Raw genomic sequence first — 54,392 nt, 5'->3', positions numbered from 1 at the left:
TGTAGACACGAGCAGCCTTGTCCGGTGCATCCAGATGTTTCCAGCGCGCGGGATCCTGGGTAGCGATCCCGGTCGGACACTTGTCGGTATGGCAGCTCAGCGACTGGATGCAGCCCAGCGCGAACATGAAGCCTCGGCCGGCATTGCACCAGTCGGCCCCCAACGCGATGGTCCGTGCGATGTCGAAAGCACTGGTGATCTTGCCGGCCGCGCCGATGCGGATGCGCTCACGCAGGTCGAGGCCGACCAGGGTGTTGTGCACCAGCAGCAGTGCCTCATGCATCGGCACGCCGACATGATCGACGAACTCGGCCGGTGCCGCGCCGGTGCCGCCTTCGGCGCCATCCACCACGATGAAGTCCGGCAACAGGCCGGTTTCCTGCATCGCCTTGGCGATGCCGAACCATTCCCACGGGTGGCCGATGGCCAACTTGAAACCGACCGGCTTGCCACCGGACAGTTCGCGCAGGCGGGCCACGAACTGCAACAGTTCAACCGGCGTGGAGAACGCCGAATGGCGCGACGGCGACACGCAGTCAACGCCCATCGGCACGCCACGGGTCACCGAGATCTCGGCGGTCACTTTCGGTGCCGGCAGCACACCGCCGTGGCCCGGCTTGGCCCCCTGCGACAGCTTGATCTCGATCATCTTGACCTGATCGTGGGTAGCGTTGGCAACGAAGCGCTCCTCGCTGAAACCACCTTTCTCGTCACGGCAACCGAAGTACCCCGAGCCGATCTCCCACACCAGGTCGCCGCCCATTTCGCGGTGGTAGGGCGAAATCGATCCTTCGCCGGTGTCGTGGTAGAAGCCACCGCGGCGCGCGCCTTCGTTCAGTGCGCGGATCGCATTGGCTGACAGCGAGCCAAAGCTCATCGCCGAGATGTTGAACACGCTGGCCGAATAAGGCTTGGCGCAGTTCGGGCCGATCAGGACGCGGAAGTCATGCTTGGCAATCGTCGTCGGTGCCAGCGAATGGTTGATCCACTCGTAGTCCACCGCATAAGTGCTGCGCAGGGTGCCGAACGGCACCGTGTCCATCTCGTTCTTTGCGCGCTGGTAGATCAGCGCGCGCTGCTGGCGCGAGAACGGCACGTCTTCCAGGTCGCTCTGCACGAAGTACTGGCGGATCTCCGGACCGATCGACTCCAGCCCGTAACGGAAGTGCGCCATCACCGGATAATTGCGGCGCAACGTGCTGCGTTTCTGCAGCAGGTCCCAGGTCCCCAGCGCCACCATCGCGGCAGTCAGGCCGACGCCCCAGTACCAGGCTGGCCAGATCGTGGCCAGCCACAGGCATATCGGGAACATCAGGATGGCGAGCAGGTAGACGATATACCGGTGCATGGCGTTCCTCGGTTGCAACTGCCCCCGAGTCTACCGCGCCGTTCGCAGCCGGGGCTTACAAACGATCGTCAACCACGTTGCGCGGCCAGGCCGATTTCACGTCGTAGACCAGGCCACCGGGCGCCAGCAGCGCGCGGATTGCGGATTCATCCATCGCCTTGAAACGGGCGTGGGCCACCGCCAGCACCACCGCGTCATAGCGCCCTGCCCCGGGCTCGGCCAGCCAGTCCAGGCCCTCGCCGGTCAATGCCGCCGGGCCGACCCACGGGTCGCTTACCTCGACCCTCGCACCGGCATCGCGCAAGCGCTGTGCCAGTTCCAACGCGCGACTGTTGCGCAGGTCCGGGCAATCCTCCTTGAAGGTCACGCCCAGGACCAGGATGCGTGCATCCGCCGGCGCACGGCCACGCTCGGCCAGCATCGCCAGCACCCGAGCCGCTACGTGCTCGCCGACGCGGTTATTGACCTGTCGCGCGGTGTGGATCAGGTCCGGGTGGTAACCCACGCTCTCGGACTTGTGCAGCAGGTAGTACGGATCGACGCCGATGCAGTGACCACCGACCAGGCCCGGGCGGAACGGCAGGAAGTTCCACTTGCTGCCGGCGGCATCCAGCACGTCCTGGGTGTCGATGCCGAGCAGGTCGAAGATCAGGGCCAGCTCGTTGACCAGCGCGATGTTGACGTCACGCTGGATGTTCTCGACCACCTTGGCCGCTTCAGCCACGCGCATCGAAGGGGCCGGGAACGTACCGGCGGCAATGATGCGCTGGTACAGGCCATCAATCACCGCAGCGACCTCCGGGGTCGATCCGGAGGTGATCTTGCGGATGTCGGCAAGGCGCCGCTGGCGGTCACCGGGGCTGACCCGTTCGGGGCTGTAGCCGCAGTAGAAGTCTTCGTTGAAGCGCAGGCCGGACCCTTGTTCCAGCAGCGGCACGCACACTTCCTCGGTGGTTCCAGGGTAGACCGTGGACTCGTAGATCACCAGATCTCCGGCGCGGAGATGGCTGGCAATCAGGCGCGTGGCCGAACGCAACGGCTCCAGATCGGGCTGTTCGTAGGCATCGATCGGGGTCGGCACGGTGACGATGTAGACATTGCAGGCATCAAGCAGTGCCGGATCGCTGCCGTACTGCAACAGGTGCGCACTGGCCAGCTCGTCGGCTTCCATTTCCAGTGTGTGGTCCTGGCCGCTGCGCAGCTCGGCGATGCGACCGGCGTCAATATCGAAGCCCAACGTCGGCCAGTGCCGGCCAAACGCCACCGCCAACGGCAGGCCGACATAGCCCAGGCCGACCACCGCAAACCGAGGGTCGCTGGCCGCCGCAACCGGCACACTCATCGGCACATCCCATGCAATCGATGCAATCGCACATACGCTGCCATGGCTTCGGCCAACACACTCATCTGCTGCACCACTCCGGAAAACCTGCGCCAGAAAGGCTACAGCCTACCGGCCCCGGCGCCCTGCCGCCAAGGCGGGCTCAGGACCCCAACGCCACCGCCGCCGGTTCCAGCTCACCGTCGGCACCGGTCCAGGCCTGCAGCAGGCGTTCAAATCCACCGCTGCCAAGCAGGAAGCCGGGCCAAGCGGCGTCGACGATCTGCGCCAGTGGTTCTGGCTCGATGCGCCGCGTACCCATCGACCAGCGCGGAAATGCCCGCTGCACCACCGGAGCGCGGCACAGTACGTGCAGCTGCCCATGGCTGCGCGCGTTGAGGATGCGCTGGAACACCGAATCGATGCCGTCCTGCGGGCCTTCGAGGTACTGCAGGAAACGGCTGCCATCGAACATCAGGACGCCGGTGACTCCAGCTACACGATTGAATGCCGTGGCATCGGCCAGCAGGCGGTCAAGATCGGTTGTCTGCAGATCGGCGCGGGCCTCGCTGGCATAGGCAATCGCGTGCAGCGACATCAGATGGCTCCCCCCCTGGGAACGATGGCAGGGACTATGACATGAATACGATCGGCAGTTAAGCACGCGACCGCCGTGATGCAAACAGGCCGAGGCACCGCAGGTGGGCTACAATCGGCGCCGCGCTGCTGGCCCGGATGGCGAAACTGGTAGACGCATCGGACTTAAAATCCGCCGGGGGCAACCCCATGCCGGTTCGATTCCGGCTCCGGGCACCATACGCACGCCGCGCAACCCACACTCAGATCGCCCGCGAGTAACGCGGTTGCTCGTGAGTGGCACGCAGGTACGGATCGAAGCACATCGCCAGCAACCGCAGCAGCGGTCGCCCCGGTTCGCTGGAACGCACCACACCATCGCGGTATTCGGCCAGGCCGTCTTCCTGCAGCCGCTGTACCGAATGCAGGTCCTCGGCAAAGTACTGTTCGAAATCCACGCCGTGGCGCTGACCCAGCTGCACGCCATCGACCTCGCCCTGGCACATCAACTGCTGGATCAGTTCCGCACGCAGCTGGTCGTCAGCGCTCAGCGCCACGCCGCGCCACACCGGCAGCTGCCCCTGGTCCACGGCATCCTCCCATGACGGCAGGTCGCGCGGATTCTGGCTGTAGGTGGCACCGATGTGGCTGATCGCACTCACGCCCAGGCCGAGCAGATCGGTATCGGCGTGGGTGGTATAGCCCATGAAATTGCGATGCAGCTGCCCGGCGCGTTGTGCGCGCGACAGATCTTCTTCCGGCAATGCGAAGTGATCCATGCCGATGTACTGGTAGCCGGCCGCAGAGAGCGTCTCCACCGCCAGACCCAGCAGCGCCAGTTTGTCCTCCGGCGAAGGCAAGCGGCTTTCGTCGATCTGCTTCTGCGCACGGAACAGATGCGGCAGATGCGCGTATCCGTACACCGCCAGGCGGTCCGGACGCAGCGCCAGCACCCTATCGAGGGTGCGGCCGAACCCCTCCAGGCTCTGCCCGGGCAGGCCGTAGATCAGGTCGACGTTGACCGAACGCATGCCGCTGTCGCGGCAGGCGCTCAGGATGTCCAGTGTCTGCTGCACGCCCTGGATGCGGTTGATCGATTCCTGCACCTGCGGGTCGAAATCCTGCACGCCCAGGCTGGCCCGGTTGAATCCCAGGCGCGCCAGCATGGCGACGTCGCGGGTGTCGATGAAGCGTGGATCGAGTTCGATCGAGAAATCGCGCTGCGGTGAATCGCTGAAATCGAAGCGCCGGCGCAGCCCTTCCACCAGCGTGGTCATCGCCTCGGCCTCGAGGAAATTCGGCGTGCCACCGCCCAGATGCAGCTGGATGACCTCACGGCCGTCCTCGAACTGCGGCGCCAGCAGGTCGGCCTCGGCCAGCACGCGCGACACATAGCTGTGGCCACGTCCGCGGTCGCGGGTGATCACCCGGTTGCAGCCACAGTAGAAGCAGGGGCTGGAACAGAACGGCACATGCACGTACAGCGACAGCGCGCGGGCCAGCTGGTTGCTGTCGGCGATCGCCTGGCGCAGCGCCGGCGCGCCGAAGCCATCGTGGAAATGGGGCGCGGTCGGATACGAGGTGTAGCGCGGCCCGGGCCGGTCGTGCCGGCGCAGCAGATCGGGGTCGAAGGTCCAGGCCAGGCCACCGGCAGCGGGAGAGAACGTGTCCATGCCCCCAGCATCGCGCCAGGCGGCCCATGCCGCCTTGACCCAGATCAATGCTTGCCGGCGATCCCCAGTACCGGCAGGCCGACCTGCGGCCAGCGCAGCATCTGGTAGCGCTTCCAGAAGGTGTCACCGATCCGCGCAGCCACGTCGTTGGCCAGTTCCTGCATCGGCGGGTTACCGCACTCGGCAGTGGTGGCCCGGAACAGCACCAGCCAGCGGTCGAACAGGTCCTTGTCCAGCTCGATGGCCATGTGCTTGGACATCGGCGAGCCCTTGAAGCGGCGGGTGCCGCGCAGCATCGCCGACCAGAAGTCGACCAGCTGCGCCAGGTGCCCGGGCCAGTCGTGCACGTGCGCCTCGAACACCGGTCCCAGCCGCTCTTCCGCTCGCACGCGGGCATAGAAATCGTGGACCAGTCGGGTCACTTCCTGCTCGGTGCACAACCCGGGCGAGGCGACGGGGAGGACAGGCGGCTGTGTTGCGTTCATCGGGGCATCCAAAGCTTGCAGGCAGGCTGCCGCACCCAGGCGGCAGCGCCGTTGATCCAGATCAATGTCGGCGCAATCCGCTGCGCCTAGGCTGGCACGCTTGCAGGAAGCATGCCCTGCGGATACGGCGCCGATCCTGGCGAAGTATACGCGCCGCCCACTTTTCGATCGGGGACAGCATGAACAGACCTTTTCCCAACCGCCGCCAGCGGCTGATCCAGCACTGGGGCGCGATCCTCTGGCCCAGCTTCATCGCCGCCGGCGTTGCCAGCGTGGTGTTCTTCGCCTTCGTCGATCCATTGCGCCTGCAGGCCATCAGTTTCCCGGGCACGGCCATCAGCCGCGAACTGGGCTATACGGCAGGATTCTTCATGTTCTGGTCGGTCACTGCACTGTCCAGCGCGGTCACCTGGTACCTGCAGCGGCCCCTGCCGGGCGATGACGACGAGGAGCTGCCGCTGGGATGAGCACGTCCTGCACCCGGGTACCCCGTCCCTGGCATTGGCGCGGCACGCTCAGCGCTGCCCTGCTGGTGGTGTTCTACGCACTGCCGTGGCTGCGCTGGGAAGGACGCCAGGCGCTGCTGCTGGACATCAGCGCGCGGCGATTCGACCTGTTTGGCTGGACCTTGTGGCCCGGCGACGTCGGCGCGCTGATCGGCCTGCTGGCGGTACTGGTAGTAAGCCTCGCGCTGCTGACCCACCTCGCCGGCCGCGTCTGGTGCGGCCACGCCTGCCCGCAGACGCTGTGGCGCCGTGCCTTCGACTGGATCGCCCGCAGCGCGGCGCGGGTACTGCCCGCACCTGCGGCAGGCCCAGCCACCCAGCTGGCCTGGGGCCTGCTGTCAGTGTGGACCGGCATCACCTTCGTCGGCCTGTTCAGCCCGATCAGCGGATTGCTGGCCGCCGCGCCAAGCGCTGGCTGGAGCGGCTGGGAAACGTTCTGGGTGCTGTTCTACGCCGCCGCCACCTGGGGAAACGCCGGGTTCCTGCGTGAGCAGGTGTGCCGTTCGCTGTGCCCGTTCGCACGCATGCAGCCGCTGCTGACCGATCCGCATACGCCGCGCATGCTGTACGACGCCCGCCGCGGTGAGCCGCGCGGGCCACGCCCGTCCGGTCTCGGCGGGGTGCTGGGCCGTGGCCGCGGCCTGCTCGACCCGACCACTGCGCAGGACTACGTATTCCGCGCTGCGCATCCGCTGCTGGCAGGACCGATGCCGACCTTCAGCGCCGACCGCCTGGGTGACTGCACCGATTGCGCAGCCTGCGTCCGTGCCTGCCCGATGCAACTGGACATCCGCCAGGGACCGCAGGCCGATTGCCTGGCCTGTGGCGCCTGCCTGGAGGCCTGCGCACAACAACAGCTCCGGGCCGGTTTCGGTCCTGGGCTGGTGCGCTACTGCAGTCCGCAGGCGATGGCCGGACAACCGAAGCGCCTGTGGCGACCCCGGACGTTGGCCCTGCTGTCCTTGTTGCTCGCGCTGCTTGCCTGCGGCGCCTGGCGCCTGCTCTGAATCAACGCGACGCGTTGGCGTGCGGCGGCACAAGCTGGGCGCGCCGGACGATGCCCAACTGTTCGATGATCAGCGCCATCTCGTTGGTGACTTCGGTACGCTCGGTCCCCTGTGGGACCAGGCGATCCAGCACCTGCTGGTAGGTATCCCAGAACGCCGGACCGCATCCGTGTTTGTGATAACTGGCTTCCAGTTCGCGGCGTACCCGTTCAGCCAAGCCATTCATGCCGTATTCCATACGACCTCCGTTGGACTTGTCCTGCATCGTTGACGGTCTACCGACTCACTTGCGTGCTACTGAAAGACTCCCAGGCTTCACGGCTGGTTGACTCCAATTAGTCACAGATTTCACGACAGGTCAATTACATGCAGCGACTTTCGTGATTGAAATTATTAATCGTTCACGAAACTACATACGGGGCCCTGGGGGTGCCGGATGGGGCGAAGCCGACAGGCGTCAGGAAGCACAGCACGACGTCCGCAGTAGGCGGCACTGATTATCAGCTTGGGATCGATTGAACTTGCCTATTTTGCTAAGTGTACTTAGCGCATCGGGCTAAGCAGGCTGGATGCGACAAAAGGCGGCGCAAATCAGATGGATTCGTCTGCCCGCGCTTCAGTTGTCGGAAAAAGGTTCGGGTAGCGCTGATGGAGGATGTACTGCCGCAATGGAGGAATGGGAAAGTCCCTCGGCCATTGCGACACTGCGGAACGGCTGATGCCAAAGAAGCGCGCCAGTTCCGCGTCGGTGCGGAATCCCAGCCGGGTTCGTACCTGCCGCTTGCTCCAGAATTCGGTCACGGTCGGTCCTTCTGTTAACCAGACTGATTCTTGCGGCAAGGCTTCTTCGCAATCCACGCGTTAAGCTGGCTTGCATAGATGAATACTCTCGGCCAACGACTCGCGGCAGCCATGAAGAAAGCCGGGCACCCACGCCCGGCCGATCTGGCACGCGCCGCCAAATCAACGACAGCAACCATCAGCAACTGGCTCAACGACCACGTGAGCGCCTCGCACGTAAAGGCCGAACAGCTGTTCCGCATCGCCGATGCGGCCAAGCTGGACGCACGCGAGCTGCTGTACGGGGTCAGCGGGCTTGGCGTCGGTGAGCCTGGCAATGCCTACATCCCCAGCCAGGCCCACCTGGATGTCTGGCAGGACGCCTACGAGCTGGTCAGCCATCTGGTGGCCGAGAACGGTCTGGAGATCGACCACCGGCGCCACGCGGCCTTGGATCTGCTCGCGTTTGAACTGCTGATGGACGGCTTCAGCCGCAGCAAGGTTGCCCGGGTTCTGACGACCTCGATGACGTAAATGCACCGCCGCTGGTAGCATGGGCCTCGATGGGGATGGGGCTCCCCCGATAACCGCCTGAGAAGGCTGATGGCTCCTGCCATGACGAACCCGGTGTTCGTCGACGGCGGGTCGTGCCTGCCCTCGGCGTTCGCCATTGACCCTGCGAACCCGTATTCGAGGCACCCCATGCACGCACTGAACGGCTATTTCCTGGTCTTCATCGGAGGCGGCATCGGTGCGTGCCTGCGCCACGCCTGCAATCTGCTCGGCGCGCGGGTAGTGGCCGGCAGTCCCTGGCCCTGGTCGACCTTCCTGATCAACATCAGCGGCGCGCTCCTGATGGGCGTCGTGGTCGAGGTCTTCGCGATGCGCAATGGCGCCTCGCCACAGCTGCGATTGTTGCTGGCCACCGGCATCCTCGGCGGCTACACCACGTTTTCCACCTATGCACTGGAGATCGGCCTGCTGCTGCAGCGCGGCCAACATGGGCTGGCGGCCCTGTATGCCGGCGGCTCGGTGGCACTGGGCCTGGCCGGCCTGTTCGGCGGCATGAAGCTGGCCCGGCTGCTGCTGGGCTGAGCGCTCAGGCCGCGCTGGCCCGGGTCTGCCCGCGCCATTCCCGCGGCGACAGCCCGGTATGCGCCTTGAACGCGCGCGACAGCGCGGCTTCGCTGCCATAACCCACGTCGTCGGCAATCCGTTTCAGCGGGCGCCCCTGACGCAGTGCCTGCTGCGCCAGGCCCACCCGCCAACCCTGCAGGTACTGCCCGGGCGTGGTACCCATCGCCTCGCGGAAACTGGCAGCAAACACGCTGCGTGACATGCCGGCAACCTCGGCCAGGTCTTCCAGGGTCCAGGACTGTGCGGGCGCCTCATGCATTGCTACCAGTGCCAGCCGCAGCCGTGGATGACCCAGCCCGGCAAACAGGCCACCACGCATCCCGCCCCCTTCCATCAGTTGACGCAGCACCTGGATCATCACTACCTCGAACAACCGGTTGACCATCACCGCACGTCCGCAGCGCTGCTCGAAGGCCTCCTCGAACAGCAGTTCCAGCGCTGCGTTGCCGCCATGGAGATCCGCCAGCGGCATGCAGATGAAATCGGGCAACGCGGCGCTGATCGGGTTGAGCCGACCGCCCTCGAAATGCAGGTTGGCGCAGGCCATGTCGGCGCCGTGCTGCGGATCAGTGCTGAAGCGATGCGGCATCGGTCGCGGGTACAGCAGCAGGCTGGGGACTTCGACCTGCACGGTCTGCCGGCCGTGGCTGACCTGCAACGGGCCGCGCCGCACCAGGTGCAGCTGCCCGGCCTCATTCTCCCCCTCCAGCATGTTGATACCGCACAGCGCACCGGCATGGAACACCGAGGCAGTGACCGCAAAGCGTTCAAGCAGAATGGCGAGACGGTCGACCATGACGGGACCCTGGGTAAAGTAGAAAGAGATCAAGGCGACACATCGTATCGGAATCCTCCCGTAGCGGACGTGATCGACTCGGGGAGCGCCCCCCGCCCTTCCTGCGGCAGTGCAGCGCGCGCAGGCTGCTGGCGGGGTCTAAGCTGACGCCATTCCCGGATGGAATGCCCGTGATGTGTCACTTGCTACGATGTGCCCTCACCCTCGCCCTGCTATTCCCCGCGACACAGGTGATGGCCGCACCCGCTGCATCACCGCGCACGTTCAGTGGCCAGTTGCAGAGGGCCCCGTGGCGCCTGGACGTGCCGGCTGACTGGAACGGTGACCTGGTGATGCTGGCGCACGGCTACGAGCCGGTAGGCATGCCACGTGCTACGCCAATGCCTGCCAATGACGGCACCGCGCCACTGCTGGCTGCAGGCTACGCCGTCGCGCAGAGCGCCTATGCCAGCCAGGGCTGGGCGGTGGCCGATGCGATCACCGACATGGAACGCCTGCGCCGGCATGCAGTGGCCGAACTCAAGCATGTGCGCCATATCTGGATGCTGGGATTTTCGATGGGCGGCGCCGTGACCCTCGCCAGCCTCGAGCGGTTCCCGCAACACTACGCCGGTGGTGTGTCGCTATGCGGCGCCAATCTCAGTGGCGAACAGATCGCGAGTGATCTGCTGACCACGCTGGTCGCTTTCGATTACTTCTTTGCCAAGGCCGAAGGCCTGCCGGGTGCGGGACTGCTCTCACCCGAAGCGGCTGCGCTGCCACAGGGCGAACTGTACCAAGGCATCTCCAATGCGCTGCAACGCAGCCCCTCGCATGCCGCGTTGCTGGCACAGCGGCTGCAGGTGTCCGCTGATGCACTGGCCGGCACGATCAGCCTGCATGCACTGGTCCTGCACGAACTGGCCACGCGCAGCGGCGGCATGCCGGTGGGCAACAGAGGCGTGACTTACAGCGGCTTCGGTGACGACATGGCGTTCAATGCCGGCGTGCGACGTGTCGATGCCGTGCCTGCCGCGCAGGCCGCTGTCCGCAGGGAGCTGGCATTGAGCGGTGCGTTGAGGCGACCGCTGGTGATCCAGTTCAACAACAACGACCCGACGATCGTGCCGCGCATGCAGACAGTGTATCCGCAGACGGCCGCACGGGCCGGCGCCCGTCCGCTGCCACAGGTGCTGCCGCCCGTTGGCGAAGGCCATTGTGGCTTCTCCGGAGCGCAGATCATCGAGGCGTTGAAGGCCGCGCAGCGTTGAACAATCGCGGCCCGCGCGCAGCTCAGCCGCCCAGCGTGCCCATCGTGAAGGTGTAGCCCGAGCTCATCAGGAATTCGCGCATGCGCATTTCCGCGCGCCGTGGTGAGGCCAGGTTGGCCGGCGCGTACAGGGCATACACCAGGCCCGACCCTTCAATATGCTCGCGGCGCACCCCGCAGCGGGCGGTTTCCGAGGCGATGACCCATCCGTCCTTCAGCCGATCAGGGCCAATGGATTGCCCGTTCTTCAAGCGGAAGGTCAACCAGCGCACATCTGCCGTGACTTTGCTCATTTCCGTTTCGCTCCGTGGCTGGAACGACGCGTGATGTCTGTGCTCGCCATTGCGGCTCCCTGAGACGTGGAACTCGACCATAGCGCCTTTCCATGTCGTGGCCGGCTGAGACTGGCGATCGGGACGTGGCGAACGGCTGCAGGTGAAGCAGCGCGGCGTCGGAAATGGCGGCGGCAGGGAGCATCCTGCCGGCGCAGTTCACAGGCAGGGAACCCGACTCACGCAGCGCGGTCGCTGCCCTGGTTCAAGGCGTGCAGCGCATCGGCCAGCGCCTGGATTTCGGCACGCAGGGCCAGCCGCTGCAACCACCGCCCGGGGATTCCGCGCGCGCCATGGAATGCGCCCGCCAGCTGCCCAGCGATGGCGGCCGTGGTGTCGGCATCCTCGCCAAGGTTGGCCGCCTCGAGTACGACGGCTTCAAAGGTATCGTGGCGATCAAAGCACCAGAGTGCAGCTTCCAGGCTGTCAACAACATAGCCATTGCCACGGATCTGCTCACGCGTCGCATCACGATAGCCGCCCGCTGCGATCTGCTGCAGCCGCGCGCTCTTGACGGGGACATTGCTGAGATCCAGCACCCCGTCGCGGGTGCTCCCTGCCAACGCCCGCTCCAGCGCGACCGCCAGCAAGCGGCACGCCTCCAGGCACTCCTGCGCAGCGTGCGTCGTCCGCGAACTCAGCTCGGCCATGGCCTGCAGATCGGGAGTCCCGGCGTAGCGCAATGCTACCGGCGCCAAACGCATGATCGAGCCATTGCCAGCACTGCGTGCGTCGTCACTCCCCGCCAGCGGATGGCCGTCCTGCAGGAACCGGTCGATCGCAGCTCGCGTTGCCATACCGATATCGAAGCATTCGCCGGTCGCACTCCAGTAACCGTGCCGGTACCAGTTGGCGTAGCGGTTCATCTGATCGCGGGGGTCGAAGGTGTCGCAGCGCGCCAGGCTCTCGGCCAGGCACATCGCCATGGAAGTATCGTCAGTCCATTGCCCCGGCTGCAGGTGGAACGGCCCACCACCCACCATGTCGGTAATCGGGGTGAAGCTGCCACGGGGCTTGAATTCCAGCGTGGTACCGACGGCATCGCCGCACGCCAGGCCGAGCAAAGCCCCGCGGAAATGATCAATCTGGTTCATCACGCGAGTGTAGCGCCACCGCATCCGCCATGACTGACCGCCAGGTCGGGTGGCGATCGCGCGAGCGGGGAATCGATCGCAGCCAAACAAAAAAGCCCTGACCGGAGTCAGGGCTTTTCAATTGGAGGCCTCAAGCGGAATCGAACCGCTGTAAACGGATTTGCAATCCGGTGCATAGCCACTCTGCCATGAGGCCAACGTACTTCACGCCAGGAACGTAGCCCTGACAAGACAAAACCCCAAGATGGGGCCTGTCGGAACATGGAGCGGGAAACGAGACTCGAACTCGCGACCTCAACCTTGGCAAGGTTGCGCTCTACCAACTGAGCTATTCCCGCGTAAGCCGACATGCTACCGGAAATCCGGAAAACACACCAGCGATTTCACCTTTCTGACTGCGCGTAAAGCCTTGTGGCCCAACGTGCCCCGCCTTGCCGTGGCGGGAGAAAAACAAGGCCCCTACCGGGGCCCTGTAGAATCTGGAGCGGGAAACGAGACTCGAACTCGCGACCTCAACCTTGGCAAGGTTGCGCTCTACCAACTGAGCTATTCCCGCAGATTCCGTTCGACCTGCGTCGAAGGAGCGCCATTGTGTCCAAATTCCTTCACGCCGTCAACAGTCTTCACATCATGCGGTCACGGGCGTCCGCGCTGGGGTACGCTGCCCCGCCCAAGCACGGACACCGCCGATGCCGAGACGCTACGTCCGCCTGTTCTGGTTGCTGGTCGCGCTGACCTGGCTGGCGCTGATCGCCGCGCTGGTCAATGCCGGTTTCACCCCGGACTACTGGCTGCTGCACCGACTGGAAGGCGCTGAGCTGCCCTACCCGACCAGCACCGTCATCCTGTTCGCGCTGCTGGGAACGGTTGAGCTGGTGGTGGCCGCGTTGATCGTGCGGCCTTGGAAACTGAAACGCCTGTGGCTGCGTCTGCTGATCGCCTTTGCCTTGCTGCTGGTGTGGTCGGTGCCGTGGATGCTGTCGGCGATGCACCAGCCGCCGGTACAAGGCATGCACCTGCTGTGGTTGCTGCTGCTGGACGTGGGATTGCTGCTGGCGCTGTGCGGGGTGTCGGCGGTGAGTGCGTGGCGGGCGTTCAGGCGTCCGCCACCACGCTAGGCCTACTTCCGGAACTCTACCCGCACATGCTGGCCGAAGCGTGCCTTGGCCTCGCCATCGAACTCCAGCACACACTCCACCACCTTGGCCACGCCACGCCCTGCATCTTCAGGCAGGCGTGCCTGCGCGAACACCGGGCTGATGCGTACCACGCGTGCGGTCGGCAGCGTGCCAGTGTTCTCGGCACCATCACTGTCCGGTACCACCGCCGCTTTCATGCCTACCTGCACCGCATCGGCGTAGGCGGCGCTCAGTTCGGCGCGCACCTGCAGCGGGCGCGCCGGCAGCAACGAGATCGCCGGCTTGCCCGCCTGCACGAAGGCACCGACGCCCGGCACCTGGCCGACCACGGTGCCGGCTTCCGGCGCGCTCAACGACATCTGCTGCAGTTTCAGCTTCGCGTGCTCCAGCTTGTGCTGCGCCATGTCGACCTGTGCACCGGCCACGTCGACATCGGCACGCACAGCAGCCAGCTGCTGTTTGGCCGCATCGGCCTGCTGGTTCGAGGACACGCCTTCGCTGGCGCCCGTGGACAGGCGAGTGGCGTTGCGCTCCAGTTCGCGCAGCTGCGCCTGGCTGCCCTTCAGGCGGTCATTGGCCAAGGCCAGATCGGCGCTGGCCATCGCCACCTCCTGCTGCAGCAGGGCACCATCCAGCGACAACAACAGCTGCCCCTTCTTCACCGTGGCGCCTTCCTTCACCGGTGCGGCGATGATCGAGCCATCCACCGGCGGTGCCAGCGCGACCAGGCCACCTTCGACGTCAATGATGCCCCGCGCCACGGCGACCTTGCCGGCGGCGGCAGTACCCTCCTTGCCTGAGGGGGCCGATGCAGCGGTGGGCGCTTCCCTGGAACAGGCGCCGAGCAGCAGTGCCGCGGACAGGGCCAGGCTGAGGGGAAGCAGATGCGACGTCTTGGTCATGGGGCGGACTCTACGGTTTCGTTCTGGCGGCGGTCATCACGGACCATGCCGTCTTCCATGGCGATCACCCGATCGGCATGCCGGATCAGGCGCGGATCGTGGCTCACGCACAGCACGGTGGCGCCATGCGCACGTGCGTAGCGATGCAGGATGTCGATCACGCGCTGGCCGTTCTCGGCATCCAGCGCGCTGGTGGGTTCGTCTGCGAAGATCAGGGTCGGCGACTTGGCAAACGCGCGGGCAACCGCCACGCGCTGTTTCTCGCCACCGGACAGCTGCGCCGGGCGCATGTGGCTTCGATGGCCGAGGCCGACTTCTTCCAGCGCCTTGCGGGCCAGCGGCTCGCTTTCGCGATTGCGCATGCCGCGGTAGCCCAGTGGCAGCTGCACCTGCTCCAACGCAGTCAGTGCCGGGAACAGGTTGAAGCCCTGGAACACGAAGCCGACATGGTGCAGGCGGAAACGCTCCACTTCACTGCGGGTCATGTGGCCCACGTCCTGGCCCAGCGCGTGCACGCGACCGCCATCGGGTGCGGACAGGCCGGACAGCAGCGACAGCAGCGTGCTCTTGCCGCAGCCGGACGGGCCGGATACCAGGGTCAGCTCGCCGGGATAGATGTCCAGCGACAGGCCACGCAGCACCGGCACCTGCACATCACCGGACATGAAGCCTTTTTCCAATGCTTCGGCCTGCAGGGTCGTGGCGATGACGCGTGTGGAAGTCATCGGCCGGTCCTCAACGCAGCAGCAACGATGGATCGGAGCGGACGACACTGCGCACCGCCATGATGCTGGAGAGCATGGCCATCACCGCGACCAGCGCCACGCAGCCGAGGATCACCATCGGCGTCAGCTGCACCGGCACGCGCTGGGTCTGCGCGATCAACAGCACCAACGTGCTGAACGCCGCCGCCAGCAGCATGCCCACGCCACCGATCAGCAATGCCTGCTCGAACACCACCCGTGCCAGCGCATAGCGGCCTGCACCGAGTGCATTGAGCGTGGCGTACTCGCGTACCGAGCCGGCCACCACCGAGGCGAACGACTGGTTGGTGATCACCGCACCGACGAAGCAGACGATGACGGCCATGAACAACACGGCGATCCCTGCGCCGGTATCGAACAGCCAATACTGCTGCGAACGGCTGGCGAACGCCGGCGCGGTCCAGAACTCGACCGGTGTGGCCTGGCCCATCGACGCGGCCAGGCGGTCACGCACGCGGTCGGCCAGGTCCGGCGAGCGCAAGCCCGCCACGAAATAGGTGCTTCCCTCGTGTGGGTCGGTGCCGGCGATGGCGCGCGCGGTGTCCAGCGAGGCCAGCACGTTGACACCACCAAGGCCCCGCAGGCCCGGTTGTGCAGCGACCACGCGCACCGCCTTGCCATTGATCCAGGCACGGTTGTTCTGCAGGTCCACGCCCAGCGTATCCAGATCAGCGCTGTCGACGATCACCGCACCCGGCTCGCGCAGCTGCGCGCGCAGGTTCGCCGGGAGGATGCGCGCGAACATCATCGCGTCGTCCCGGGTGGAGATGCCGGACAGGTACACCGACACATTGCCAGTGCCCTGCGCGCCGGACCGCCATTCGCCGTCGACCCACTCGTAGGGTTCGACGCGGGTGACATCCGGGTCCATGCGCAGGTGGCTTTCGACGTCGGCGCTGATCGCATGGCCGTAGTTGACGCTCTGGGTGCCGGGAAAACCGGCCCAGAGATCGGCCGAGGATGCCTTCACGTAGATCGCAGCGGTACCGAAGATGCCCAGCACCAGTGCGGCCTGCACGATCAACAGTACACCGGCGAAACACATCGCCAGCACCACCGGCAGGAACCGGCGCCACTCATAGGCCAGGGTCTTGCGGGCGAGTGCGATCATTGCGATCCACCCTCGCCCTCGGCAGGCAGCGGGGCGCCACCGAGGGCGCGGTACAGCGACGCAAAGGCCAGCACGCGCGCGCCCTGAGCACCGATCAGGTCGGCCTGCGAGGCCAATACGGCACGCTGCGTATCCAGCCCATCGAACTCGCTGGACAGGCCCAGCTGCACCTGCCGCGCCTGGCGCTTGACCTGCTGCCCGGCGGCATCGTTGGCCGCGCGCAGCGACTGGATGCTGCTGTCCTGCCGCGCCAGGCTGCCCAGTGCAGCTTCCACTTCGCTCACGCCTTCCAGCACCGCCTTGCGGTAGCCCAGCAAGGCGGCGTCCAGTTGCTTCTCATCGGCATGGAAGCGCGCTCGGCGCTGCCCCCAGTCCCACAGCGGAATATCAATGTACGGGCCGATCGACGGACTGGAGTCGGAATTGGAACGGGCGTTCTGGGTGAGGTTGTACGCGTACAGGATGGAGCCGCCAAGGCTGACCCGTGGATACATCGCTGCGCGCGCCGAACCCTTGCTGGCCGCGGCCTGCATCACCTCCGATTCGGCCAGCAGGATCTGCGGGCGGTGGCGCAGCAGATCCGCAGGGACCTGCTGCAGTGAGAATGCACCGAGCTTCGGCGGCGCGCGGTATGCACGCCAGGCGGGATCCGGCCCGTCACGCCCCAGCAGCAGCGCCAGCGCGCGGGCCGCGTTGTCCGCGTTTTCGCGGGCCTGCGCCGTCGCTGCTCGGGTCGCGGCCTGGCGCGCACGCAGGCGTTCCAGCTCGCCCGGCTCATCCAGGCGCAAGCGCAGGCGAACCAGTGCCAGTTGTTCGCCGCGATCATCCACGGCCTGCTGCCGGGCCAGCAGATCCTGCTGGGCCTGGGCCACGGTCAGGTCCAGATAACTGCGCACTACGTCGGCAATCACCGCCACCTGTGCGGCATTGCGCAGCGCCTCGGCATTGCCGGCCGAGGCCTGCGCGCTCAACTGCGCGCTCTCGGCGGCACCGAACAGGCCCAGGTCCCAGATCGCTTCGATACCGGCATGGAAATAAGTGTCGACCGCAGCAGCATCCTGCACCTGCTTGGCGCTGGCGGTGATTTCCGGCAGAAAGCGCGCGTTGGAGGCGCCGGCGACGATGCGCACCGCCTGCAGGCGCAACGTGGCCTGCTGCAGATCAAGGTTGCCGGCGATGGCCTGGTCGACCAGGCCGTCCAGCGCCGGGTCGGCCAGCATCTTCCACCACTGCCTGGCATCCACCGCTACGCCCTGGCCCTGCGGCACCTGGGTCCAGGTGCTGGGCGTGCGATCAGGCAGGTCCGGAGGCGGCACCGACATGCAACCTGCAAGCGCCAGGCTGGTCAGCAGCGCGCCCGGGCGCAGCACTGCCTGCAGGGAGAGTCCGCGCCCGGTCCTGGGCACTGCCACTGAAGTGATACGCCTGACCACCAGCCCGCCAACGTGTAGAAGGAGAATGAAGGCTACCGTGCGATTGTGGAGCGAACATGGAGAATTGGTCCGAAAACGGTCACCACACGCGTGCGGTTCAGGCAACGCTGCCCCAGTCTTTCACTGCGCTTTCAACGCGTTCCCGGTACAGAACACTGGATGCTTTTCACGGCGCATTGCACATTGCGACGTCTCCCCGGCTCGACGTACCACACGCGTGAACTTCCCCGCCGCTGGCAGCCAATCGCTTCGATCACGGCGGTGGCTGTCGGTGCATCGTGATCGCGCTGACCGCTCCACCGGCCTCGAACGCTTGCTGGCGACCCATGGGCGCATCCGGCCCGACAAACGAAAAACGCCCCCTTCCGGGAGCGTTCTTCTTGAATCTGGAGCGGGAAACGAGACTCGAACTCGCGACCTCAACCTTGGCAAGGTTGCGCTCTACCAACTGAGCTATTCCCGCAGATTTCGTTCGACCTGCGTCGAAGGAGCGCTATTGTGTCGATATCGCCGCACGGCGTCAACAGGAATTTTCGCCTGCATTGTGGGGAGGCGTTCAGGCCCCAGGACCGATACCTCAGGTTCGCAGGCCACGGCGGTGGAAGTAGACCTGCTCGGCGATGCGCCGCGTGGCCGCCGTGTGCAGCAGTGCGTTGAGCGGCCAGTCGGCCTGCAGATGATCCATCGCCCAGCGCAGCACGCGCTTGCCATGGAACGCCGGGGCGACCTGACGCGCCACCCGTTCCGCTTCTGGCCCTTGCCCACGCAGATGGCGGGCGATCGCCTCACCGACCGCCCAGCCGTGCCGCCACGAAGAGTGGATGCCCCCGGCGGACAGCGGCGAGACGATGCCCGCAGCGTCGCCGGTCAGGATCAGCCGCTGGCCGGTGATCGGCCCATCCGGCCGGCCGCAGGGCACCAGCCCTGCACGAGTGGCCGAGGGGCGCACGGAAGGCGGAATGCCGACGACATCGCGCACGTGGTCGAGGAAGCCATCAATGTCCGGCGGCCGTACCTGTTGCGGGTCATGACGCAGCGCCAATCCCACCTGCAGGCCGGTTGGATTCTGCGCGACCCAGCCGATGTAGCCCGGTGCGTAGCGCTTGTTGACGAAGCAATGCAGCGCGTCACCCTGCGGCAATTGCAGGTCGGCGAACTCACGCTCGACGCCGTAGAGGTTGTCACGCACCTGGCCGAGCCCGGTGCGATGTGCCACGCGTGAGCGTGCGCCATCAGCACCAACCAGATAGGCGCATCGCCCTGCCCCTTCCACCTGCCAGCCGTCACCACAGCGACGAGCGTCGGTGAAGGACTGCTGCAGGCGCAGGTCGACACCGTTCGCGCGCAGTTCGCTGGCCAGCCAGCGCATCAGGTTCGGCGTATCGGTGGTGAGGAAGTAATAGCCCGGCGCGACCAGCAACACGCTGCGCAGGTTCGGCGCATACAGGCGCACGTTGGCAACGCGCTGCACGAGGTGCTCGGGCATGCGCCCCAGCCAGGTCTGCTCCATCGCCTCTTTCACCACGATGCCAGTGGTGTGCAGGCGCTCGCCGGGGTCGGCCTTGCGTTCCAGCACGCAGACGCGCAGACCGTACTGGGCGGCAGCCAGTGCGCAGGCGGCACCGGCGAAACTGGCGCCGACGATGACGACGTCGTGGTCGTAGGCGGGGGAAGTGTGAGGCATTTCGGCATCGCCGTGGAGAATCGGAGATGCAGCTTCGAACTGCCGCGTGACGAGCCGAAGGAGTGGCGGTGAAGTGGGAATGAAGCGCGGAATACGCAGACGAAAAACGCCCCCTTGCGGGAGCGTCTTTCTTGAATCTGGAGCGGGAAACGAGACTCGAATCCACCGTCCCAACCTTGGCAAGGTAGCGGTTGAAGCAGCTGACTGCGTAATGTATGAGTGGCACCGCCACCCAAACCAGCGGCCAGCTCCGGCAGGAATACCAAGCCACTGCTTCCATTTCGGAAACATTGCATGGACCGCGCCACATCAAAGCCTGATGGTGCATGCCCCTTCCTCGCGCATTCAACGATGGCGATTCCAGTCGATCAAATCGTGTTTCTGCTGGCCACCGACTGCTTCAGGGAGGTGCTCCTTTCAACATTTCCGAGAAGCGATGCTGAAGCTGCGCGGCTTGCAGCACAGCGGACAGTGAGCCAGCTGGTCGATGGAGGAGATAACTACTACCTGTGCGCCAGCTTCAGCGAAGCAAGGATAGGAAGCACTCATGATGCATTCTTCGACGATCTTCGCTCGCTTGGCGCCTCCGTCCGATTACAGAACCACGTTGCACTTGTGATTCAAGCACTACCAACTCCCGGAGCAGCAACGATCCGTGCGTGCGATACGATCACGTCCATCGCCAGCTACCTCTTCTGGCTGGAAAGCAAGGCCCTATGCAATCCGATTACAGTGGAGCTCGTTGATGCGATCGCCGTGATAGAACCGCTTGGCCTGCAACGCGAGCCGCCCTGCGTGGATTGGCATGCAGCCTGGACCCATTCGGAGTCCGAGCAGGATCGTTACATTGCTTCGTTGATGGATGGAATTGACGATGCGCCCGTGTACGTATTTAACGACGTGCAGGCATTCACTGTTCGATTCGATTTTCTCTCACTGTGGAGAGCGCGACTTGGCGAAGCCTGCTTTGGACAGATCAGCAAGTTCATCGCGACCGAGGCGCACTTGAGGCTGGACGATCGCGATGCTGACGCCGCTGGTCACATCGATCAGATCCTTGCGGCGATCTAGAACATTGAGACGACAGATTCAAACCAGAACGAAAAACGCCCCCTTGCGGGAGCGTTCTTCTTGAATCTGGAGCGGGAAACGAGACTCGAACTCGCGACCTCAACCTTGGCAAGGTTGCGCTCTACCAACTGAGCTATTCCCGCTTGGGAGGCGAAATTTTACCTATTCCAAGGATGGCGTCAAGCGCTTTTTCTCAGGGTCTGCGAGGCACCTTGCATTGCGTATCCACGCATGGCGTGGATCTACCACGGCATCCCCGCAAACTGATGGATCCGCACCATCCGTGGACGCAGCATTTCCAGTACATCCACGCCATGCGTGGATAGCGCATCGATGGGGTCAGAGCCCTTTCCTTCGGAAAGGGATCCGACCCCGGGGCTCAGACCCCGGGGCTCAGTTGCCCAGCTTCTTCTGCCGCGCACGCTCGCGCGCCGCGCGCTCGTCATCGCGCAGGCTCGGCCAGGCGGCGTGCAGGTACTGCAGGCCCGACCACAGGGTCAGCACGGCGGCAATGGCCAGGGTCCAGTCGCCGATGCGGAACACCGGCCAGCCCATCCAGATGTCTTCCACCGGCACGTTCGGGGCCACCGAATACAGCAGGCACAGCAGCGCGACCATCTGCGCGGTGGTCTTGACCTTGCCGATCATCGCCACGCGTACCTTCGCGCGCTGGCCCAGTTCGGCCATCCATTCGCGCAGCGCCGATACTGCAATCTCACGGCCGACGATGACCGCCGCCCAGAACGCCATCCACGGCGTCGGATGGCCCTGCACGATCAGGAACAGCGCCACTGCCACCATCAGCTTGTCCGCGACCGGGTCGAGGAAGGCGCCGAATGCCGACTCCAACTGGTAACGGCGTGCGATCCAACCGTCAAGCCAGTCGGTGATCGCGGCCAAGCCGAAGATCGCCGCCGAAGCGAAGTTGGTCCAGGTATAGGGCAGGTAGAACACCAGCACCAGCACCGGGATCATCACGATCCGCAACAACGTCAGCCAGGTGGGCAGGGTCAACTTCATGCTTGCGTGCTTCTCTCTCTACTCGGCCGCATCGGGCGTGGCCAACCCGTGCAGGTTAGCGTAGATACGTGCCGCGAGGGCGTCATTGATGCCTTCCACCTTGGCGATTTCCGCTTCGCCAGCGGCTTTCAGGCCCACCAGGCCACCGAAATGCTTGAGCAGGCTGGCGCGGCGGCGCGGCCCGATGCCGGGGATATCCTCCAGCTTGCTGGTCATCCGTGCCTTCTGGCGGCGCCCACGGTGGCCGGTGATGGCAAAACGGTGCGCCTCGTCGCGCACCTGCTGGATGAACTGCAACGCTGGATTGGCTGCGCCCGGGCGCAGCTCGCGACCGTCGGGCATCACCAGCGCTTCGTGGCCGGCGCGGCGTTCCACGCCCTTGGCCACGCCCACCAGCAGCACGCCTTCCACGCCCAGGTCGGCGAGCGCGGCCTGGGCCTGGGCCAACTGGCCGGCGCCACCGTCGATCAGCAGCACATCCGGCAATACGCCCTGCTCTTCCACCGCACGGCGGAAGCGGCGGTCGATGGCCTGGCGCATGGCGGCGTAGTCATCGCCCGGCTCGATGCCGCTGATGTTGAAGCGGCGGTACTGCGCACGCACCGGACCGGCGGCGTCGAACACCACGCACGAGGCCACGGTGGCCTCGCCCAGGGTGTGACTGATGTCGAAACATTCGACCCGTTTGACCGGCTCGGCCAGGCCCAGCATCTCGCGCAGTGCGTCGCTGCGCGCGTGCTGCGCGTTGCGGCTGTTGAGTTCGGTGGCCAGGGTCAGCTGCGCGTTGCGGCTGGCCAGTTCCACGTAGCCGGCGCGCTCGCCGCGCACGTTCCACTTCAGCTGCACCTTGCGCTCGGCCGAGGCGGACAGCGCGGCGACCAGCAGGTCGGCGTCGGGAATTTCGCGGTCCAGCAGGATCTCGCGCGGCGGCTCGAATTCGATGTAGTACTGCGAAACGAACGCGGCCAGCACTTCTTCCGGGCTCTCCTCGCCGTTGGTGCGCGGGAAGAACGGGCGGGTGCCGAGGTTGCGGCCATCTCGGAAGGCCAGCAGCAGCACGCAGGCCTGCGACCCCTGCATGGCCACCGCCAGCACGTCCAGGTCCGCGGCGCGACCGTCCACGTACTGGCGGGTCTGCATGCTGCGCAGCGAGGAAATCAGATCGCGCAGGCGCGCGGCCTGCTCGAACTCCAGCGCCTCGCTGGCGGCCTGCATCTGCTCGCCCAGCTCGCGGGTGAGCTCGTCGCTCTTGCCCTCCAGGAACAGCGCGGCGCGGCGCACCGATTCGGCGTACTCGGCAGGCGCTACCAGCTCCACGCACGGCGCGCTGCAACGGCCGATCTGGTACTGCAGGCACGGCCGCGAACGGTTGCGGAACACGCTGTCCTCGCAGCTGCGCAGCTTGAACAGCTTGTGCATCAGGTTCAGCGTTTCGCGTACCGCGGTCACGCCCGGGTACGGACCGAAATAGCGGCCGGGAATGGCGCGCGGGCCGCGATGCAGCGCGATGCGCGGCCAGTCCTCGCGGGTCAGCAGTACATGCGGGTAGGTCTTGTCGTCGCGCAGCGAAACGTTGTAACGCGGCGATAGGGATTTGATCAGCTGGTTTTCCAGCAGTAGCGCCTCGGCTTCCGAGCGTGTGACGGTCACGTCCATGCGCGCGATCTGCGAGATCATCGACATGATCCGCGCGTTCTTCGGACTGCCGTTGAAGTAGCTGCCAACGCGATTGCGCAGTGCACGGGCCTTGCCCACATACAGCAGGGTGTCGTCGGCGGCGTACATGCGGTACACGCCGGGCGCGGTGCTGAGCTGGGCCGCGAAGGCCTTGCCGTCGAAGGCCGGGGCGGGAACGTCGGTCATTCGCTGATCGGCACTTCGCTGAGCACGCCGCTGTCGGGATCGAATCGCAGCACGGCATGGGCGTCGGTCTCGGCAATCCACACCGCCCCGGCCCCCACCGCCAGGCCGGCCGGGCCATGCAGGCGACGCGGCAGCGGTTGGGTCGTCAGTTCGCCTCCGCCCAGGCGCAGCGTGCGCAGGCGGCCGTTGCCGGTATCGGCAATCCACAGCAGCGGCGCATCCGGGCTCAGCGCGATGGCCTGCGGGAACTGCAGGCTGGCTTGGGCGCGGGGACCGTCTTCACTGCCGAAGCGCCAGGGCCCCTGCCCGACCAGGGTCTGCACCAGGTCGCCACGCAGCTGAAGCGCGCGGATCGAGGAACCCAGCGCATCGGCCACGTACAGCACCTGCTGCACCACGGCGAGCGCGGTGGGCTGGGCGAAGGCCGCCAGATGGCCGCTGCCATCACGCTCGTCAATGGAGCCGCTGCCGGCGCGCCATTGCAGGCTGCGCTGGCCCAGGTGGTAGCTCCAGATGCGGTTGTCGCCGGCCATCGCGATGTGCAGCTGGTTGTCGGCAATGGCCAAGCCGACCGGGTGGTCCAGCGAGACCTGCCGCGGCTGCGCAACCGGACCTTCCACCGGCGCACCGGGGCGCCCGTTGCCACACAGGGTGTCGACGATGCCGGTCAACAGGTTGATGCGGCGCACGGCATGGTTGCCGGTATCGGCCACGTACAGCGCATCACGCTCCAGCACCAGCGCCTGCGGGCGATGGAATGCCGCTTCGGCAAGGTTGCCATCCATGAAATCGGCGGTACCGAGGCCGAACTGGCGCAGGATGCGGCCACCGTGGCTGCATTCAAGGATGCGGTGGTGGCCACTGTCGGCGATGTACAGGCGCTCGGTGCTGACTGCCAGCCCCAACGGGAAGCGCAGGGCCTGGCGCGGTTCCGGATGCAGTTCGCTGCCCCCGCGCGACGGCGCCGAAGGGGCTCCCTGGCACAGCGCGTTCAAGGCGCGCTCCAGTTCACCGGGGGCCCCCAGCCCGATCAGCCGTTGCTGCTCCCTGCCCTGTGCATCCAGCAGCACCAGGGTCGGCCAGGCGCTGACGCCGAAGCGGCGCCAGCCATCCCAGTCGGCATCCAGCAGCACAGGCATGGTCAGGCCCTGGCGACGCAGCAGTTTCAGTGCAGCGCTGGCGTCACGTTCGAAATCGAAGCGCGGCACCTGCAGCACCAGCGGCTGCAGCTTGCCCGGATGGCGCGACAGCCATTGGCCGAACTCGGCCAGGCGTTGCGCGCTCCAGGCGGAGGCCGCATTGACGAACAGCAGCGCGACCGGCCGGCCGCGCAGTTCGGTCAGGGTGCAGGGGGTGGCGTTGAGCCAGGTGGCGAACTCGGGCAGGTCCGGGACGGGCTGGACGTTCATGATCCGATTATGCCGGAGTCGGCGTCATGCAACAGTCGTGCCACTGCACGTTTTGCAGCATCGTCGACCAGCGACCAGACCTGTTCGAAATGATCGCTCCCGCCGGTGTACGGATCGGGGATCGCGATCCGCCCCTGCGCGCCGGACCAGGGCAGGTACAGCGCCAGCCGTTCGCGCTGCGCCACCGACGCCAGGCGACCGGCGTCACGCAGGTTGGCCTCGTCGGCACACAGGATCCAGTCGAAACGGTCGAAATCCGCGGCCTGCAGCTGGCGTGCGCGCAGGCTGCCGATGTCCACACCGTGCCCGGCCGCGCAGGCGATCGCACGCCGGTCCGGTGGCTCGCCCACGTGCCAGTCGCCGGTGCCGGCCGAATCCACCTGCACCCGCCCGGCCAGCGGCGAGGCCTCCAGGCGTGCACGCAGCGCACCTTCGGCCATCGGCGAACGGCAGATGTTGCCGAGGCAGACGACCAGCAGCCTCATCGCGCGGCCATCGCCTGCAGCAGCCGCTCGGCGCGCTCCAGGTCCTCGGGCGTGTCGATGCCCGGCGGGAACGGTTCGGGCGAGATCGCCACGCTGATCGGGTAGCCCGCTTCCAGCACGCGCAGCTGTTCCAGCGATTCGACCTGCTCCAGCTGGCCTGGCGGCATCGCCGCGAACCGCTGCAGGAAACCGGCGCGGTAGCCGTAGATGCCGATGTGGCGCAGCCAGTGGTGGCCGTCCGGCAGCGTGTCGCGGCTGCGTGCGAAGCCGTCGCGGTGCCAGGCGATCGGCGCGCGGCTGAAGTACATCGCCTCGTTGCGCACGTTGCGCACTAGCTTCACGACGTTCGGGTCGAACAGCGTAGGCGCGTCCTCGACGGCGGTGGCCAGGGTCGACATCGGTGCAGTGCCGTTGGCCAGTACCTCGGCCACGGCGCGGATGCCGGCCGCCGGCGCGAACGGCTCGTCGCCCTGCAGGTTGACCACCACCGTGTCATCGGCCCAGCCGGCAATGCGTGCGCACTCGGCCAGGCGATCGGTGCCGGACGCATGCGACGCAGCGGTCATCGCCACCTTCACCTCGGCCAGCCCGGACAGCGCATCGGCAATGCGCTGATCGTCGGTCGCTACCCAGACCTCCCGGGCGCCGGCCTGCAGCGCGCGGCGCGCCACGTGCAGTACCAGCGGTTCACCCCCCAGCAGGCGCAACGGCTTGCCGGGCAGCCGCGAGGCGGCATAGCGGGCCGGGATGGCGACGACGAATTCGGTCATGGGGCGGTACTCGGCAGGCTCGTTACAAGGGGAATGCGGCCGGCGGCGCGTGAATGCAAGCGCCGCTGCGCCGCTCAGTTCGGTCGCAGCTTGTCCAGGCGGTCAGTCAGCGCCACCCAGAACGCGGCGGGCAACTCGGCGCGCAGCGGAACCGCGTAGTGCCAGTCGTTGCCGAACGCCCGGCATTTCACCGCATCCTTTTCGGTCATCAGTACCGGCAGCTGGCTGCCGAAGGACAGGTCCTGCGGCTGATAGGCCTGGTGGTCGGCGAACGCATGCGGCACGACGCCGATGCCACGCGCGCGCAGCATGTCGAAGAAGCGCTGCGGATGGGCGATGCCGGCCACCGCATGCACGCGCTGGCCCTTGAAGTACGCCAGCGGGCGCGCGCGGCCACCGGCCAGCGGCTGCGCACTGTCGATGTGCAGGGCCATCGGCCACTGGCCGAAGCCACAGGCCTGTGCCGCAGTCTCCTCATCGGCCTGACCGAGATTGACCACGCGGAAATCGCATTCGCTGGCGCGGCTGACCGGCTCGCGCAGCGGCCCGGCCGGAATCATCCGGCCATTGCCATAGCGACGCTGCGCATCGACCACCTCGATCTCGATGTCGCGTGCCAGCCGGTAATGCTGCAGGCCGTCATCGCAGACGATCACATCGCAGCCAGCCTCGATCAGCGCCTTGCCGGCGGCGACACGGTCACGGTCCACGCGCACCGGCACGCCGGTCTTCCAGGCGATCAGCACCGGTTCGTCACCGCCCTTCGCGGTTGGCGTATCGGCCTGCACCCACAGCGGCTTGTCGGCGTCTTCGCGACCATAGCCGCGGCTGGCCACGCCCGGCTTCCAGCCGGCCGCGCGCAGGCGCTCGACCAAGGCAATCGTCAGCGGCGTCTTGCCGGTACCACCGGCGGTGATGTTGCCGACCACGATGACCGGCACCGGCAGCGAGTGGCGCTTGCGCCAGCCACGCCGATAGGCGCGCCGGCGCAGTGCGGTGACACCGGCGTACAGCGGCGCCAGCAGGCGCATCGCCCACGGAACCGGGCTGCCGTCGTACCAGTACGCCGGGGTCTGGGTACCCTTGCCGGCCATCAGTCCTGCCTTTCGCGGAACTGCATGCTGTGCAGATGCTGGTACAGGCCGCCCAGCTCGAGCAGCTCCTTGTGGGTGCCGCGTTCAACGATGCGGCCATGGTCCATCACCAGCACCTGGTCGGCATGCTCGATGGTCGACAGCCGGTGCGCGATGACCAGCGTGGTGCGTTCGGGCATCAGGCGCTGCAGCGCGTCCTGCACCAGGCGCTCGGATTCGTTGTCCAGCGCCGCAGTGGCTTCGTCGAGGATCAGGATCGGGGCGTCGCGCAGGATCGCGCGGGCGATCGCCAGGCGCTGGCGCTGGCCACCGGACAGCAGCGCGCCGTTCTCGCCTACCGGCGTCTGCAGCTGCTGCGGCATGCGTGCGATGAACTCCCACGCGTTGGCGGCTTCGGCCGCCGCGCGGATCTGCTCGTCGGTCGCTTCCATGCCATAGGCGATGTTGGCGGCGATGGTGTCATCGAACAGCATCACCTTCTGCCCGACGATCGCCACCTGCCGGCGCAGGTCAGCCAGCGGATAGTGATCCAGCGCCACGCCATCGAGGGTGATGACGCCGCCACTGGGCTCGTAGAAGCGTGGCACCAGCCGGATCAGGCTGGTCTTTCCGCTGCCGGAACGGCCGACAATGGCCGTCACCGTACCCGGCCTGGCAACGAAACTGATGTCGTCCAGGGCGATGCCACTGTCTTCGCGGTAGCGCAGCATGACGTGGTCGAACGCCAGTTCGCCACGCACGCGTTGCACGCGGTGCTGGCCTTCGTCGCGCTCCACCGGCATGTCGAGGATGCCGAACAGGCGCTCGGCGGCGGACACGCCGCGCGAAATCGAGGTCTGCACGCTGGTCAGGCGCCGCAGCGAAGGAATGATCGCCATCATCGAGGTCATCAGGCCCATGAACTGGCCGGCATTGAGGCGGCCGGCCAGGGCTTCGCGGGTCGACACCCAGACGATCACCGCCAGCGCCAGTGCGGCCAGGAACTGCACCACGCTGGACGCCGCTGCGCGGGTCACCTCGACCTTCATGTTCAGCGCCAGCATGCGGTTGGCCAGGCGCGAGTAGCGCGAGATCTCATGCTGCTGGGTGCCGTGCACCTTCACTTCCTGCTGCGCCGCCAAGGACTGCTCGGCGGTCTGCGCCATCGTGCCCATGCCGTCCTGGATGCCGCGGCTGATGCGACGATAGCGCTTGCCCACGTAGGACACGATGGCACCGATCAGCGGCACCACCAGCAGCATCGCCAGGGTTACCTTGACGCTCATCTGCAGCATCACCGCCAGCATCGCGATGATGGTGAGGGTATCGGCCACCACGGTCTTCAGCGCGTCGGCGCTGGCCTGGGTGACCTGCTCGGTATCGAAGTTCAGGCGGCTGACCATCACCGGCGTTGCTTCGGTGTCGAAGTGCGACGACGGCAGGTGCAGGTACTTCTGCAGCACCTGCTCACGCAGGTCGCGGACCACGCTGCGGCCGGTCTTGGCCAGCGTATAGTCGCTGACCCAGGTGGCCACGCTGCGCATCAGGAACAGGCCGAGGATGGTCAGCGGCAGGACCACGGCCGCGCGCGGCTGCGGATCGACAAACCCCTCGTTGACCAGCGGCTCCATCAGCTTGGTGAAGTGATAGCCGGCCAGGGCTTCGACCACCATGGCGATGACCGCGCCCACCATGAACACCCAGTAGGTGCGGGTGTAGCCCAGCAGACGTTTGTAGATCGGCCACACCGGCGCGTGATGGGAACTCATGGACGCACCTCTGGCGCAGTTGCAATGGCGATACGACGGAAACCGAGCTGACCGAGCGCGTCCTGCGCAGTCACCACGGCCTGGTAGGGGGTGCGTGCGTCGGCGCGCAGCAGCACCGGCTGGCTGCGATCGCTGCCGGCGACCGATGCGATGGTCTGCTTGACCGACTCGACATCGCTGCGCAGCACTTCCTGGTCATTGATGAAATAGCGGCCTTCGGCGTTGATCAGCACGCTGAGCGAGCGCGGCGGCTCGTTGCTGGGCTGCTGGCTGGCGGTCGGCAGCTGCACCTGCAGCGTCGAGCGCGCATCGAAGGTGGTGGTGACCACGAAGAAGATGATCAGCACCAGGATGACGTCGATCAGCGGCACCAGATCGATATGCGGCTCATCCTGGGATCGGTCATTGCCGATACGCATCGATCAGGCCTTCGCCGTGGCAGCGTGGGCTGGCCGCGCCGGCGCGGCCGGGTTCATCACCCCGGGGCGGCCGTCGAGCGTATCCAGCAGGGCACTGGCTTCCTGTTCCATTTCCACCACATAGCCGTGGATCCGGCCCTTGAAATAGCGATGGAACATGAGCGCCGGGATGGCCACGATCATGCCGGTGGCGGTGCACACCAGCGCCTTGCCGATGCCGCCGGCCAGCTGGTTCACGTCGCCCACGCCATGGTCGAGGATGCCCAGGAACATCTGGATCATGCCGATCACGGTGCCCAGCAGGCCCAGCAGCGGGCCGGCCGAGGCAATGGTGCCCAGCGCGTTGAGGAAACGTTCCATGCGGTGCACCAGGTGGCGGCCGGTGTCCTCGATGCGCTCGCGGATCTGGTCGCGCGGACGATTGCGGGCTTCCAGCGCGGCCGCCAGCAATGCGCCCAGCGGCGAGTTGGCACGCAGGGTCTGCAGGTGCGCCGGGTCAAGCTTGCCGCGTGCGGCCCAGTTGCGCACTTCCTGGCCGAGGCCGGGCGGCATCACTTCAGTCCGCCGCAGGGACCAGAAACGCTCCAGGATGATCGCCAAAGCCAGTACGCCCAACAGCAGCAGCGGCACCATCGGCCAGCCACCGGCCTTGACCAGTTCCCACACGTTTCAACCCTCCGGCCCAACGGCCGCTTGTTCGTTCGGCGATAGGATAGCAGCCGACCGCGCCCGCCCAGCGGCATCCCACCACCGGGATGCGTGGATACGCTGTTCACGCAGCTGCAGCCCTTGTGCACCAAGCCATACGCGGATCGCGCCGGAGTCGGCCGTGGCCAGCACTTCCGCCCCCTGCGCCTGCCAGCGTTGGACCACGTCCTGGCGTGGATGGCCGAAACGGTTGCGGTGGCCGGCCGAAACCACCGCCAACCGTGGCGCCACGGCGGCCACCCACGGCGCGCTGGAGCTGCCACCGCTGCCATGATGCGGCACCAGCACCACATCCGCCTTCAGCGCGGCCGGAGACGACTGCAGCAGCGTCCGCTCGGCCGGTCGGCCGATGTCACCCGGCAGCAGGACCACGCCGTGGTGGCTGGCGATGCGCAGCACGCAGCTGTCTTCGTTCTCAGCCTCACGGCTGCCCGGCGCCGGGTGCAGGACCTGGAAATCTACCCCGTCCCACTGCCAGCGCAGCCCCTGCTGGCAGGGCGTGGCGCCGGCGATGGTGCTGCCCGGTGGCGCCAGCAGCTGCAGTCCGGACAGCTGCCGTCGCAGGCTGGACAGGCTGCCGGTGTGATCAAGATGGTCATGGCTGAGCATCACCTGCCGGGGCGGCGCCTGGCCGAGCGCGCGCAGGGCCGGGACCAGAATGCGCTCGTTGCCCTCGCCGCCGGTCGGAGGCCCTACGTCGTACCAGAGTGCGTGCCGCGCTGTACGCACCAGCACCGCTGTGCCCTGCCCCACATCGTGCACCAGCAGCTCCAGTTCCCCCTCGGCCGGTGCATGCCGCGCCGGCCACAACAGCGGCAGGCACAGCAGCAGGCCCGCCAGGCCACCGCCGGCGCCGCGTGGCAGCAGCCACCAGAACACCCCCGCCAATGCCGCCGGTACGGCCCAGCGCGGCGCCTCGGCCAACCACCACATGGCCTGCGGGTGCAGCGCCAGTGGCTGCAGCGCCTGCCAGCTCAGCTCGAACAGCCAGGCCGCAGCACGCCAGGACCAGCGGCCGGCTCCCTCGTGCAGCGCATGCAGCCCCGTACCCAGCAACGACAACGGCACCACCAGCAACGTCCACCACGGAATGATCGGCAGGTTGACCAGCGGCCCCAACCGCGCGGTGCCGCCGAACAGGGCCACGCACAGCGGCAACAGGCCGAGGCTGGCCACGCCCTGGGCGGCCAGGAAGCCACGCAGGCCCCCACCGGCGCCCTCCGGCCCGGTTCGCGGCAGGCACCACAGCAGCCACAGCACCCCGCCAAAGCTGAGCCAGAAGCCGGCCGACAACACCGACAGCGGCGCCGGCAGCAGCATCACCATCGCGGCCAGGGCCAACCCCTGCCCCGCACCCACCGGGCGACGTCCGGCACGGGCCAGTGCCACCAGCCCGATCATCAGCGCCGCGCGCACCGTTGGCAGCGCGCCGCCGGCGGCCACGGCATAGGCGGCTGCGGCCAGCGCTGCACCCCATGCCGCCGCCTGTGGCCGTGGCCAGCAATGTCCCAGCACCGGGCACAGCCACCACGACAAGCGGCACAGCAGTACCCCGAAGCCCGCCACCACGCCCACGTGAAAACCGGAAATGGCGACCAGATGGGTCAGGCCCAGCGCGCGCAGGTGCTCCCAGTCGGCATCGGACAGCCCGCGGGTATCGCCCAGCGCCAAGGCCTGCACGAACCGCGCGGCAGGATGTGCCACCTGCGTAGCGATGGCGTCACTGCTGCGCTCGCGCCAGGCTGGCAGGCCCTGCGCAGGCGCGCGCTCACGCGCAGCCCCCGGGTCGCGTACCGTGCCATTGCCGGAGATGCCGCGCAGCAAGGCATGGCGTTCGCCGTCGAAGCCGCCGGGATTGATCCGCGAACGTGGCGCACGCACGCGCAGCGGCAACTGCCAATGCGATCCCGCACGAACCGCATGCCGCCCACCCTCGGCCTCGTGCGCTGACGACCCGCGCCACGGATCGTTCCAGGTGACCTGCAGGCGCTTGCCGCGCAGCGCTGGCAGCGCATCGGCCTCATCCACGTGCAACACGAAACGGGTGTAGCCGGGCCCCCGCTGCGGAAGATCGGCGACCCGTCCGCTCACCCGCACATCCTGCGGCGGCGCGCCGGGTGGCAGCTGGCCGTGCAGCGCCCAATGCCCGTGCAATGTTGCCCATGCCAGGCCGAGCACGATTGCAGCCCAGGGGCGGCCGCGCCAGCGCAGCAGCCAGCCCGCGCCGCCGGCAACCGCCATCGGCGCGCTCAGCCACAGCGGCAGCAGCGCCGGCATCTGCACGCAGGCCAGCGCGCCCAGCACCAGGCCGGCAGCGCAGCCGGGGCCGAACAGGGCCGGCGCGGAACGTTCGGAAGCCATTCCATCAGCCTGCCGCCAGGCGCTACAGGCTGCCTATCGGGGTTTCCCCCGCGCGGCTGTCAGCGCCGGACGGTGCCGCGATGGAAGTTGACCCGGAAGCTGGCACCACCGCCGGTGGCCTCGCCGACACTGACCGAGCCGCCGTGATGCTGCACGATTTCCTTCACCAGATGCAGGCCGAGGCCACTGCCGCTGCCCGCCGCGCGCAGGCGATGGAACGGCTCGAAGATCGCTTCACGGTCACTCACCGGAATACCGGCGCCCTGATCGCTGACTTCCAGAAGGCCACGTGCATCCAGGCGCACGCAGATGGTGCCGCGCCCGCCGCCGTGGACGATGGCGTTGTGCACCAGGTTGGCGATCACCCGCCCCAGCGCCAGGCTGTCGCCATGGATCCACACGGGCGACTCCGGCGCATCCACCTCGAAGCCATAGCCGGCGCCGACCACCAGTGGCGCCAGATCGGCGGCCGCTTCACGCACCAGCAGCGCCAGATCCAGCCGCTGCAGTGCGCCGACATTGCGATCGAGCCGCTGCAGGTCAAGCAGGTGCTCGGCGACGTTGCCGAGCCGCGCCACGTCGGTCAGCAGCTGCGATTTCAGCTCACCCTGCGGCAGCTGCGACAAGCGCGCCTGTACCACTGCAATCGGCACCCGCAGCTCGTGCGCGGCATCGGCGAGGAACTTGTCACGTGCTGCATAGCCCTGCTGCACCTTGTCGATCGCGTCGTTGAAAGCTTCCACCAGCGGCGCGACCTCGGTCGACACCAGCTGCGCATCCAGCCGCGCACCCGGCTGGCCGATATCCAGCTCCTTGGCCTGTTGCGCGGAGCGACGCACGCCGCGCATCGCACGGTGGATCACGGTCGGCATCACCAGCAGCGTGATCACGATCAGCGGCAGGAAGAACCACAGGCCGATAAGGCGCAGCACCATCAGTGCGCCGTCCAGCAGCCCGCCCTTCGGTGCCCCGCCCACCATCACCGTGATGCGCCGCCCATCCTCGTTGCGGATCATCACCCGCGCAACGTCCAGATAGGGCGGCACCAGTGAACCCAGTTCGGTGGCGCCCACTGTCGGCAAGCGTGCCAGCAACGGGGCGTGGACCGCAGGAATCGTGCCGCGCTCCAGCCACGTACCCCTGTCATCAACCGCCGCGAACCAGAGGTTGCCCCCCGCCCCGGCATTGAGCCTGTCCCAGCGCGCCTGGTCCAGTACCAGCCGGCCGCCTTCGCTGTGCACGGCTTTGGCTACCGCCTCGGCCGTGAACATGTCCATTCCCCAAGTGTCCTTGTCGCCCCAGGTCAGGATCAACGCGACCACCGCGAACAACACAGTGAAGGCCTGCGCCAGGAACAACCGCCAGGCCAGGCCGAGCGTGATGGAGCGGATCGGTCGGGTCATCTCACGCCTCCGCCAGCAGATAGCCGACGCCGCGGATCACATGGATCTCCACACCGGCCCCGGCCTGCTGCAGCGCCTTGCGCAGCTTGGAAATGTGCGCGTCGAGTGCATTGGACTGGATCTCGTCATCAAACCCGTACACCGCCGCTTCCAGCGCGCTGCGTGTGACCGTGCGCCCCTGGCGCATCGCCAGCGCCTGCAGCACCAGCACCTGGCGCCGGGGCAGTGCCAGCGGCTGGCCTGCCACCTGCGCCTGCAGCGATTCGAAGTCGAATTCCAGCCGCCCCAGGTGCAGGCGCGGCGTCACCATCGCCGAGGGCCGCCGTGAGACTGCACGGATCCGCGCCATCAGTTCCTCGATCGCCACTGGCTTCACCAGGTAGTCATCGGCCCCCACATCCAGGCCCTCGACCTTGTCTGACAACGTGCCCTTGGCGGTCAGCATGATCACCGCCAGGTTAGGCCGCAGTGCACGCGCGGTGGCGACGAACGCCGCGCCATCGCCATCGGGCAGCTGGCGGTCGAGCAACATCAACTGGTGTACCGGTTCGCGCAGCGCGATCGTAGCTTCGGCCAGGCTTCCGACCACGTCGGCGACCACGCCCTGCCGCTCCAGGCCCGATTGCAGGGCTCGGGACAGATCGGGATCATCTTCGACCAGGAGGATGCGCATCAGGGGGTTCGGCTACCGGAAACGCTGCCGATCATAGTGCCTTGCGCCGGGTTTGGGCGCCTTCGCGTGCCGATTGCCGACGCGCAATGTTCTGACAATGTTGCGCCCGCACCATGCACAGCCATCCTCCGCAAAGTGGCTGATCGATGCCGTTGCTGCCCCCTACCCTGCTGCGCCTGTTGCTGTTCTCCGCTGCCATCAGCTTTCCGTTGGCCGCCAACCAGCGGTTCGGCGATGCAGTAAAGGACAGCCCGATGGCGCGGCGTGGGACACAGACGTCGGCCTTCGATTCCCTGATGCGCTCGTTCTGAGCGAGCGCCCGTTACAGACAAGGACACCCCTCATGGCCTGCGTCTCCGCCCCCCTCGAAGCCCATGCGATCCTGTGTGCTCCCGACCTGGACAGCGCAGAACGTGCGTATCTGGGCCTTATGCCCGATCTGGAGCATGTGGATGCGCTGGCCCGCCGCGCACTCGGGCTTTCGCGCGTCGCCGATGCGGCACGCACCTACGCGCTGTCGATGACCCTGGTCGGGCTGCGCCTGCAGGAACTTGAGATGAGCGAAGCGACCGCAAAGGAGCACCGCCAGGCTACGCTGCACAGCCTGCGGCAGGTCTTCAACGCCTGAGCGCAGGGGCGCGATGGCTCAGCGGAAGGTGGCCCAGGCCAGCACCGCAGCCAGCAGAGCTACCCAGACCACGGCCTTGAAGGTGCCTTCCAGCATGTTGCCGCCGAACAGCAGCTCGACGAATGGATTGGTCCGGGGAGCCGGAACATGCTCGCTCATCTGAGACGGATCCTGAGAGTGGTAGGGACGCGCACGCCACGGCGACGCGCGGAACGTCTGCTTAACAACTCGCGCCGCAGTTCGGGTATGTTCCGGACAACGCTGCGTTCAAGGATGATCAATGCTCAAGCGCGCCCTGGTTCCTGTTGCTACCCTGCTGCTGTCGGCGTTGATCATCGCGCTGGGATGGCAGAACCGCCAGTTGCGGCAGATCAACGAGCAGATGGCCGCCCAGCTGCAGGCCATGCAGCATGAGGCGCATGGCCTGGCGCTGGGCACGCGTGCCGATACGTTGGCATTGAAAACCACCCAGCGCACCCGGGTGATGATCGGCGGCGAACGCAGCACTGCCCAGATCCTGTACTTCTTTTCCACCGCCTGCCGCTATTGCCTGGCCTCGATGCCGCAGCTGCAGCAGATTGCTGGCGGACGTGGCACCAGCGAGCTGGTCGGCGTGGGGCTTCCTCCCTACGATGAACTGGCCGACTACGCCGGCAAGCACGATCTGCGCTTCCCGATCGCCATCGACAGCGACGGCGATGCCGCCAGACGCTACCGCGCCACGGTCACACCGATGCTGGTGGTGCTGGCTGCAGATGGCAGCGTGGCCTACAAACACGTCGGCCAGCTCGATGAGCAGGTCGTGCAGGCCGCCATGAAGTCGCTGGCGCCTCGCCTTGCATTGCACTGAGGCGCCACGCGCCCGATCCGCGCGCCCGCCCTCGCCACCAGATTCGCGCCACAACCGGCACTCCGGTGCCTTCGGCAACTGCAACACCAACGCCAACCAAGGAGATACACATGATCGGAAAGAAGGTCCTTTCGTCCGTCGCCGGTATCGTCGTTGTCGCCGCGCTGTCGTTCGGCGCGTCCCAGGCCTTTGCGAAGCCAACCAAGGCTGGCTTCGCGCCGGGCTGCACCTACACGCCGGGCTGCGTTTTCGGCGGCAACGGGACAATCGGTGGTACCCGCATCTGCTGCCAGCCGAACTGACCTGTGCAAGGCCGTCCCGCAAACGGCCTACACCGTGCATTTCCACACCTGAAGGAGCCACGCATGATCGGTAAGAAGAAGCTGTTCTCGTCTGTCGCCGGTATCGTCGTTGTCGCGGCCATGGCCTTCGGCACCAGCCAGGCCTTTGCCGTTGCGCCCAAGACCGGCTATGCGCCCGGTTGCGAGCCGCATCCGAGCTGCCCGTTCGGCAACTCCGGCAAGCCTGGCCAGGTGCTGTGCTGTGATCCGCTGTAATCGAAGCCGAACTGCGGGTCGCCAGCGCTGACCCAGCGCAGCGGTGTTGATCGGCGCCCACCCGCATTGGGCATCGCGCCGGGCCGTCTCTTGGGGCGGCCCGGCACTTCCGGCCCCGGATTCATCCTTCCCCGGGCGCCTTGGCGCGCGCTTTACCGGCTTTCGTCGCATACCGGTTTCACACCGCAGGGGGCAGTGCCACGCTGGACTCCCTTCTCCGGAGCACCGTGCCATGCCGATGCTTGCCCTGCTGCTGTTGTGCGCTGGCCTGTTCGGCCGCGATACCGACGCCGGGGATGCTTCCCTGCGCAGCCAGATCCTGCAGGCCGAGGCTGGGCAGGCAGGAGCATCTCCAATGCCGGATGAGAAAGCAGACCCGGCCACCCTTCAGCTTTACCGGCTGCGCCAGGATCGCGTGCTGCGCGTGGGCAACCAGCCCCTGCGGGCGGACACCCCGCAGCAGCGCACCGGCTCGGCACGCGTTGCGCAGGTCTGGGAACGCGTGGACGGGCATTGGCGGCTGCAGCGCATGATCAGCATCGACGAATGGGTGGCCCAACGCTGACCGCTGGCTGCAGCCCATTGGCGCAAACGAAAAAAGCCGGCCCGGGGCCGGCTTTCATTCTGATCCACCGTTGCACCGGCAGTGCCGGGAGCCAGGTGGTGGGCGGTACAGGGTTCGAACCTGTGACCCCTACCATGTCAAGGTAGTGCTCTACCGCTGAGCTAACCGCCCATCTTGTTCTTGCCGCCCGAAAGCTGGCCTTGCTACGTAAAAACCCGGCGCCAGGGCCGGGCTTTGCATTTCACGACAGCCCTCTTCCGAGGACTTCGTGGTGGGCGGTACAGGGTTCGAACCTGTGACCCCTACCATGTCAAGGTAGTGCTCTACCGCTGAGCTAACCGCCCGTTTTTGCTTCTGAACGTTCGCGATTGCGTCGGTGCAGGCCGCGTATATTACGTATGCCCGCCGTGAAGTGCAATACTCTCGTGAAGAAGATGCTGCACTGCCGCGTTCAGCCCAGACTCGCCTCCTTCAGCTGCCTGATCTGGTCGCGCACGCGGGCCGCGTCCTCGAATTCGAGGTCCTTCGCATGCTGGTACATCTGCTGTTCCAGCGCCTTGAGACGGGACGCCAGCTGGGCCGGGCTGAGCGAGCGATAGTCGCCCCCGTCCTCGGCCACGCCAGGCCTGCCCTTGCCCTTGCCCTTCTTCGCTTCCTTCTCTGCCGCATCCGAACGCGCGCCTTCCAGCACGTCGACGATCGGGCGCGCCACCGAGCGCGGCACGATGCCATGTTCCTCGTTGTACTCGACCTGTTTGGCACGACGGCGGTCGGTCTCATCGATCGCGGCCTGCATCGAACGGGTGATCTTGTCCGCATACAGGATCGCCTTGCCACGCACGTTGCGCGCGGCACGGCCGATGGTCTGGATCAGCGAACCGGTGGAACGCAGGAAGCCCTCCTTGTCGGCATCAAGGATCGCCACCAGCGATACCTCGGGCATGTCCAGGCCTTCGCGCAGCAGGTTGATGCCGACCAGCACGTCGAACTTGCCCAGCCGCAGGTCGCGGATGATCTCCACGCGCTCGACCGTGTCCACGTCCGAGTGCAGGTAGCGCACGCGGATACCATGTTCGGTGAGGTATTCCGTGAGATTCTCGGCCATGCGCTTGGTCAGCGTGGTGACCAGCACGCGGTCGCCCGCCTTGATGCGCGCGTTGGCCTCGCTCATCAGGTCGTCGACCTGGGTACCGACCGGGCGGATCTCCACCACCGGGTCGATCAGGCCGGTCGGGCGCACCACCAGTTCGGTGATCTCGTCACCGGCTTCACGCAGTTCATAGGGCCCGGGCGTGGCCGACACGTAGATGCTGCGCGGGCAGCGCTCCTCCCACTCCTCGAAGCGCAGCGGGCGGTTGTCCAGCGCCGACGGCAGGCGGAAACCGAATTCGACCAGGGTCTCCTTGCGCGAGCGGTCGCCCTTGAACATGGCGCCGATCTGCGGAATGGTCACGTGCGATTCGTCGATCACCAGCAGTGCATCCGGCGGCAGGTAATCGAACAGGGTCGGCGGCGGCTCGCCGGCATTCTTGCCGGTCAGATGCCGGGAGTAGTTCTCGATGCCGTTGCAGTAGCCAACCTCGGCCATCATTTCCAGGTCAAACTGGGTGCGCTGGGCCAGGCGCTGCGCCTCCACCAGCTTGTTCTGCGCGTAGAGCTGCTCCAGCCGCTCCTTCAGCTCTACCTTGATCGTCTCGATCGCCGCCAGCACGCGCTCGCGCGTGGTCGCATAGTGGGTCTTCGGGTAGACCGTGAAGCGCTGCATGTTGCGCAGCGTCTCGCCGGTCAGCGGGTCGAACAGGGTGATCTTCTCGACCTCGCCATCGAACAGTTCAAGGCGCAGTGCTTCGCTGTCCGACTCGGCCGGGAACACGTCGATCACTTCGCCGCGCACGCGGAAGGTACCGCGCTGCAGCTCGTACTCATTGCGCGTGTACTGCAGCTGGGTGAGGTGATTGATCAGGTTGCGCTGGTCGATGCGCTCGCCCTTGGACAGGATCAGGCGCAGTGAAAGGTAGTCTTCCGGCGCACCCAGGCCATAGATCGCGGACACCGTGGCCACCACGATCGCGTCCGGGCGCGACAGCAGGGTCTTGGTCGCGGCCAGCCGCATCTGCTCGATGTGTTCGTTGATCGAACTGTCCTTCTCGATGAAGGTGTCCGACGACGGCACGTAGGCTTCCGGCTGGTAGTAATCGTAGTAGCTGACGAAGTACTCCACCGCGTTGTGCGGGAAGAATGCCTTGAACTCACCGTACAGCTGCGCCGCCAGCGTCTTGTTCGGCGCCATGATCAGCGTCGGCTTCTGCACGTTCTGGATGACGTTGGCGATGGTGTAGGTCTTGCCCGAACCGGTGACGCCCAGCAGGGTCTGCTTGGCGATGCCCGCTTCGAAGTTGCTGGTCAGCTTTGCGATGGCATCAGGCTGGTCGCCTGCCGGCGAATACGGCGAGACGAGTTCAAAACGGTCGCTCATGGTGTTGCCAGTTCCCGGGAAGGGTGAGTATACGGGGCAAGCGGTGACGGCCAGCTGAGGGGTTTCCGGGCAGGCGGGCGCGGCAGTGCCTGATGGCGCCGGCGACGCTGGACGAGGGAGGCTGGACTCATGCGCCACTGCCCAATCCCCAGCCCTACGGCGCCGCGAGGCATGCACCTGGTCGAACTGATGGCGGTGGTGGCCGTGTTGGCCGTGCTGCTGGCCGCCGGATGGCCCACCCTGCATTCGATGCTGTTGCGGCAGCGTGCGGACGCCACCCGTATCAACCTGCAGTCCGGACTCGCTGCTGCGCGCTACCAGGCGATCATGCGCCGAAACTTGATCGGCATCTGCGCAAGCACCGATGGCCACCACTGCGGCGACGACTGGAGCCAGGGGTGGGTCATCTACAGGACAAGCGGCCGGCGCGAACCCCCCTCTTCTGCCGACGCTATTCTGATGCACCAGGCAGGCTTTCCGAACATCAGGATCCGGGGAACCACCAGCAGTGGCCGGCCGCAGCTTTACTTCCAACCGGATGGCCGCAGCCCTGGAGCCAATCTGACGCTGCGCATCTGCGCGGACGGCCGTGAGCACTCCCGGATAATCGTCAGCAACAGCGGGCGCGTCCGATCAACACGGACCAGGACCGATCGACCCTGCTGATAACAAAAAAAGGCCTGCGGATGACCGCAAGCCTTTGATGCGTATAACCTGGCGCCCGAAGTTGGACTCGAACCAACGACCCCCTGATTAACAGTCAAGTGCTCTAACCGGCTGAGCTATTCGGGCGGGGAGGCGCATTGTAATCACCTCGATCAGAGAGTGCAACACTCCTGCCCACGACGCCCGCCGGCGCGCTTTTCCACATCACCAGCATTCGGACAGCGTGCCCTTGGATGTCTTCACATTGGCCTGATTGAGGGACAGGTCACCACACTTGTCTTCGGCCTGAGCATTGGCAGCCGTCGCCGTAAACGTAAACGTCGATTGCGCGGTTTCCATGGACAAGGTGTACGCCGCAGTGCCGCCCTCGCGTGGCGAGTTGATGGAATCAGCTCCGCCCGGGAAGGTGAAGCCCACATAGGTGTTGTTGATGGTGTGGTAGCGCTCGGCCAGCTGCGCATACTCCACCAGATCGGCCTTGGCCTGCGCACGCCGCGACTTTCGCACATGATCGCTGTAGTTCGGGTACGCGATCGCAGCGAGGATCGCCACGACTGCCACCACGATCATCAGTTCAATGAGAGTGAATCCGCGGGCCAGGCGGCCAGGGGCGAACGTCGTGTGCATTGCAGCAACTCCATTGATCGACGAAGCACGGACACTACTCACTGGATCTGCCTCCACGACTGGCGACCACACGGGTAAGGCAAGTACATCGGTTTTGCACCTGCCACCGAAATCTGCATCAGACAGGCCTCGCCCGGCGGCGTCGGTGGAGGAGTCCCTGGTTCACCCGGATCCGGCGGCGCAAGGCGAGGGACAACAGAGGTCGTGACATCCCTGACCGGTGCGTTGCCGCCCGTTTCCAGGGGTACACCGGCCGTACCTGCCCCCGGCGACGTGCCGTCCGGTGCACCGAAGCGCACCTGCGACATTGCCGCTTCGCCACTGCCGGCCTGCAGGCCAAACACCCAGTTCGCGCCATCCACCGAGCAGCCCTTGGCCTCGGACGGGATATAGGTGGGCATGAACACCACTCCGGAAACGATGCGCGGATTGCCGACCGCACGCTCCTTGTTGGACAGCGTTACGGTCCAGCCGCGGCTTAGCGCCGGAACAGTGCCCGGAAGCAGGGTGCGAACGCCATTCTCAAATTGCGCCGCGAACGGGCGCAGATTGGCCGACGTCAGCGTAGCACTGGGCTGCCCGGTTTCAACGTCATTGATGCCATACAGCGCCTGCACCGCAGCGTCGTTCTCATCGCCGTAGTACGAGAAGCTGCCGGTGCCGAAGATCAGCATCACGCCACCGGATGGGCCTGTGGTTACCGTCAAGCCGCCGGTGATGGGTTGGCGATAGGTTCGCTTGTCACTGCGATCGACATGGGTATCGGTGGTGAACAGCGGAACCGTCGGTGCCGCGTCGGCACGCAGGTCGAACTTCCAGACCGCTCCGCGCTTGTCAGCACCATAGACGGTATCAGCAAGACCATCGCGGACCCGTTCGTTCTGTCCAGCCCCACCCCAACGATCCACCACCACAATGTTGCCCAGCCCATTGCTGCCGGCAGGCAGATCCGTACCCGACTCGACCGCCTCGATCATGCGGATGGTCGGCGTATTGCCAGCCGCCATGTCGACCACGAACAACACGGCTTTTCCGCTCTTGCTTTCATAGCCATTGCCAAAGATCGCCCTGAAGCCCACCGAGCCGTCAGAGTTCTTCATCGGCACGATCACCGGCTTGCCCAGCACGTAGCCGATATTGCTCCTTACGTCCTCATCCAGCGAGGCGTTGAGATCACTGATCTCCCACAGCAGCGAACCGGTGCCGCCGAAGCTGGCCGGATCAGACACATCCAGCGCGAACACGCTGCGCCCACCGGCACCCGCCGTGCCGACCAGCGAGGTCGTCCAGCTTCCGCCGCTGTAGGTATCACTGATCGTCACCGGGCCATCGACATAGTAGCGATGCTGGAAGCGCTGGACGTTCTGGTTGGTGGGATCGTTGGGCAGCAACAGATTGCCCATATGACCCAACGATGTGGATGGGATATAGGCAAACAGCTCCTTGCCACCATCGCTGTCCATCTCGCCATCCGCGCCCATGCCGCCATCAAAGGCGTGCAGCATCCCGTCGTTGGCAGCCGCGTAGACCATGTAGCGTCGGTCATTGCGCTTGGTGACCATATAGTCGGCATAACTGGTGCCCATCGCGCCTGGCAGGCGACGGAAGCCGTAGTCATCGAGCGGCGAGCTCAGGGCCGGCGTAGAGGTGATGATGTCCCCAAGCACTGTGGTACGGTCGCGCAGCTTGCCGCCGCTGCGCTTTTCGTTGGTTGTGTCTCCACGCAGGTACGCAACGGCGGTAGCCGAATTCGTGGCGAGCCCTTCGAGTTCCGAGGCACTGCAGATCAGCATGCCCGGATACATCACACTCGACTTGTCGCACAGGTTGGCCAGGCTGACATTACTGCCGGTGAAATCAACCAGTTCACCGTTGCGCCAGAAGCGGATGCGGCGCGATGCGGCCGCTGGCATCTTCGCCGACGCTTCCCATGCCTCCTCCGAGACAATCCTGCGCGTTGATTCGTCCACCTTCAGCGAGTAGGCATGCAGCCTGCCGTACCAGTCGGTGCCGTTGTTGGTCGCCTCGTAGAACGGCTCCACCGACAGCGAGCCCACGCCGATACGAGCCCCCGTCAACGAACGCGAGCCGGACGGCGTGGCCCCCTGGGCAACATTGCTGATGATCCGGCGCATGGCAGCGGTGATTTCGCCCGGGCGCGTGGCGTTGACCATCTCGCCGCGGGTGTCATACACCGCGTTCCACAGCTCGTCGACCGCTTCCGGCTTGAGATCCTGCGTCGTGGTCGGGAAATTGGGCTTGACAACATACGGATCTGGGCTGAGCACCCAGGGGCGCTTGGGATCCGGAAGGTACTTGACGCCGAACTCCTTGCCCAGCGTCCCCAGCGTCACGCCGTAGAAATTCATGTGCAGCTTCTTGTTGCAGTCCAATGACGGGTCCGGACTCGAACTGCTGCACTCTGCAGGAACCGGCACAGAGCTGTTATCAAGGTCCTCGACCAGCGGGCCCTTGTAGTAGGGCGCCACCAGGTCCTTCATCAGAGTCTTGTTTTCGCTTTCATTGATATAGCCGTCAGTGAACAGCATGCCCGCATTCTTCTGACAAGCCAGCAGCACAGGCGCCCCTTCATCCGTGCGCTGGAACTGCTTACCGAGGTAGTCCGCAGCCGAACGGTTCGGCGTGCTGCTACTGGCGCGCATCTCACCGATGATCTCCCCCAGCAGCCGCGCTCTTTCCGATTCGGTGGTCATGTTGAACATGGTCACCGGACGTTGGCCATTGATACGGAACCAGCCCACGCGGAGATTGGTGGTGTCGTACAGTGCATTGGTAGCGGCACCGATCAACGCCTCACGACGCGTCCGGTACAGGCTGAACCAGTTTGCAAAGCTCTGCATGGCAGCGTTGTACTTGCCCTCGTCCTTGTTGAAATTCTCAAGCTTGATTTCATACTTGTAGAGGGTGCCTGGCCGCCCACCAGCCGGATTGGTTATCGCCACCGGAGTGGCGGTGTAACCATACTCCGCAGGCAACGTGGCAGGATCCGCCAGGAAGAACGTGGCCGGATAGAAGGCCACAGCAGCATCGCAGAATGAGCTGCTGATGGTGGCCTCGCGGGTGACCCTGAGGAATTTGTCTTCCTTCTGGGTAACTCCACCGCTCAAGCTGCACCGATTGATCTCGATACGGGCGCCTACCGGCAGCTTCATGCCGGAACGAAAGCGGAAGCGCCAGTTCGCCGGATCCTTCGCCCCCGTAGCCATGCTGGTCAACAAGGAATCCGCAGTCAGATTCAGTGAACCGCCGATTTTGGCAGGTGCACCAGCTGGTCGGGGATCAAGAGGCGCATTGGCCGGCTTGATCTCCATGTAATTGGAGGCAGCCTCGCCCGACAGGCCCGTCTTCCAACCGGGGTAGGTTTCGCGGGGATCGTAATACGACGGGTTGACGTCCGGGGAACGTGCGAATCCAAAATTGTCCAGCGGTGGTATGGCCACCTGGCTATCACGCCCATAACTCGGAAATACATACAGATAGCGCTGCACGGAATCACCGTAGCCGTTGGCAACGCCCTGGTTGTAGAAGCTGCTGCCATCCCAGCGATAGACACCATCACGAGTATTGTTCAGCGTTTCCCACAGCATCGAACCGGAATCATCCAGCGCCATCAGGAATGCCGGTGGCGTCTGAACCTGGATGTTCAGCGGCGCCTGCGCCAGCGTACCCTGGCCCTGGGCCGCCATCAGGGTATAGATGAAGTAGCCCCCACCCAGCGCCAGTGCGGCGCCACCTGCGGCCATGAAGCGGAATTTGCGCGAAGCCATGGCCTGCGTCCTCAGAGTTTGAATACGGTATCGATGACCACTGCGGACGAGCTGGCATCCACATCGTCAGTGGCAAATCCGGTGATCTGGTAGATCGGTGTGATGTCTTCCAGTGGCCGCCCCATCTCCAGTGCCGATTCACCAATGACGCAACTGTCGATCTGCCTTACGTTGACGGCAGGGCGAGTATCGTCGCGGCGCTCCACGGCCCAATCGGCCGGGTCAAATCCGTCATCGCAGACCCGCGACACATCGCTGGCCTGTACCAGGCTCTCGTCGCCGACATCCTGGCGATTGGCGATCTGTTCCACCGTGCGCTCGGCTGCACGCACCACACCTTCTGAATTCTGGAACGCCCGGTTGGCGGCTCGGTAGTTGGCTGCCATCTTCTCCTGCATGCCCGCCACCTGCATGCCAGCGATACCCAGCAATGCCAGCAGGATGAGCATGATCAACGCGACATACAACACCGCACCGCGTTGCTGGCGGGGGGCGGTGACGGGTCTGAATGAACGCTGGAAATGGGGCATGATCAGTTTCCGAACAAGCGATTGCGCAGGGCAATCGACACTTCATAACTGGACCGGTAGCGACCGTCGGGCTTGTCACTGTTGGTGAACTCAACGCCGAGCACCGATAGCGCATTGGCCGATTGGGCCGAGGACGACGGCGATGGGCTGCGCGCCAGCAATCCAACCTGCACCTGCCCCACGCGCAACCACTGTGCAGCACCCTCGGCATTGGCATCCGTGCTGACCCCGCCGGCTGCGTCGAGCTGGGTGATGTTGCCGGCCGGCGGAGTGCTGATACTGATGTTGGCAGTGTTGTCCAGGCCGTACATCAGCTGCAGGCTTTCGATGCCTTCCACCAACTCTTCATTGATCGTGTATTCCCCATCGCTGTCGGCACGCGCTCGCCGCAGGCCAGGCTGTTTCGTCTCCGGATTGATACCCACGTAATAGACCATCGACTCGGCGCGATAGAGCATCGTCTGCCCGGTTGGCTGGGCCACGTAGCGCGACAGGTCCAGAGAGGTCGCAGTCACCCGCGCAGCGCTCAACGTGCCTGCGAACACATCGGCATGCCCACAGTCAGCGATGCCGAACAGAGTGGGCGTGCTGATGCCATCGCTGGTCAGGCGCGCGACGTGGTCACTATCCACGTCCAGGAGTGCATCGCCGCCATTGGAAGAGATCGCCGTGACCGGCGCCCCCATCGGGGCGAAGAACCGGAGCAGCAGCACATCGCTGCCGCCGGCCGGTGCCGGGCTCAATCCGGCGATCGCGGCCGGCAGGCCTTGCGGCGCGGACCAGTCCGCGCCTAGCGCCAGACTGCCGCCGGGAGCCGTGTCGGGAGCGTCGAAGCCCTGGATGGAAACACTGAAATCCAACGGACTGCCATCACCGGAGGTCGCACCGAGATGCGATACCGGGTCTCCCTGATTCTTCACTACATGGGCCTGGTCGTTGACGCAGCCCATGTGCCCGGCCATCCGGATGTCCCGCTCCAGGAAGTCCAACGCGAATCGTGCATTTTCCTGGACGCGGGAGGCCCCCTCAGACAGGCGCGAAGCCGTCTGTGAGGCAATGAACACCTGGACCACGCCCAGCATCAACACCAAGCTGATCACCAGGGCAACCATCAGTTCGACCAGCGATAGACCAGCCATGGAGGTACGATGTTTCATGGTCATGCTCACAGTTCCGTCGCCAGCGCGAAGGTAGTGGCCTTGTCCGGATCATCCGGATCCCAGCGCTGGTCGCCCCAGGTGATCGCGACGTTCACCACGCCCCCCTTGTAGGTCACTTCGGCACCGGCATCGTCACCCAGCGCCTTCACAACCTGGCATTGCCAACGTTCAATTTTTGCAGCAATAGCGACGTCGCCGGTGTCGGCCGTGCACGCCTTCTCTGCGGTTTTGCTGCCTGCCTCAAACGACGCGGCGGTGTACCACGCCGCTTGATAGCGGTTGCTGCGCATCTGCTCGGTCAGGTCGTAGGCGAGATTGGTTGCCTGGGTACGATAGTTGGCGCTCTGTACGAAGCGGACGTTCATGGTCTGCAGCAGGGCGAATCCCAGCAGGCCGAATGCCAGAACGATAATTGCAACCAGCACTTCCAGCAGAGTGAAGCCGCCCGCTTGGCGTGCGCGGATGGAACGCGGGTTCATGAGCAGGTTTCCTTGCTGCTGCGGATCTGCCCAGAGGCATTTACCGTAAGAGTGCGTTTGTCCAGTGCGCCCTTGCTGCACACATCCGGCTCCAGCTGGATCGACTGATCGCTGGCGGCCCGGCGGCGCCCCCGCCCATCGAAGGCGATCTCTTCCGACGGCCCACTCAGCTGCAGCTTGGGGCTGCCGCTGACGAACCGCAGTACGGTTTCCTCGGAGGACATCGTGCCATCACCATCGGTGTCAGTGAAGGCCAGCATGCCGGCAGACCAGTTACCGTCACAGCTCGCGCCGTCGCTGCTGCCACACACGCCACCGCCGCGGTTGCTGCGAATTGCCTCGCTCCGCGCCAGGCTGAGCAGGCCCAGGACTTCATTGTTTGCCGACGCAACCCGATTGGAGCGGAGAGTGCCTTGGAAACTCGGAAAGGCGATCGCGGCCACGATCGCCAGCACGGCAACCGTGACCATCAACTCAACCAGCGTGAAGCCGTTTTGCCGGCGCAAAGACATTGGACGCTCCCCAGCGTGTTGGTGGCCACGATGGGCCATCGCCCCGTCACCGGCAAGCGGCGGCAGGATGAACGGTCAATCCGGGGCGACGGGCGTCAAAGCCTTGACGACCCGCCCTCCCCTACCCGTGCCGGCGCGATCCCCATCGCGCCGGCGCAGGCTCAGGCCAGCACCTGGTAGCAGGGCTGGTATTCGCCGGAGATCTTCATCCGGCGCTGCTCGACGAAGGCGCGCAGCAGCGCATCCAGCGCCTGCATCATGTCCGGGTCACCGTGGATCTGGAACGGCCCGAACTGCTCGATGCGGCGCATGCCGTCTTCCTTCACGTTGCCGGCGACGATGCCCGAGAATGCGCGGCGCAGGTCGGCCGCCAGCGCGTGCGGGGCACGCCCGTGGTGCAGGTCCAGCGCCGCCATCGCTTCGTGGGTGGGTACGAACGGCTGCTGGTACTCCCACGGAATCTCGATCGACCAGTTGAAGAAGAACGAGTCCTTCTGCGCCAGGCGGTGCTCGCGCACGCGCTTGATGCCGGTGGCCATCTTCTTCGCAACCGCCACCGGGTCGCCGATGATGATCTCGTAGCGCTCGGCAGCCGCATCGCCCAGGGTCAGGCGGATGAAGCGATCAATCTGCTCGAAGTACGGTGCCGCTACCGTCGGGCCGGTCAGGATCAGCGGGAACGGCAGGTCCTTGTTCTCCTCGCGCAGCAGGATGCCGAGCAGGTACAGGATCTCTTCGGCGGTACCGACGCCACCGGCGAACACGATGATGCCGTGGCCGATGCGGACGAAGGCCTCAAGGCGCTTCTCGATGTCCGGCATGATCACCAGGTGGTTGACGATCGGGTTCGGCGACTCGGCGGCGATGATGCCCGGCTCGGTCAGGCCGATGTAACGCGTCACGGTACGGCGCTGCTTGGCGTGGGCGATGGTGGCACCCTTCATCGGGCCCTTCATCGCACCCGGGCCACAGCCGGTGCAGATGTCCAGGCCGCGCAGGCCCAGTTCATAGCCCACCTGCTTGGTGTACAGGTATTCGTCGCGCGAGATCGAATGGCCGCCCCAGCACACCACCAGGTTCGGATCGCCCGGGTTGAGGATGCGCGCGTTGCGCAGCAGGCCGAACACCGCGTTGGTGATGCCCTCGGATGACTCCAGCTCGGCCGCGTAGGCCGGGCCCATTTCGATGGCCATGTAGGCCAGGTCGCGCACGACGGCGAACAGCAGTTCGGCGACGCCGCGGATGATCTCGCCGTCGACGAAGGCCATCGCCGGTGCGTTGACCAGATCGATGCGCACGCCGCGATCCTGCTGCGCTACCTGGATGTCGAAATCAGGGTAGAGATCGCGCGCAGCGCGCGGATCGTCGGAGGCGCTGCCGCTGGTCAGCACGGCCAACGCGCAGCGGCGCAGCAGCTCATGCATGCCGCCGGCGGAGGCATCGCGCAGGCGTGCCACTTCGGCCCGCGACAGCACATCCAGCCCACCGCGCGGGTAGATCCGCGCGTCCTGCACCGGCAGTGCGCGGGCTGATTTTTCGTTCGTGGTCATATCCAATTTTTCGCTTCCTTCAAGGTTTCCGACTGTACTGCCGCCCCCTTAAAAAGCAAAACGGCCGGGAAGCCCGACCGTTGGATGTGTGCCGCCCGCGTCCGCCATTCCGGGACCGCATCGGCGGCGTTGGCACCGCGCACATTTCTGGATGCTACGCCGTTGCCCCACGCCCTGCAAGGACTTTCGCCTGAACGGAAAACGGCCGGGTTTCCCCGGCCGTTTCCACTTACCACTTCAAGCGCTGATGGATCAGAACTTGTACTTCAGGGTCAGCTGCATCGACCAACGCGACACGGCGGTGTTGCCCTTGTCGTTGTTGTTTTCCTGCACCGACGGGTTGTCGGTCGAACCAGTGAAGGAGTACACGTACTTGCCGGTGGCCGGATCGATACCTGCGTAGTTGGCAACGCGACGGGTCGAGTAGAAGCCGTAGTCGTCGATCAGGCCCCACTTCTTGTTCAGCAGGTTGCCGACATTCATGATGTCCAGGGCGACTTCACCCTTGTGACCCTTCATGAAGCCCGGGAATTCCTGGCTGACGCGGACGTCGAAGCTGTTGACCCACGAGGCGCGGTGGCGGTTGGCCGGGACCACGCTGCCACGGTAGGCATCGAGTTCCGGGTTCTGCGCCAGCCAGTCGAAGAACTGCTTCTCCATTGCGGCACCGCCGGTGAACAGCACGTCGCCCGGACCCTTCGGCACGTAGAACAGGTCGTTGGTGGTGGCACCGTCGCCGTTGGCATCGTTGTAGAAGATGTAGCTGTACGGACGGCCCGAGCGACCTTCGTAGAACAGGCCCACGCGGGTGGCGTTGTCACCGAAGAAGTTGTGCTTCCACTCCAGGGTGCCGGTGACGCGGTCCTTCATCGCGTAACGCGAATTGTAGGCCACGTTCTCATTGGCGTTGAAGATGAGCGTGTTGTTCCAGTTCGAGGTGTTCTGCGAGCTGGACAGCGGGCTGACTTCGGTGGACTTGGTGTAGGTGTAACCCAGCGACCAGCCCCAGTTCTCGGTCAGCGGCTTGGCCAGCGAGAAGGTGGCCTGGGTGCCGCGGCCCTTGTCGGTGTTGCGCAGGACCAGAACGTCGCCGATGTCCTTCGGACGGTTGAAACGATCAACTGCATTTTTGGTACCGGTGGAGATGCCGTAGTCGACACCCTTATCGATGCGAGTGTTCGCCGAGTTGCGTCCAGCATCGTTCCAGTAGATCGCGCGGCCATCCTGACCGAAGGCGGTCGGCGCCGACACGTCCAGACGGTCGAAGTAGATGCCGTCCTTGACCTTGGTGAACAGCACTTCGGCCGACGCGACGATGCCGTACCACGGCAGCTCATGGTCGAACGCCAGGTTGGCCTTCCACACCGACGGCAGGCGGGTGCCCGGCGCGATAATGTCGACGTTCTGACGGGCCGAAGCCGGGCCACCGGCCGGGATGTACGGGTTGTTGCCGTCCGGAGTGAAGGCACCGGCCGGGATGCTGCGCTCGTCGTACTCGATGTAGTTCAGGCCGGTGTTCTGGTAGGCACCTGCCAGCCACACGTTCGGGGCGGCGCCGCCGAACAGGCCCACGCCACCGCGCAGCTGGGTCGGGCGATCGCTGTCGAAGGTGTAGTTGAAGCCGACGCGCGGCTGCACCAGGTTCTTGTCGACCAGCTTGGTGTTGTTGAAGCCGTACAGCTGCTCGATGCGCGGGTTGTACAGGCGCTGGGTGCTGAAGTCAGGCATGTCGATGCGCACGCCGAACATCAGGTTCAGGTTGTAGTTGATCGCCCAGGTGTCCTGCACGAACACGCCGGTGTTCTTCAGGGTGAAGTCGGCCGGGATGTCGCTGCGGCTGCCATCGGCGCGAGGAGCACGCAGCTGGTAGCGCGAAGCCTTGCCCGCCAGGAAATCGTTGACGCTGTTGAATTCGTACACGCCGTTGAGGTTGCGGCCGTAGAAGTTCATCAGGTCATTCTTCGAGTAATCGAAGCCGAACTTGACGGTGTGGTCACCGATGTACCAGGTACCGGCACCAAAGGCGCTCAGTTCCTTCGACTCGACGATGTTGACGTGGGTGTTCTGTTCGGTACCGACGTACAGCGAATCGTTGCCCGACTTGATGCGGATCTGCGGCATGTCGACCAGCGGGACGCGGTTGGCCGAGTAATCCTTGTGCGAGACCTTGAACTCGGTCGAGAAGTTCTCGGACCAGTCACTGAACAGTTCGCCCATCCAGGTTTCGTACTCAGTGGGCTGCTGGTACCAGAAGTTGCTCAGCGAGATGGCGCTGCTGCTGACCTGCGGGAAGCGAACGACGTTCTGCTCCATCTTGTTGTAGCGCAGGGCCGCACGGTGGTTCTCGTTGATGTTCCAGTCCAGCTTGACCGCATACTCCTCGATCTCGGTCTTGCTGTTCGGCGCCGTCAGGCTGCCCGGATCGTAGCCCAGCTTGCCCAGGAAGTTCTGGACGTCGGTGATCTGCTGCTGGGTGATGGTGCCACGGCCGATCGGCGTGTCGCTCAGCGCGACGCCGGCGGCCGAGCGCTCGTACTTTTCGTAGTTGGTGAAGAAGAACAGCTTGTCCTTGACGATCGGGCCGCCGAAGGTCATGCCGTAGGTCTTCTCGTCCTCGAAGCCGTTGAAGTCCTGCTTGTCACCTTCCAGGCGCGAACGGACCATGTCCTTGTCGCGGTACGAGCCGTACACGGTGCCGTGGAATTCATTGGTGCCCGACTTGGTCACGGCGTTGATCACCGCACCGGTACCACCGGCGATGGTGGTGTCGTAGTTGGCCAGGTCGATGTTGATTTCCTGGATGGCGTCCATCGACACCGGCTGACGCTCGGTCGGCAGGTTGTTGGAGCCCAGGCCGAACGGATCGGAGGCGCTGATGCCGTCGATGCGGATGGCGTTGTAACGGGTGTTCTGGCCACCGGCCGAGATCGCGCCGTCAGCCTTGCTGACCTGCGAGATGCGCGGATCCAGGCGGACGTAGTCCTGGATGTTGCGGCTGGCCGACGGCAATGCATCCATCGTTTCGCGGGTCACGTTGGTGCCGGTGCCCATCTTGTTGGCGCTGAACAGGTCCAGGCCGCCGGCAGTGGCGACAACGTTCACCGCGTCCAGGTTGGTCGCAGCCAGATCACCGCCCAGGTTGGCATTGACGGTGTTGACCTGGTTCAGGTTCAGGTAGACACCTTCTTCGGTCTTGGTGCCTTCACCGGGCTTGGTGATGGTGATGGTGTACGGACCACCCACGCGCAGGCCGCGCGCGTTGTAGCGACCCGACGCATCGGTGGTGGCACGCGAAACAGTGCCCGACTCGGTGTGCGTGATGGTGACTTCAGCGCCGGCAACAGGCTGGCCTGCGGCGGACATCACCTGGCCGCCGACACCGGCGGAGGTGCTGCTCTGGGCGAAGGCGGGAGCGGCAGCAAGTGCAGCCACGAGACCAAGGGTAAGCTTGGACATCCGGAGTGGGTGGGTCATTTTTCGGTAGCCTCGATGCGAGTTGGCGATGGCGGAAAAAAAGCGCATCCAAGCAGCCCTGCGGGTGGCTGATCGGAGAGTTATCTGGGGTTCCCTACCGCTCGGCTGAAGGCAGCCCTAACGGTTAACACTAGATTAACACGCTACGCCATCAATGTGACGGTTGTGCGACAAACGGCACCGGTTCGCAACGCAATCGTGACGGGCTCTTCACTCCGTCTTTCCCCGGCACTCACTCCGCAGGGGGCGCCTCGCTGGCATCGAGAATCTTGCCCCGCCAGGCGGCGCCAGCGCCGGACAACAGGGTCACCGCCGCTGCCGCTGCGGCTTCCGGGCCTTGGGCGGCCGGGTCCTGATCAACGGAATAGGCCCGGGCCCGCAGGGCTGTGCGCAGCGGACCGGGGTACAGGCCACTGACCCGTACCGGGCTGCGGCCGAGTTCGTCGTGCAGGCTGGCGATCAGGCCACGCAGGCCATGCTGGGCCACGCCATAACCGCCCCAGTAAGCCTGCCCCACCCGTTCGGGAGCATCGACCGCAAACACCAGCGCCGCATCTTCACGCTGCCGCAGCAGCGGCAGGCAGGCCTGGGCCAGCCAGGCCGGCGCGGTCAGGGTGACGTGCACCGCGCGGGCGAAACTGGCCGGGTCGGCCAGTTCAAACGGGGTCAGGCCAGGGAAGTGAGCGGCACAGACCAGCAGGCCGTCCAATCGCCCCAGCTCGCGCTGCAGGGCCTGGGCCAGCTCGGCATAGTCGTCGGGGCCCGCGCCTTCCAGGTCCAGTGGATACAGCAGCGGCTCCGGGCCGACCGCCTGCACCTGGGCGTAGACACGGTCCAGGCGGCGCGGCTTGCGGCCCAGCAGGACCACGGTGGCACCGGCGGCCGCAGCAGCCACTGCCGCCGCACTACCCAATCCGCCACCGGCACCGGCGACCAGCACTACGCGATCCTGCAACGGGCGGCCATCGAGCGCCCCGTCGGCCGGTGACGTCGATGGCCAGGCACTCATCCTTGGGTCGCCTCTTCGACGATGCGCTTGAGCTCGCCGGCTTCGAACAACTCCAGGACAATGTCACAGCCACCAATCAACTCACCGTTGATGAACAGCTGCGGGAAGGTCGGCAGGTTGGAAAAGCGCGGCAGGTTGGCGCGGATCTCGGGTTCTTCCAGCACGTTGACGGTGCGCAGGGTGACCGCGCCGGCCGCCATCAACGCCTGTACCGCGCGGCTGGAGAAGCCGCACATCGGGTATTGCGGGGTGCCCTTCATGAACAGCACGAGCGGGTAACGATCGACCTCGGCCTGGATTTGCTGCATTACCGCCACAACCACACTCCTTGCTTCGCCGGACAAACCGACCGCGGTGGTCGGCTAGACTGCCCACGGTAGCCGCCATTGTAAACGGATGGAACCGGCTGCCGCCGCCCCTCTGGCCACGAACCTGTCCATGCCTGTTGAATTGCCTGCCCTGCCCTACCTTCCCGGCTCCCTGCAGCCGCACCTGTCCGCACAGACCGTGGAACTGCACCACGGCCGCCACCATCGCGCCTATGTAGATGCCGTCAACGCCGGCATCCTCGGCACCGAGTGGGAGGAAGCGTCGCTGGATGAGATCGTCCGCCACGCCCAGGGCAGGCTGTTCGATGCGGCCGCCCAGGCCTGGAACCACGGCTTCTATTGGCAGTGCCTGCGGCCGCGCGGCGGCGGCGAGCCGCAGGGCCGATTGGGCGAGCTGGTCAAGCGCCAGTTCGGTGACGCGCAGCGCCTGCGCGAGGAGTTCAACCGCGCCGCGCTGGGCCTGTTCGGCTCGGGCTGGGTATGGCTGGTGCAGCACCCCGGTGGCCAGCTCGGCATCCAGGCCACCCGCAACGCCGGCACGCCGCTGACCGGCGAAAGCACCCCGCTGCTGTGCTGCGATGTATGGGAGCACGCCTACTACACCGAGTACCAGAATGACCGGGCGCGTTACCTGGACGCCTTCTGGCAGCTGGTCAACTGGGAATTCGCCGAAAGCCAGCTGCGCTGACCCCTGTAGAGCCGAGATCCTATGTTCGTGGTCAAGCCTGCTGGAAGCAGGCTTGACCCACTTTCAGCATGGCCGGGTCAAAGTCCCGGCCGCTCTTGAAGACGCCCCAAGCGATCCTGGCCAGCTTTCTGGCCAGGATGTTG

At 65.7% G+C, this 54,392-nt stretch carries 53 protein-coding genes, 9 tRNA genes, 2 pseudogenes and 1 riboswitch (1 of these 65 running past the window's edge); of the genes and pseudogenes, 16 read left to right on the top strand and 48 right to left on the bottom strand.

Features of this window, described 5'->3' with window-relative positions; translation table 11 throughout:
• The 3 genes from AC5P6A_RS06215 to AC5P6A_RS06205 all read right to left on the bottom strand — a co-directional run.
• Positions 1 to 1,348: the 5' portion of an FMN-binding glutamate synthase family protein gene (locus AC5P6A_RS06215; protein WP_021204397.1), read on the bottom strand. Its footprint begins 275 nt before the window's first position; the window shows 1,348 of its 1,623 coding nt (coding positions 1-1,348); it begins with the start codon at positions 1,346 to 1,348; the stop codon falls past the left edge of the window.
• A gap of 55 nt (positions 1,349 to 1,403) precedes the next feature.
• Positions 1,404 to 2,690, bottom strand: coding sequence for a nucleotide sugar dehydrogenase (locus AC5P6A_RS06210; RefSeq protein ID WP_180877544.1), 1,287 nt, complete (start codon positions 2,688 to 2,690; stop codon positions 1,404 to 1,406).
• 142 nt (positions 2,691 to 2,832) lie between these two features.
• Positions 2,833 to 3,267, bottom strand: a complete 435-nt coding sequence (locus AC5P6A_RS06205; protein WP_019658901.1) for a BLUF domain-containing protein — start codon at positions 3,265 to 3,267, stop codon at positions 2,833 to 2,835.
• Positions 3,268 to 3,398: 131 nt separating this feature from the next.
• Between AC5P6A_RS06205 and AC5P6A_RS06200 the strand changes: the two genes are divergently transcribed.
• Positions 3,399 to 3,485: transfer RNA gene (locus AC5P6A_RS06200), tRNA-Leu, on the top strand.
• Positions 3,486 to 3,508: 23 nt separating this feature from the next.
• Here the strand turns inward: AC5P6A_RS06200 and hemN are convergent.
• Together hemN and AC5P6A_RS06190 are read right to left on the bottom strand one after the other, a co-directional pair.
• Positions 3,509 to 4,918, bottom strand: coding sequence for an oxygen-independent coproporphyrinogen III oxidase (gene hemN / locus AC5P6A_RS06195; RefSeq protein ID WP_019658967.1), 1,410 nt, complete (start codon positions 4,916 to 4,918; stop codon positions 3,509 to 3,511).
• A gap of 44 nt (positions 4,919 to 4,962) precedes the next feature.
• Positions 4,963 to 5,403 (bottom strand): group III truncated hemoglobin, encoded by a 441-nt coding sequence (locus AC5P6A_RS06190; protein WP_021204395.1) that lies wholly within the window; start codon positions 5,401 to 5,403, stop codon positions 4,963 to 4,965.
• Between the two features lie 179 nt (positions 5,404 to 5,582).
• Between AC5P6A_RS06190 and AC5P6A_RS06185 the strand changes: the two genes are divergently transcribed.
• Positions 5,583 to 5,870, top strand: coding sequence for a hypothetical protein (locus tag AC5P6A_RS06185; RefSeq protein ID WP_019658969.1), 288 nt, complete (start codon positions 5,583 to 5,585; stop codon positions 5,868 to 5,870).
• Positions 5,867 to 6,916, top strand: a complete 1,050-nt coding sequence (locus AC5P6A_RS06180) for a 4Fe-4S dicluster domain-containing protein (RefSeq protein WP_058980163.1) — start codon at positions 5,867 to 5,869, stop codon at positions 6,914 to 6,916. The genes AC5P6A_RS06185 and AC5P6A_RS06180 overlap by 4 nt, the downstream gene beginning before the upstream one ends.
• Before the next feature lies 1 nt (position 6,917).
• Here AC5P6A_RS06180 and AC5P6A_RS06175 read toward each other — a convergent pair whose 3' ends face one another.
• Positions 6,918 to 7,154: a hypothetical protein gene (locus AC5P6A_RS06175; protein WP_019658971.1), complete on the bottom strand. Its 237-nt coding sequence runs from the start codon at positions 7,152 to 7,154 to the stop codon at positions 6,918 to 6,920.
• A 353-nt stretch (positions 7,155 to 7,507) separates the two neighbouring features.
• Positions 7,508 to 7,717 carry a helix-turn-helix domain-containing protein gene (locus tag AC5P6A_RS06170; protein ID WP_019658972.1) on the bottom strand — a complete coding sequence of 70 codons (210 nt, stop codon included), beginning with the start codon at positions 7,715 to 7,717 and terminating at the stop codon, positions 7,508 to 7,510.
• Positions 7,718 to 7,828: 111 nt separating this feature from the next.
• Here AC5P6A_RS06170 and AC5P6A_RS06165 point away from each other — a divergent pair, with 111 nt between their 5' ends.
• Positions 7,829 to 8,230, top strand: a complete 402-nt coding sequence (locus tag AC5P6A_RS06165; RefSeq protein ID WP_019658973.1) for an XRE family transcriptional regulator — start codon at positions 7,829 to 7,831, stop codon at positions 8,228 to 8,230.
• Positions 8,231 to 8,252: 22 nt separating this feature from the next.
• Positions 8,253 to 8,316: riboswitch (Fluoride riboswitch) on the top strand.
• Positions 8,317 to 8,398: 82 nt separating this feature from the next.
• Complete coding sequence (gene crcB, locus AC5P6A_RS06160) at positions 8,399 to 8,791, top strand: fluoride efflux transporter CrcB (protein ID WP_021204393.1); 393 nt, start codon at positions 8,399 to 8,401, stop codon at positions 8,789 to 8,791.
• A 4-nt stretch (positions 8,792 to 8,795) separates the two neighbouring features.
• On the opposite strand, the gene AC5P6A_RS06155 is transcribed toward crcB, so the two are convergent.
• The gene (locus AC5P6A_RS06155; protein ID WP_019658975.1) at positions 8,796 to 9,629 is read right to left on the bottom strand and encodes an AraC family transcriptional regulator; all 834 of its coding nucleotides are present in this window, start codon (positions 9,627 to 9,629) and stop codon (positions 8,796 to 8,798) included.
• Positions 9,630 to 9,802: 173 nt separating this feature from the next.
• Between AC5P6A_RS06155 and AC5P6A_RS06150 the strand changes: the two genes are divergently transcribed.
• Positions 9,803 to 10,879: an alpha/beta hydrolase gene (locus tag AC5P6A_RS06150; RefSeq protein WP_164144434.1), complete on the top strand. Its 1,077-nt coding sequence runs from the start codon at positions 9,803 to 9,805 to the stop codon at positions 10,877 to 10,879.
• A 22-nt stretch (positions 10,880 to 10,901) separates the two neighbouring features.
• On the opposite strand, the gene AC5P6A_RS06145 is transcribed toward AC5P6A_RS06150, so the two are convergent.
• The 5 genes from AC5P6A_RS06145 to AC5P6A_RS06125 form a co-directional block, all read right to left on the bottom strand.
• A complete protein-coding gene (locus tag AC5P6A_RS06145) occupies positions 10,902 to 11,171 on the bottom strand; it encodes a hypothetical protein (protein ID WP_005415995.1) in 270 nt (89 codons plus the stop codon).
• Positions 11,172 to 11,389: 218 nt separating this feature from the next.
• Positions 11,390 to 12,304, bottom strand: coding sequence for an ADP-ribosylglycohydrolase family protein (locus tag AC5P6A_RS06140; protein ID WP_180877548.1), 915 nt, complete (start codon positions 12,302 to 12,304; stop codon positions 11,390 to 11,392).
• A 122-nt stretch (positions 12,305 to 12,426) separates the two neighbouring features.
• Positions 12,427 to 12,500 (bottom strand) — tRNA-Cys (locus AC5P6A_RS06135).
• 66 nt (positions 12,501 to 12,566) lie between these two features.
• Positions 12,567 to 12,642 (bottom strand) — tRNA-Gly (locus AC5P6A_RS06130).
• Between the two features lie 142 nt (positions 12,643 to 12,784).
• Positions 12,785 to 12,860 (bottom strand) — tRNA-Gly (locus AC5P6A_RS06125).
• 133 nt (positions 12,861 to 12,993) lie between these two features.
• Between AC5P6A_RS06125 and AC5P6A_RS06120 the strand changes: the two genes are divergently transcribed.
• Positions 12,994 to 13,422: a hypothetical protein gene (locus tag AC5P6A_RS06120; RefSeq protein ID WP_021202080.1), complete on the top strand. Its 429-nt coding sequence runs from the start codon at positions 12,994 to 12,996 to the stop codon at positions 13,420 to 13,422.
• A 2-nt stretch (positions 13,423 to 13,424) separates the two neighbouring features.
• On the opposite strand, the gene AC5P6A_RS06115 is transcribed toward AC5P6A_RS06120, so the two are convergent.
• The 6 genes from AC5P6A_RS06115 to AC5P6A_RS06090 form a co-directional block, all read right to left on the bottom strand.
• On the bottom strand, positions 13,425 to 14,345 hold the full coding sequence (locus AC5P6A_RS06115; protein WP_180877543.1) for an HlyD family secretion protein: 921 nt from the start codon (positions 14,343 to 14,345) through the stop codon (positions 13,425 to 13,427).
• Positions 14,342 to 15,070: an ATP-binding cassette domain-containing protein gene (locus AC5P6A_RS06110; RefSeq protein WP_180877542.1), complete on the bottom strand. Its 729-nt coding sequence runs from the start codon at positions 15,068 to 15,070 to the stop codon at positions 14,342 to 14,344. The genes AC5P6A_RS06115 and AC5P6A_RS06110 overlap by 4 nt, the downstream gene beginning before the upstream one ends.
• A gap of 10 nt (positions 15,071 to 15,080) precedes the next feature.
• Positions 15,081 to 16,220, bottom strand: coding sequence for an ABC transporter permease (locus AC5P6A_RS06105; RefSeq protein WP_099495017.1), 1,140 nt, complete (start codon positions 16,218 to 16,220; stop codon positions 15,081 to 15,083).
• Positions 16,217 to 17,680: an efflux transporter outer membrane subunit gene (locus AC5P6A_RS06100; RefSeq protein ID WP_180877547.1), complete on the bottom strand. Its 1,464-nt coding sequence runs from the start codon at positions 17,678 to 17,680 to the stop codon at positions 16,217 to 16,219. The genes AC5P6A_RS06105 and AC5P6A_RS06100 overlap by 4 nt, the downstream gene beginning before the upstream one ends.
• 360 nt (positions 17,681 to 18,040) lie before the next feature.
• Positions 18,041 to 18,116, bottom strand: a tRNA-Gly gene (locus AC5P6A_RS06095).
• A 114-nt stretch (positions 18,117 to 18,230) separates the two neighbouring features.
• Positions 18,231 to 19,337, bottom strand: coding sequence for an NAD(P)/FAD-dependent oxidoreductase (locus AC5P6A_RS06090; protein ID WP_346714710.1), 1,107 nt, complete (start codon positions 19,335 to 19,337; stop codon positions 18,231 to 18,233).
• A 294-nt stretch (positions 19,338 to 19,631) separates the two neighbouring features.
• On the opposite strand from AC5P6A_RS06090, the gene AC5P6A_RS06085 reads away from it, so the two are divergent.
• Complete coding sequence (locus AC5P6A_RS06085) at positions 19,632 to 20,408, top strand: hypothetical protein (RefSeq protein ID WP_134729537.1); 777 nt, start codon at positions 19,632 to 19,634, stop codon at positions 20,406 to 20,408.
• 67 nt (positions 20,409 to 20,475) lie between these two features.
• Here AC5P6A_RS06085 and AC5P6A_RS06080 read toward each other — a convergent pair.
• The 13 genes from AC5P6A_RS06080 to AC5P6A_RS06020 form a co-directional block, all read right to left on the bottom strand.
• Positions 20,476 to 20,551 (bottom strand) — tRNA-Gly (locus tag AC5P6A_RS06080).
• A 250-nt stretch (positions 20,552 to 20,801) separates the two neighbouring features.
• The gene (pgsA, locus tag AC5P6A_RS06075; protein WP_099495020.1) at positions 20,802 to 21,428 is read right to left on the bottom strand and encodes a CDP-diacylglycerol--glycerol-3-phosphate 3-phosphatidyltransferase; all 627 of its coding nucleotides are present in this window, start codon (positions 21,426 to 21,428) and stop codon (positions 20,802 to 20,804) included.
• Between the two features lie 18 nt (positions 21,429 to 21,446).
• Positions 21,447 to 23,291, bottom strand: a complete 1,845-nt coding sequence (gene uvrC / locus AC5P6A_RS06070) for an excinuclease ABC subunit UvrC (protein ID WP_197591995.1) — start codon at positions 23,289 to 23,291, stop codon at positions 21,447 to 21,449.
• Positions 23,288 to 24,700, bottom strand: coding sequence for a hypothetical protein (locus AC5P6A_RS06065; RefSeq protein WP_155029247.1), 1,413 nt, complete (start codon positions 24,698 to 24,700; stop codon positions 23,288 to 23,290). Before AC5P6A_RS06065 ends, uvrC begins: the two co-directional genes overlap by 4 nt.
• Entirely contained in the window at positions 24,697 to 25,185 is a 489-nt protein-coding gene (locus AC5P6A_RS06060; RefSeq protein WP_180877538.1) for a low molecular weight protein-tyrosine-phosphatase, read from the bottom strand. The genes AC5P6A_RS06065 and AC5P6A_RS06060 overlap by 4 nt, the downstream gene beginning before the upstream one ends.
• Positions 25,182 to 25,955 carry a 3-deoxy-manno-octulosonate cytidylyltransferase gene (kdsB, locus tag AC5P6A_RS06055; RefSeq protein ID WP_180877537.1) on the bottom strand — a complete coding sequence of 258 codons (774 nt, stop codon included), beginning with the start codon at positions 25,953 to 25,955 and terminating at the stop codon, positions 25,182 to 25,184. Before kdsB ends, AC5P6A_RS06060 begins: the two co-directional genes overlap by 4 nt.
• A 74-nt stretch (positions 25,956 to 26,029) precedes the next feature.
• On the bottom strand, positions 26,030 to 27,049 hold the full coding sequence (gene lpxK / locus AC5P6A_RS06050; protein ID WP_180877536.1) for a tetraacyldisaccharide 4'-kinase: 1,020 nt from the start codon (positions 27,047 to 27,049) through the stop codon (positions 26,030 to 26,032).
• Entirely contained in the window at positions 27,049 to 28,797 is a 1,749-nt protein-coding gene (msbA, locus tag AC5P6A_RS06045) for a lipid A export permease/ATP-binding protein MsbA (protein WP_019658997.1), read from the bottom strand. Before msbA ends, lpxK begins: the two co-directional genes overlap by 1 nt.
• The gene (locus AC5P6A_RS06040) at positions 28,794 to 29,216 is read right to left on the bottom strand and encodes an ExbD/TolR family protein (RefSeq protein WP_019658998.1); all 423 of its coding nucleotides are present in this window, start codon (positions 29,214 to 29,216) and stop codon (positions 28,794 to 28,796) included. Before AC5P6A_RS06040 ends, msbA begins: the two co-directional genes overlap by 4 nt.
• Before the next feature lie 3 nt (positions 29,217 to 29,219).
• Positions 29,220 to 29,882 carry a MotA/TolQ/ExbB proton channel family protein gene (locus AC5P6A_RS06035; RefSeq protein WP_164144408.1) on the bottom strand — a complete coding sequence of 221 codons (663 nt, stop codon included), beginning with the start codon at positions 29,880 to 29,882 and terminating at the stop codon, positions 29,220 to 29,222.
• A 3-nt stretch (positions 29,883 to 29,885) separates the two neighbouring features.
• Complete coding sequence (locus AC5P6A_RS06030) at positions 29,886 to 32,285, bottom strand: DNA internalization-related competence protein ComEC/Rec2 (protein ID WP_180877534.1); 2,400 nt, start codon at positions 32,283 to 32,285, stop codon at positions 29,886 to 29,888.
• 59 nt (positions 32,286 to 32,344) lie between these two features.
• Positions 32,345 to 33,688, bottom strand: coding sequence for a sensor histidine kinase (locus tag AC5P6A_RS06025; RefSeq protein WP_021203594.1), 1,344 nt, complete (start codon positions 33,686 to 33,688; stop codon positions 32,345 to 32,347).
• Between the two features lies 1 nt (position 33,689).
• Entirely contained in the window at positions 33,690 to 34,361 is a 672-nt protein-coding gene (locus AC5P6A_RS06020) for a response regulator (protein ID WP_180877532.1), read from the bottom strand.
• Positions 34,362 to 34,570: 209 nt separating this feature from the next.
• Here AC5P6A_RS06020 and AC5P6A_RS06015 point away from each other — a divergent pair.
• Positions 34,571 to 34,672: pseudogene (locus AC5P6A_RS06015) on the top strand (MipA/OmpV family protein); the annotation flags it as partial.
• A 32-nt stretch (positions 34,673 to 34,704) separates the two neighbouring features.
• Positions 34,705 to 34,989: a hypothetical protein gene (locus tag AC5P6A_RS06010; protein ID WP_019659004.1), complete on the top strand. Its 285-nt coding sequence runs from the start codon at positions 34,705 to 34,707 to the stop codon at positions 34,987 to 34,989.
• A gap of 18 nt (positions 34,990 to 35,007) precedes the next feature.
• On the opposite strand, the gene AC5P6A_RS06005 is transcribed toward AC5P6A_RS06010, so the two are convergent.
• Positions 35,008 to 35,148, bottom strand: a complete 141-nt coding sequence (locus AC5P6A_RS06005; RefSeq protein WP_021203593.1) for a hypothetical protein — start codon at positions 35,146 to 35,148, stop codon at positions 35,008 to 35,010.
• Between the two features lie 121 nt (positions 35,149 to 35,269).
• Here AC5P6A_RS06005 and AC5P6A_RS06000 point away from each other — a divergent pair, with 121 nt between their 5' ends.
• From AC5P6A_RS06000 to AC5P6A_RS05985, 4 genes are all read left to right on the top strand, one after another.
• A complete protein-coding gene (locus AC5P6A_RS06000; RefSeq protein WP_227843944.1) occupies positions 35,270 to 35,839 on the top strand; it encodes a peroxiredoxin family protein in 570 nt (189 codons plus the stop codon).
• A gap of 110 nt (positions 35,840 to 35,949) precedes the next feature.
• Positions 35,950 to 36,141, top strand: coding sequence for a hypothetical protein (locus AC5P6A_RS05995; RefSeq protein ID WP_019659007.1), 192 nt, complete (start codon positions 35,950 to 35,952; stop codon positions 36,139 to 36,141).
• A gap of 63 nt (positions 36,142 to 36,204) precedes the next feature.
• Positions 36,205 to 36,396, top strand: coding sequence for a hypothetical protein (locus AC5P6A_RS05990; protein ID WP_019659008.1), 192 nt, complete (start codon positions 36,205 to 36,207; stop codon positions 36,394 to 36,396).
• Between the two features lie 232 nt (positions 36,397 to 36,628).
• Positions 36,629 to 36,961 (top strand): hypothetical protein, encoded by a 333-nt coding sequence (locus tag AC5P6A_RS05985; protein WP_021203592.1) that lies wholly within the window; start codon positions 36,629 to 36,631, stop codon positions 36,959 to 36,961.
• 96 nt (positions 36,962 to 37,057) lie between these two features.
• Here the strand turns inward: AC5P6A_RS05985 and AC5P6A_RS05980 are convergent.
• The 3 genes from AC5P6A_RS05980 to uvrB form a co-directional block, all read right to left on the bottom strand.
• Positions 37,058 to 37,132, bottom strand: a tRNA-Val gene (locus tag AC5P6A_RS05980).
• A gap of 98 nt (positions 37,133 to 37,230) precedes the next feature.
• Positions 37,231 to 37,305 (bottom strand) — tRNA-Val (locus AC5P6A_RS05975).
• 107 nt (positions 37,306 to 37,412) lie between these two features.
• On the bottom strand, positions 37,413 to 39,437 hold the full coding sequence (gene uvrB / locus AC5P6A_RS05970) for an excinuclease ABC subunit UvrB (RefSeq protein ID WP_346474578.1): 2,025 nt from the start codon (positions 39,435 to 39,437) through the stop codon (positions 37,413 to 37,415).
• Between the two features lie 129 nt (positions 39,438 to 39,566).
• Here uvrB and AC5P6A_RS05965 point away from each other — a divergent pair, with 129 nt between their 5' ends.
• Positions 39,567 to 40,103 (top strand): GspH/FimT family protein, encoded by a 537-nt coding sequence (locus AC5P6A_RS05965; protein ID WP_111097906.1) that lies wholly within the window; start codon positions 39,567 to 39,569, stop codon positions 40,101 to 40,103.
• Positions 40,104 to 40,152: 49 nt separating this feature from the next.
• Here the strand turns inward: AC5P6A_RS05965 and AC5P6A_RS05960 are convergent.
• The 11 genes from AC5P6A_RS05960 to grxD all read right to left on the bottom strand — a co-directional run bounded on the left by AC5P6A_RS05960 (position 40,153) and on the right by grxD (position 53,549).
• A tRNA-Asn gene (locus AC5P6A_RS05960) sits at positions 40,153 to 40,229 on the bottom strand.
• 78 nt (positions 40,230 to 40,307) lie between these two features.
• A complete protein-coding gene (locus tag AC5P6A_RS05955; protein WP_180877529.1) occupies positions 40,308 to 40,730 on the bottom strand; it encodes a type IV pilin protein in 423 nt (140 codons plus the stop codon).
• Between the two features lie 38 nt (positions 40,731 to 40,768).
• Positions 40,769 to 44,518, bottom strand: a complete 3,750-nt coding sequence (locus AC5P6A_RS05950) for a PilC/PilY family type IV pilus protein (RefSeq protein ID WP_180877528.1) — start codon at positions 44,516 to 44,518, stop codon at positions 40,769 to 40,771.
• 11 nt (positions 44,519 to 44,529) lie between these two features.
• Positions 44,530 to 45,048 carry a PilX N-terminal domain-containing pilus assembly protein gene (locus tag AC5P6A_RS05945; RefSeq protein WP_019659014.1) on the bottom strand — a complete coding sequence of 173 codons (519 nt, stop codon included), beginning with the start codon at positions 45,046 to 45,048 and terminating at the stop codon, positions 44,530 to 44,532.
• 2 nt (positions 45,049 to 45,050) lie between these two features.
• Positions 45,051 to 46,211 carry a PilW family protein gene (locus tag AC5P6A_RS05940; protein ID WP_233653026.1) on the bottom strand — a complete coding sequence of 387 codons (1,161 nt, stop codon included), beginning with the start codon at positions 46,209 to 46,211 and terminating at the stop codon, positions 45,051 to 45,053.
• Positions 46,212 to 46,213: 2 nt separating this feature from the next.
• Positions 46,214 to 46,687 (bottom strand): type IV pilus modification protein PilV, encoded by a 474-nt coding sequence (gene pilV, locus AC5P6A_RS05935; RefSeq protein ID WP_021203586.1) that lies wholly within the window; start codon positions 46,685 to 46,687, stop codon positions 46,214 to 46,216.
• On the bottom strand, positions 46,684 to 47,199 hold the full coding sequence (locus tag AC5P6A_RS05930) for a GspH/FimT family pseudopilin (RefSeq protein ID WP_021203585.1): 516 nt from the start codon (positions 47,197 to 47,199) through the stop codon (positions 46,684 to 46,686). Before AC5P6A_RS05930 ends, pilV begins: the two co-directional genes overlap by 4 nt.
• Before the next feature lie 161 nt (positions 47,200 to 47,360).
• Positions 47,361 to 48,749 (bottom strand): nucleotide 5'-monophosphate nucleosidase PpnN, encoded by a 1,389-nt coding sequence (gene ppnN, locus AC5P6A_RS05925; protein ID WP_019659018.1) that lies wholly within the window; start codon positions 48,747 to 48,749, stop codon positions 47,361 to 47,363.
• Positions 48,750 to 49,001: 252 nt separating this feature from the next.
• A complete protein-coding gene (locus AC5P6A_RS05920; RefSeq protein ID WP_021203584.1) occupies positions 49,002 to 52,223 on the bottom strand; it encodes a TonB-dependent receptor in 3,222 nt (1,073 codons plus the stop codon).
• A 232-nt stretch (positions 52,224 to 52,455) separates the two neighbouring features.
• Entirely contained in the window at positions 52,456 to 53,232 is a 777-nt protein-coding gene (locus AC5P6A_RS05915) for an SDR family NAD(P)-dependent oxidoreductase (protein ID WP_111097902.1), read from the bottom strand.
• The gene (gene grxD, locus AC5P6A_RS05910) at positions 53,229 to 53,549 is read right to left on the bottom strand and encodes a Grx4 family monothiol glutaredoxin (protein ID WP_005408852.1); all 321 of its coding nucleotides are present in this window, start codon (positions 53,547 to 53,549) and stop codon (positions 53,229 to 53,231) included. Before grxD ends, AC5P6A_RS05915 begins: the two co-directional genes overlap by 4 nt.
• A 121-nt stretch (positions 53,550 to 53,670) precedes the next feature.
• On the opposite strand from grxD, the gene AC5P6A_RS05905 reads away from it, so the two are divergent.
• Positions 53,671 to 54,249 (top strand): superoxide dismutase, encoded by a 579-nt coding sequence (locus AC5P6A_RS05905; RefSeq protein ID WP_026346913.1) that lies wholly within the window; start codon positions 53,671 to 53,673, stop codon positions 54,247 to 54,249.
• 31 nt (positions 54,250 to 54,280) lie between these two features.
• Here AC5P6A_RS05905 and AC5P6A_RS05900 read toward each other — a convergent pair.
• Positions 54,281 to 54,392: pseudogene (locus AC5P6A_RS05900) on the bottom strand (IS110 family transposase); the annotation flags it as partial.

The organism is Stenotrophomonas sp. YJH_SMC_20 (genome assembly GCF_059367845.1).
This window is presented reverse-complemented; position numbering and strand designations above follow the sequence as displayed.

What these genes read in the sequence shown, in the direction of transcription:
- AC5P6A_RS06105 (WP_099495017.1), bottom strand. Translation starts at nt 16,220, where the DNA reads ATGATCGCACTCGCCCGCAAGACCCTGGCCTATGAGTGGCGCCGGTTC.
- AC5P6A_RS06145 (WP_005415995.1), bottom strand. Translation starts at nt 11,171, where the DNA reads ATGAGCAAAGTCACGGCAGATGTGCGCTGGTTGACCTTCCGCTTGAAG.
- msbA (WP_019658997.1), bottom strand. Translation starts at nt 28,797, where the DNA reads ATGAGTTCCCATCACGCGCCGGTGTGGCCGATCTACAAACGTCTGCTG.
- AC5P6A_RS06030 (WP_180877534.1), bottom strand. Translation starts at nt 32,285, where the DNA reads ATGGCTTCCGAACGTTCCGCGCCGGCCCTGTTCGGCCCCGGCTGCGCT.
- AC5P6A_RS05965 (WP_111097906.1), top strand. Translation starts at nt 39,567, where the DNA reads ATGCGCCACTGCCCAATCCCCAGCCCTACGGCGCCGCGAGGCATGCAC.
- lpxK (WP_180877536.1), bottom strand. Translation starts at nt 27,049, where the DNA reads ATGGCCGGCAAGGGTACCCAGACCCCGGCGTACTGGTACGACGGCAGC.
- AC5P6A_RS05955 (WP_180877529.1), bottom strand. Translation starts at nt 40,730, where the DNA reads ATGCACACGACGTTCGCCCCTGGCCGCCTGGCCCGCGGATTCACTCTC.
- AC5P6A_RS06090 (WP_346714710.1), bottom strand. Translation starts at nt 19,337, where the DNA reads ATGCCTCACACTTCCCCCGCCTACGACCACGACGTCGTCATCGTCGGC.
- AC5P6A_RS06210 (WP_180877544.1), bottom strand. Translation starts at nt 2,690, where the DNA reads ATGAGTGTGCCGGTTGCGGCGGCCAGCGACCCTCGGTTTGCGGTGGTC.
- AC5P6A_RS05945 (WP_019659014.1), bottom strand. Translation starts at nt 45,048, where the DNA reads ATGCCCCATTTCCAGCGTTCATTCAGACCCGTCACCGCCCCCCGCCAG.
- pilV (WP_021203586.1), bottom strand. Translation starts at nt 46,687, where the DNA reads ATGAACCCGCGTTCCATCCGCGCACGCCAAGCGGGCGGCTTCACTCTG.
- AC5P6A_RS06155 (WP_019658975.1), bottom strand. Translation starts at nt 9,629, where the DNA reads ATGGTCGACCGTCTCGCCATTCTGCTTGAACGCTTTGCGGTCACTGCC.
- AC5P6A_RS05915 (WP_111097902.1), bottom strand. Translation starts at nt 53,232, where the DNA reads ATGAGTGCCTGGCCATCGACGTCACCGGCCGACGGGGCGCTCGATGGC.
- AC5P6A_RS06025 (WP_021203594.1), bottom strand. Translation starts at nt 33,688, where the DNA reads ATGACCCGACCGATCCGCTCCATCACGCTCGGCCTGGCCTGGCGGTTG.
- AC5P6A_RS06110 (WP_180877542.1), bottom strand. Translation starts at nt 15,070, where the DNA reads ATGACTTCCACACGCGTCATCGCCACGACCCTGCAGGCCGAAGCATTG.
- AC5P6A_RS06120 (WP_021202080.1), top strand. Translation starts at nt 12,994, where the DNA reads ATGCCGAGACGCTACGTCCGCCTGTTCTGGTTGCTGGTCGCGCTGACC.
- AC5P6A_RS06020 (WP_180877532.1), bottom strand. Translation starts at nt 34,361, where the DNA reads ATGCGCATCCTCCTGGTCGAAGATGATCCCGATCTGTCCCGAGCCCTG.
- AC5P6A_RS06000 (WP_227843944.1), top strand. Translation starts at nt 35,270, where the DNA reads ATGCTCAAGCGCGCCCTGGTTCCTGTTGCTACCCTGCTGCTGTCGGCG.
- AC5P6A_RS06175 (WP_019658971.1), bottom strand. Translation starts at nt 7,154, where the DNA reads ATGGAATACGGCATGAATGGCTTGGCTGAACGGGTACGCCGCGAACTG.
- AC5P6A_RS06115 (WP_180877543.1), bottom strand. Translation starts at nt 14,345, where the DNA reads ATGACCAAGACGTCGCATCTGCTTCCCCTCAGCCTGGCCCTGTCCGCG.
- AC5P6A_RS06065 (WP_155029247.1), bottom strand. Translation starts at nt 24,700, where the DNA reads ATGAACGTCCAGCCCGTCCCGGACCTGCCCGAGTTCGCCACCTGGCTC.
- AC5P6A_RS05995 (WP_019659007.1), top strand. Translation starts at nt 35,950, where the DNA reads ATGATCGGAAAGAAGGTCCTTTCGTCCGTCGCCGGTATCGTCGTTGTC.
- kdsB (WP_180877537.1), bottom strand. Translation starts at nt 25,955, where the DNA reads ATGACCGAATTCGTCGTCGCCATCCCGGCCCGCTATGCCGCCTCGCGG.
- AC5P6A_RS06190 (WP_021204395.1), bottom strand. Translation starts at nt 5,403, where the DNA reads ATGAACGCAACACAGCCGCCTGTCCTCCCCGTCGCCTCGCCCGGGTTG.
- AC5P6A_RS05920 (WP_021203584.1), bottom strand. Translation starts at nt 52,223, where the DNA reads ATGACCCACCCACTCCGGATGTCCAAGCTTACCCTTGGTCTCGTGGCT.
- AC5P6A_RS05940 (WP_233653026.1), bottom strand. Translation starts at nt 46,211, where the DNA reads ATGACCATGAAACATCGTACCTCCATGGCTGGTCTATCGCTGGTCGAA.
- AC5P6A_RS05905 (WP_026346913.1), top strand. Translation starts at nt 53,671, where the DNA reads ATGCCTGTTGAATTGCCTGCCCTGCCCTACCTTCCCGGCTCCCTGCAG.
- AC5P6A_RS05990 (WP_019659008.1), top strand. Translation starts at nt 36,205, where the DNA reads ATGATCGGTAAGAAGAAGCTGTTCTCGTCTGTCGCCGGTATCGTCGTT.
- hemN (WP_019658967.1), bottom strand. Translation starts at nt 4,918, where the DNA reads ATGGACACGTTCTCTCCCGCTGCCGGTGGCCTGGCCTGGACCTTCGAC.
- AC5P6A_RS05930 (WP_021203585.1), bottom strand. Translation starts at nt 47,199, where the DNA reads ATGTCTTTGCGCCGGCAAAACGGCTTCACGCTGGTTGAGTTGATGGTC.
- AC5P6A_RS05985 (WP_021203592.1), top strand. Translation starts at nt 36,629, where the DNA reads ATGCCGATGCTTGCCCTGCTGCTGTTGTGCGCTGGCCTGTTCGGCCGC.
- AC5P6A_RS06180 (WP_058980163.1), top strand. Translation starts at nt 5,867, where the DNA reads ATGAGCACGTCCTGCACCCGGGTACCCCGTCCCTGGCATTGGCGCGGC.
- pgsA (WP_099495020.1), bottom strand. Translation starts at nt 21,428, where the DNA reads ATGAAGTTGACCCTGCCCACCTGGCTGACGTTGTTGCGGATCGTGATG.
- AC5P6A_RS06205 (WP_019658901.1), bottom strand. Translation starts at nt 3,267, where the DNA reads ATGTCGCTGCACGCGATTGCCTATGCCAGCGAGGCCCGCGCCGATCTG.
- uvrB (WP_346474578.1), bottom strand. Translation starts at nt 39,437, where the DNA reads ATGAGCGACCGTTTTGAACTCGTCTCGCCGTATTCGCCGGCAGGCGAC.
- AC5P6A_RS06165 (WP_019658973.1), top strand. Translation starts at nt 7,829, where the DNA reads ATGAAGAAAGCCGGGCACCCACGCCCGGCCGATCTGGCACGCGCCGCC.
- AC5P6A_RS06140 (WP_180877548.1), bottom strand. Translation starts at nt 12,304, where the DNA reads ATGAACCAGATTGATCATTTCCGCGGGGCTTTGCTCGGCCTGGCGTGC.
- AC5P6A_RS06185 (WP_019658969.1), top strand. Translation starts at nt 5,583, where the DNA reads ATGAACAGACCTTTTCCCAACCGCCGCCAGCGGCTGATCCAGCACTGG.
- AC5P6A_RS05950 (WP_180877528.1), bottom strand. Translation starts at nt 44,518, where the DNA reads ATGGCTTCGCGCAAATTCCGCTTCATGGCCGCAGGTGGCGCCGCACTG.
- crcB (WP_021204393.1), top strand. Translation starts at nt 8,399, where the DNA reads ATGCACGCACTGAACGGCTATTTCCTGGTCTTCATCGGAGGCGGCATC.
- AC5P6A_RS06005 (WP_021203593.1), bottom strand. Translation starts at nt 35,148, where the DNA reads ATGAGCGAGCATGTTCCGGCTCCCCGGACCAATCCATTCGTCGAGCTG.
- uvrC (WP_197591995.1), bottom strand. Translation starts at nt 23,291, where the DNA reads ATGACCGACGTTCCCGCCCCGGCCTTCGACGGCAAGGCCTTCGCGGCC.
- AC5P6A_RS06040 (WP_019658998.1), bottom strand. Translation starts at nt 29,216, where the DNA reads ATGCGTATCGGCAATGACCGATCCCAGGATGAGCCGCATATCGATCTG.
- AC5P6A_RS06010 (WP_019659004.1), top strand. Translation starts at nt 34,705, where the DNA reads ATGGCCTGCGTCTCCGCCCCCCTCGAAGCCCATGCGATCCTGTGTGCT.
- ppnN (WP_019659018.1), bottom strand. Translation starts at nt 48,749, where the DNA reads ATGACCACGAACGAAAAATCAGCCCGCGCACTGCCGGTGCAGGACGCG.
- AC5P6A_RS06150 (WP_164144434.1), top strand. Translation starts at nt 9,803, where the DNA reads ATGTGTCACTTGCTACGATGTGCCCTCACCCTCGCCCTGCTATTCCCC.
- AC5P6A_RS06060 (WP_180877538.1), bottom strand. Translation starts at nt 25,185, where the DNA reads ATGAGGCTGCTGGTCGTCTGCCTCGGCAACATCTGCCGTTCGCCGATG.
- AC5P6A_RS06085 (WP_134729537.1), top strand. Translation starts at nt 19,632, where the DNA reads ATGGACCGCGCCACATCAAAGCCTGATGGTGCATGCCCCTTCCTCGCG.